Here is a 53,615-nt window from a genome sequence, read left to right on the forward strand (position 1 = left end):
ATCGCCTTCCAAGCCAAAGGCGCCGAGCAGGTCATCCTGCCCGGCGCCTTTTGATTTTCCACCAGAGAACTGCGCTGCAAAATCCAGGATTTCCTGTTGCAGCGCGGTCCCCATCACATGTTCGGGTAGTTCGGGCCGTCGCCGCCCTGCGGCGTGGTCCAGGTGATGTTCTGGGACGGGTCCTTGATGTCGCAGGTCTTGCAGTGGACGCAGTTCTGGAAGTTCACCACGAACTCAGGCTTGCCATCGTTTTCAACCACTTCGTAGACGCCTGCCGGGCAGTAGCGCTGCGCAGGCTCCGCGAACTTGGGCAGGTTGACCGAAATCGGGGTGTCCTGGTTGCCCAGCTGCAGGTGGCAGGGCTGGCTTTCCTCGTGGTTGGTCATCGCGAAGCTGACGTTGGTCAGGCGGTCAAACGACAGCACGCCATCGGGCTTCGGATAATCGATCGGCTTGTGCTTGGAAGCTTCCTCGGTCGATTCGGCGTCGTTCTTGCCGTGGCTCAGAGTGCCGAAGAAGGAGAAGCCCAGCAGGTTGTTGGTCCACATGTCCAGGCCGCCCAGCGCCAGGGAGGCGGTGAGGCCCCACTTGGACCACATCGGCTTGACGTTGCGGACCATCTTCAGGTCCTTGCCGATGGCGCCATTGCGCACTTCGGTTTCATAATCGGTCAGCTCGTCGCCGGAACGCTCGGCCTTGATCGCGTCATAGGCGGCTTCGGCCGCGGCCTTGCCCGACAGCATCGCGTTGTGGTTGCCCTTGATGCGCGGCACGTTGACCATGCCCGCGGAGCAGCCCAGCAGCGCCACGCCCGGTGCGACCAGTTTCGGCATCGACTGATAGCCGCCTTCGGTGATGGCGCGGGCACCATAGGCCACGCGCTTGCCGCCTTCCAGCAGCTGGGCAACCACCGGGTGGTGCTTGAAGCGCTGGAATTCCATGTAGGGGAACAGGTGCGGGTTCTTGTAGTTCAGGTGCACCACGAAGCCCACGTAGACCTGGTTGTTGTCCAGGTGGTAAATGAACGACCCGCCGCCCGCGTTGGAGCCCAGCGGCCAGCCCATGGTGTGGGTGACAGTGCCTTCCTTGTGCTTGGCCGGGTCGATCTCCCAGATCTCTTTCATGCCGACGCCGTATTTCTGCACGTCCTTGCCGGCCTGCAGGTCATACTTGGCGATGACTTCCTTGGCCAGCGAGCCGCGCACGCCTTCGGAGATGAAGACATATTTGCCGTGCAGCTCCATGCCGGGCTCATAGGCCGGGCCAGGGGTGCCGTCAGCGTTCTTGCCAAACTCGCCGGCTACCACGCCTTTGACTTCACCGTTGTCGCCGTAGACCAGTTCCGAGCACGCCATGCCCGGGAAGATCTCGATGCCCAGTTCCTCGGCCTGCTCTGCCATCCAGCGGCAGACGTTGCCCATGGAGACGATGTAGTTGCCGTGATTGTTCATCAGCGGCGGCATCGGGAAGTTGGGGATGCGGACGTGGCCGGCTTCGCCCAGCATCAGGAAGTTGTCTTCCTTAACCTCGACGTTCAGCGGCGCGCCTTTTTCCTTCCAGTCGGGGATCAGCGCGTTCAGGCCGCAAGGGTCCAGCACCGCGCCGGACAGGATGTGCGCGCCCACTTCCGAGCCTTTTTCCAGCACCACGACCTCAAGGTCGCTGTCCAGCTGCTTCAGGCGGATGGCCGCAGACAGACCAGCAGGGCCGGCCCCGACGATCACCACGTCGTATTCCATCGCTTCGCGTTCAATCTCGGCCATTTGCGGCGCTCCTTGGCTTTCTTTTCGCTACAGGCCCCACCGGGCGCAATTTTGTGTCGCGGCTGCTTAGCGTTTGCCAGCCCCGCAGGTCAATCCAAACTCGACGTTAGCCCCCTGTAAAACAGGGTTCTGAGACAAAAAGTGCGTCGGTTTTCGTCACTCAGTGTCCATTTTCCGCCGCAGCTGCTGTCTCGGGCCTGTCTCCCATCAGGTATCTGGGCCCCTGCCCCTTCTGTGCCGCGCGGTCTTCGGGGTTGTAAAGTTTGCAATTCGGAAGCGAAAGACAGCCGCATCCTATGCAGCCGTCCAGATTGTCGCGCAGCTTCACCAGAGTTTCGATTCGCTGATCCAGATGGGTGCGGAACCCTTCGGAGATTCGCGCCCAGTCCTCTTTGGTTGGCGTCCGGCCTCCGGGCAGGTCTTTCAGGAAACCGCGGATCTCGGGCAGCGAGAAGCCGAACTGCTGGGCAATCATGATGAAGCTCATCCGGCGGATGTCGGCACGGTGGAACCGCCGCTGGCCGCCTGCATTGCGCCAAGGTTCCACCAAGCCTTGCGCCTCGTAGTAGCGGATGGCGGACACGGCGAGGCCGGTGCGCTCGGCCAGATAGCCGATGGAAATCCCTGCGGAAGGGGGCATGCAAATCTCCTGCAGAAAACTCTTGAGCTCAAGTTAGGTTTAGAAATTACGGTGAGTCGCATCAACAGGTTTATCCGAGCAAAGGAGTATCCAAATGAGCGCGGTTTTAGAGCATGCAAACGTCACCGTGGCAGATCCCAACGCCACCGCGGCCTGGATGGGGAAAGTGTTTGGCTGGCACGTGCGCTGGGAAGGAGAAGCCAAGAACGGCGGCTACACGGTGCATGTCGGCGAAGAGAACAGCTACCTGGCGCTTTACACGCCCCGCACTCCTGCCGGAAAAGGGCCGGAGAGCTATGGCATCGTCGGCGGGCTGAACCATCTGGCAGTGATCGTCGAGGACCTGGACGCCACTGAGGCGGCTGTGAAGGCGGCTGGTTACACACCGATGAACCACGGCGACTATGAACCGGGGCGCCGGTTCTACTTCCACGATGAAAACGGCATCGAATACGAGGCGGTGCAATATGATTGATATCCTCTGGCAGGCGGCCCTGCCAGCCCTCCCCTCGCAAGGCATCTTTCCGCGCAAACCTGTGGAAAACCCGCCCAAATCGCCGCCTTGAGCGGATTTCACGGCGCCCGGGGTTCACGGCCACTTGAAATCGGGCGCCGGATTGGGTCAGGTATTTGTCAACCGGACCGGAGGCCCCGCGGCAGATGCTGCGGGGCTCCGGCTTTCCACATGACAAGAACAATAAGCGACCTGGACCAATCACATGGAAAAGATCCCGATGACCCCGGCCGGCCACGCCGCGCTGGAAGCTGAACTGAAGAACCTGAAATCCGTCGAGCGCCCGGCCATCATCCAGGCGATCGCCGAAGCCCGCGAGCTGGGCGACCTGTCGGAAAACGCCGAATACCACTCGGCCCGCGAAAAGCAGTCCTTCATCGAGGGCCGCATCAAGGAGCTGGAAGGCATCCTGTCGCTGGCTGACGTGATCGACCCGGCGAAACTGTCCGGCTCGATCAAGTTCGGCGCCAAGGTCACCGTGGTGGACGAGGACACCGACGAGGAGAAATCCTGGCAGATCGTCGGCGAGCATGAGGCCAATATCGAAGCGGGCCTCTTGAACATCAAATCGCCGATCGCCCGTGCCTTGATCGGCAAGGAGGAAGGCGACAGTGTGGAAGTGCGCACCCCCGGCGGCGAGCGCGGCTACGAGATCCTCAAGATCGTCTATTCCTGATCAGCAAGGCAGCGGGCATTTATGACAGGCTCCAGCACAGGCTCCAGCAGTTCCCCGGGTTCCAAAGCACCGGGCAGCCGCCCGCTGCCCCGGCTTGACGGCCCCGGCAGCAACGGCCTGGGCGGCGCCGAGCTGCTGGCCATCGGGCTGGGCGCCCTGTGGCTGCTGGCCGCGGCGGGCCTCTATCTCTTTGGTCCGGAAGACGGCGGCCTGTCGCAATGGACTGATGTGATCACCGGCGTGCTGGCCCTGGTGCTGCCCCTGGCGATGCTGTGGGTAGCGGCCTCCGCCGCGCGCTCTGCCCGGGTGATGCGCGAGGAAAGCGAACAGCTGCAAGCCGCCATCGACGGGCTGCGGCAGACCTATCTGACCCAAGCGCAGCAGCATGCGGCGGTGGCGGAGCCTTCGGTGACAAAACGGCTGGAGGAAATCGCCGAGGCTACCCGCAAGACCGAAACCGCGCTGGCCACCTTCCAAACCAGCCGCCGCGATACGCCCGCACGCCCGGCAATTCCGGCAGCCGCCGCCGAAATGACCGCTGCCGAGCAGGGCTCGCTTGCGCTTGGCACTGACGCTGCTGATACCGCCCCGCCGCTGGCTGCCGAACAGTTCATCCGGGCGATGAACTTCCCTGAAACCGCCGAGGATCACGAGGGATTTGCCGCCCTGCGCGCGGCGCTGCAGGACCGCAAGGCCGCACAGGTGATTCAGGCGGCGCAGGATGTGCTGACGCTGCTCAGCCAAGACGGCATCTACATGGACGACCTCCGCCCGGACATGGCGCGGCCGGAGATCTGGCGGCAGTTCGGCCAGGGCGCCCGTGGCCGGGCTGTGGCGGCACTGGGCGGCGTGCGCGACCGCACCTCGCTGGCGCTGACCGCGGCGCGGATGAAACAGGATCCGATTTTCCGCGATGCGGCGCATCATTTCCTGCGCCGCTTCGACCAGATGTTTGCGGACTTCGAGACAGAGGCCACCGACAGCGAAATTTCCGCTCTCAGCGACACCCGCACCGCCCGCGCCTTCATGCTGCTGGGCCGGGTAGCAGGAACCTTCGACTGAAGGTGCGGCCCCTTGGGCCGCTGCCTGCGGCGCGGGTATTTAGGACCAGAAAGAAGCAGGAACGGTGCCGCGCCGGGCGCCAGCGCGGCGCTATGCCCAACGGCGGGCAAGCATCTTTGATGCGCCAGGCCGCGGGCGGGAGCGCTTTGTTTACATGGCGAAACTGCCGTAAGGGATAAAGCGCACCGGATCGCCGGGTTTGACATGAGCGGCGCCGTCGCCAAGCTCCACCAGGCCTTCGGCCCAGCTGAGACCGCTGATGCGGCCGGAGCCTTCGGATTTGAAGACCTCCGCCTTGCCGTCCCGCACCCGGGCACGCAGGTATTCGCGGCGGCCCGGTTTTTTGCGCTTCTCGAAGGCGGCGGGCACGTCAAATCCCTGCGGCTGCTGCCAGCCTGCGCCTGCCATCAGCCCCATCGCCGGGCGTGCAAAGATCAGTGTGCAGACCAGCGCCGCCACCGGGTTGCCCGGCAGCCCGAAAACCGGGGCGCCCTGCCACATCCCCAGCGCCAGCGGGCGGCCGGGCTTCAGGGCAATGCGCCATTCCTGCATTGCGCCCGCTTCGCGCAAGAGTGCCGACATGTGATCTTCATCGCCAGCCGATGCACCGCCTGAGGTCAGGATCACATCCGTTTCCGCCGCTGCCGCATCCAGCCGGGCCCGCAAAGCGCTTCGGTCATCCGCGGCCTTGCCCAGATCTACAGGCACAAACCCCAACTGGCGGATCAGCGCCAGCAGCATCGGGCGGTTGGCGTCAAAAATCTGCCCCTTGCCCGCAGGTTCCCCCGCCTCCACCAGCTCATCCCCGGTGGACAGCACCCCGACCCGCAGCGGCAGGCGGACGGTCAGCTCTGCTAGTCCCACCGCGGAGGCCAGCGCCAGATCAGCTGGTGTAACCACCCGGCCGGCAGCCAGGATAACGTCCTCAGCCGCAACGTCCTCGCCAGCCTCGCGGGTGTTCGCCCCCTGTTTCAGCGGGCCATTGAACGCGATTTGGGCGGCATCGGTGTTCACATCCTCTTCCAGGATCACCGTATCGACGCCGTCCGGCAGCGCCGCTCCGGTCAGAACACGGATGGCGCTGCCCCCAGGCACGCCCCCGTCAAAGGGCACACCGGCTGCCGCCCGGCCCTCCACCAGCGGCAGCACATGGGAGCCCTCCGGCTTGCCGCCGGCAAAGCCATAGCCGTCCACCGCCGTATTCGGCAGCGGCGGATTGGAACGCTTGGCTACGGCATCCTCTGCCAGTACCCGGCCAAGCGCCTCTGCCAGCGGCACGGTGTGAGCACCGGTGACAGGGCCAAGCCTGTCCCGCAGCAGCGCCAGCGCGTCATCCACCGGGGTCCAGTCCACTCCGACCGGCAAGGCAAAGCAATCGTTGCTGAGCGGCGGCGGCGCCAGCCGGCCGCCTTCATCAGAAGCCAGCGCGTTCAAACGGTCTTCATATCCGGTGCCCAATATCCAAGCCTCCTCTTGCGCGTCTTCCGGTGCTGCATCCAGCATTGCGGCCAGTTCCACCGCCGGCAAGCGGCTGAGCGCCTGCGACAGCAGCCGCATTTGCACCCGGTCACGGATTTCCTCCGGGCCTGCGACAGCCATGGCGGCCTTTACCGCCGACTCAATCAATCCTGGCCAGACTTCTGCAAACACTATTTGCGCAGCCGCAACCTTCTGGAACGGCCAGACCGCGGCCTGGTGCCGGAGCCGCAACCGCTGCAGCACAGGAAGCCCCATCAGGACCTGGCTGCCGACCGTCGGGTTGAAAAACAATTGAAAACAGGAAGACGCCGCCTTGGCCGCAAGATCCGCACAGCGCCGCTCGCTCACCGCGTCATAGGTGACCCCGGTTTTGCGGTAAGGGATGTCCGGCCAGTTCTGCTCATCCGGCTTGCCCCAGAACGGGCCAGGACCGGCAAACAGGCGGTTCATTTCGGAGGCGATCTCAAACCGGTTGTTGCTGCCGTCCTCAGTGTCTTCAATGCGCTCTTCCAGCCATTGCCAAAGCGCAAAGGGATCGTCCGAGCCAGTCACGCGGCGGGCAAACCCGCGCGGATAGCCGAAAGGGAAATCAAACACCGCCAGCACCCGCCGGCCTGCGGCCTGTTCAGCCGCAAGGAAACCATCGATCCAGGCTTCCGCTTCCTGGCGGCTGCGGCAATAGATTTGCTGTTCCGCGCATCCGTTCCGGGCTAGGCCCAGCCAGATTGCGTCCTTGCTTGGCCGCTGCGGTTTGCGCTTGGCGGCGGACCAGTCGACGGCCAGCACGGAGTCAAAGCGGGTCACAGGCCCAGTTCCGCCTGGATGAAATCCGCAATTGCCTTTGTGTCATTGAGGTCAAACACCGGGCGGTCCAGATGCAAAGGCACATCGCTGGCGACGGCGCGGATGGAGGGATCCTCCGGCGCGATCAGCGGCTGGCCTGCGGCGGTTCTGTAGGCTTCGATCTTGGGGTGGACTTCGCGTTTGAAGCCCTCGACCAGCACCAAATCCACCGGGCGCAGGCGCGAGAGCAGCTCGGTGAAGGAGGGCTCCCCTGCTCCGCGCAGCTCTTGCATAATGGCGACGCGGTTGGGGGAGGCCAGCACCACCTCGGAGGCGCCGGCCTGGCGGTGGCGGTAGCTGTCGGTGCCGGGCTGGTCGACGTCCGTTGCGTGGTGCGCGTGTTTCAGGGTCGAGACCGTCAGCCCGCGGGCGCAGAACTCGGCCACCAGCCGCTCCATCAGCCCGGTCTTGCCATTGTTCTTCCAGCCGGTGACGCCGTAGATCTTCATTTGAGCAGCGCCTCGGCCTTGGCCAGATCATCCGGCGTGTTGATGTTGAAGAAGGGGTCGAACGGCTCTGCCTCGAACAGCGCCTCGCGGCCGCCGTGCTGGTCGGTCCAGAGCACCACCTTGCGCAAGCCGTCCTCCAGCGCTGTACGCAGGTCATCGCGCAGAGCAACGGGCCAGAGGCCAAAGGCCGGGTGCCGGTTGATGCGCTTGCCGCCGCCGGATTTCAGCGCTTCGTCACCGGTGCGCGGGGTGGTGGCCAGCACCATCGGATGATCCATGCCACCCGCTGCGGCCGTCAGCCGGGCCGCCAGATCCTGCGGGAAGAAGGGGGTGTCGGCGGCGGCGGTGACGATGGTTTCCGCGCCCAGCTCTGCCGCCCAGTCGAGGCCTGCCAGAACCCCTGCCAGCGGGCCTGCAAAGCCTTCGATTGAGTCGGCAATGACCGGCAGGCCCAGATCAGCGAACCGCTCCGGGTCTCCATTGGCGTTGAGCGCAAGCCCTGCGACCTGTGGCGACAGCCGGTCCACGACACGGGACAGCAGGCTCTGGCCGCCTATCTGCAGCCGCCCCTTGTCGCCGCCGCCCATCCGAGTGGCAAGGCCGCCTGCGAGGATTACGCCGAGGGGCTGGGTCATTGTGTTCTCTTGTCCTCTTGCTGGCGGTACCAATCAATGATTTGTGCTCGGACTACCGCTGGTTCGCCAATCGGTTCAAACATTCGATCCGAAAAAACAAATCCAAGGTGGGCAAAACCGAAGACTAACATTTCACCTTTTTCCCGAGGGGCATCGAGTTTGGCCCAGCTCGAAAAATATTTCCATTCCGGTGAATGCAGCTCGATCCCTTCAGCCGACACCTTCGCCTTGAGATTGGAATCCTGCAGCTTCTTATGAAAGACCTTCACTGGCCGGTAGGAAAGCGCCGCCAGGGTAAGCAACACAGCAAGTCCCACGATCAACACCAAACCATAATAGGCAAGCGGAGCATCAGATATGGCAACATTCAACCGCTTAAAGGTGTTCATCGCGACAATCAGTCCAACAACAAGTCCAGTCAAACCGAAGAACAGGCTTTTGACTGCAACCGCCAACTGCCAAGGACCGCTGTACAAATTCTTGAAGACTAACCTGCCGCCAGACTTCAGCTCCTTGAGCGTTGGCTTGTAATCAAACTCATAATTCAAATTGCTCATCCCGCACTCTTCCGACTGTGCTTCTTTTCCTCAACCGGCGCGTCTTTCGGATCCATGTCCCGCACCAGCCGTTCCTCGCCCGCGAGGCAGATGAACCGCTGGCCGCGCATGCGGCCGATGAGGGTGAGGCCAACCTCGCGGGCGATCTCGACGCCCCAGGCAGTGAAGCCGGAGCGCGAGGCCAGCACCGGGATGCCCATCATCGCAGTCTTGATCACCATCTCCGAGGTCAGGCGACCGGTGGTATACAGGATCTTGTCCGCGGCCTCTGCCTGCTCTGACAGCATCCAGCCGGCGATCTTATCCACCGCGTTGTGGCGGCCGACGTCCTCCATATAGACCAGCGGGCGGTCCTGATGGCAGAGCACGGTGCCGTGGATGGCGCCGGCCTCAAGGTAGAGCGACGGCGTGCGGTTGATTTTATGCGCCAGCGCGTAAAGCCAGGAGGTTTTCACCTCCACTGCGGGCAGGCGCACGTCCTCCAGCCCCTCCATCATGTCGCCAAAGACGGTGCCCACGGCACAGCCTGAGGTGCGGGTTTTCTTCTTCAGCTTCTCTTCGTGGCTGGTTTCCACCGCAGTGCGCACCACCACGGTTTCCAGGTCCTCGTCATAGTCGACGCGGGTCACCTCATCCTCGTCCCGCAGCATGCCCTGGTTGCGCAGAAACCCAAGCGCCAGGTATTCCGGGTAGTCGCCGATGGTCATCGCGGTGACAATTTCCTGGCTGTTCAGGAAGATGGTCAGCGGGCGTTCTTCGACCACCGCGATCTCGCTGGCCGCGCCGTTCTGGTCGACACCGGTGACGGCGCGGGTCAGCCGCGGGTCGGACACGCCGGGGGCGATCAGATATTTCGCCCCGTCACTTTTGCTGTCATCCGTTCGGGCCAATTGCAAACCTCCAGTTTCAGGCGTAGGCCGGTTCAAACACAATCTAGGGTGCCCGCATGGCAATCACCACCACCAAATCGGCCTTTTGGAAGGGCTTCCGCGACAGCGCGCCGTTCATTTTCATGGCCTCGCCCTTTGGCTTCCTGTTCGGGGTGCTGGCGGCCGAAGCCGGGCTGATCGTGCCCGAGGCTTTTGCCTTCTCGTTGGCGGTCTTTGCCGGCGCCGCCCAGTTCACCGCGCTGCAGCTGATGCAGGAGAACGCGCCGCTGATCATCATCCTGATCTCGGCGCTGGCGGTGAACCTGCGGATGGCGATGTATTCCGCCTCGCTGACGCCCTATCTGGGCGATGCGCCGATGTGGCAGCGGGCGATTGCCGCCTATTTCATGGTGGACCAGTCCTATGCGCTGTCGATCGTGCAGTTCGAGAATGAGCCCAAGATGCCGGCGGCCCACCGGATGGCCTATTTCTTTGGCACCAATGGCATCGTGGCGCCTGCCTGGGTGATTGCGACCGCCCTGGGCGCGCTGGTCGGCACCCGAATCCCTGAAAGCTGGGGCGTGGATTTTGTGCTGCCTTTGGCGTTTCTGGCCATGATAGGCCCGATGCTGCGCACGCCTGCCCATATCGCCGCCTGTTTTGTGGCGGTGGCAACCTCGCTGCCCGCTTCAATGCTGCCCTACAATCTCGGCCTGATCGTGGCAGGCATTGCCGGCATGATGGCCGGCGCCCAGGCCGAGCTGTGGCTGGAACGGCAAAGGGCCAAGACGGAGGCCGCGAAATGAGCAGCATCCCAACCCCAATCCTGTGGACCGTGATCCTGGGCCTTGCCCTTGGCAGCTACGCCCTGCGCTTTGCCTTCATCGGCTTCATGGGCGGCAAGCCCATCGCGCCCTGGCTGATGCGGCACCTGCGCTATACCGCGGTCGCGATCATCCCGGCGCTGGTGGCGCCGCTGGTGGTCTGGCCTGCGCCCACCGATGGCAGTCCCAGCCTGATCCACTTCGCCGCTGCGGCTGCAACCTTTGCTGTCGGTTACCTCACCAAGAACGTGCTCTACGGCCTCGCCGCCGGCGGCGCCTCGCTGCTGCTCTTGTACCTCGCGGCCTAAGCGCTCGCTGCCGGGTCAAGGGACGCGCTAGCGTCCGCGCCTGAAGGCGCGGCTTGCCCTTGAGGCGGCAGGGAGTGCGGTACAATGGGCTACGGCCTTGAGGGCAGACCTGCCCCTCAAGGCCTTCTCAGCAAATCACTTGGCCATGCGCAGCATGGCCCGCGCCGGGCAGGCGACGGCCCGGCGCCACCGGGCTGCTTTTAACAGGGGTTACTCTTCGGCAGCGCTCAGGGCCGCATCGCTGCGGGCCAGCCCGTCCTGCAGGTCGGCGCTGTCGTTCTCGTAATAGCGGTCGGTCACCACACCGGGCAGCTGGCCGAACTGTTCCGCCAACTTTTCCGGGTAGAAGGTGCGGTCGATGTTCTCAAAGCCCGGGATCTGCTGCAGAATGCCGGTGGTCGCCTGGGCGCAGAACGCACCGGGCACCCGGCCGTTGTTTACCACCAGCTGATAGGCTTTTTCAGCCTGCTCCGGCGTCACCTCGACCTGCTGCACGATCACGTGGAAGGTGCTGCGCGCATGCGCTCCGCGATAGGCTTTCTCAACCGCAGGCGTGATGCCGTAGAGCACATCGTTGCGCTCGGGCACAACCGAGGCATAGAACGAGCCCGCCGGGTCGAAGATCACCCGTTCCGAAGCGTTCACCATCAGCGAGGCGTGGCCGCCGCGTCCGCTGCGGTTGTTGATCATGGTGTAAAGGGTAAGCGTGGCGGGGCCGGGCTGGCGGTAGGCCACCCGTGCCAGAGTGTCAGCATCCGCATTGGGCTGCTGAGGCGCTGCGCAACCCGCCAGGGCGAGCATCACCGCGCCAAGGCACAGCAGGTTGCGCATCATCATGTTTCCCGAAAGTTCAGGCGGAAGATCAGGAGGCGAAAACCGCCAGGAAGAGCGCAAAGAAGACCAGCGCAATGCAGGAGCGGGTGATGAAGGTCAGAAAGCCTGCATAGACCTTTTCCTGAACGGTGATGTCCATGGTGCCGTGCTGATGTTCAGCCATGTGCGTGTTCCCTCGAATTCACGTGCATTTTTCCGGTGATTACCGGATTTGCCCTGCACTGTCACCACGTCAATAAAGCGCATAGAGGTAAAAATTGCCTGCCGTTCCCGCCTTTCCCGGCCGGAACGGCAGATTTTACGGGCGCCGGCCCGAATCGTCCGGCGTCACTCCTGCTCCAGGTCCGAGGCCAGGCGGAAGCCAATGCGGTTGGCCGGCTCTTCCTGGCGCGCTTTGGGCACGGCCCGCAGCATCACGCTCAGCTGGCTTACGTGCTGCACCAGCTGGGTCTTGGAGCCGTTGCCCTCGCTGCCGTAGAAGGTGAGGATATCCGGATCGTAATACCCCATCCCCTCGATCCGCAGCACCCCGGCGTCGCCGCCGGTGAAACCCATCGCCACTTCGTGCTCGCCGTCGAGCTGCTGTTCGAAGTTCTGGATGTAAAGGATCAGCCGCTCATAGGCCCAGCGCGCCGGGCTTTTGGCGGCGTCCTGCCGCTGCAGTTTTTCCGGCACCTTAGTGAGCCCGGCGCAGGCCTCGGGATCGGCGTGGACCTCATGCACACACGGCAGGATTGCTGCTTCCGCCGCCTCCGCGCTGGTTGAAATCTCGTTGTCCATGCTTCCCCCTTTAGTCCGGGGTGCATTACCCCTTGCGCTGATAAAGCCAGGCGCCGTCTTCGCGTTTCCAGCGGTCCACCTGGCCGGTGTGGTACAGATGATTTACATGGGCCACGGATTCGACCAGTGCAAGCCCGTACTCCCCTTCCCCGATTGTGCGCTTGAACAGGGGGGCAAAGCAATCCGCTGCGGTTTTCGGCTCAGACAGATGATCCATCAGCCGCTCCAGCGCGCCGTGGTGGTTGTCGATCAGCTGCCGCATCCTGAGCGGCAGGCGGGAGAACGGCAGCTTGTGGCCGCCAAGCGCGAGGTGGTCGGGCCGCGCCAGAGTTGAGAGCCGCTCGCAGGCCTCCAGCCATTCGCCTAAGGGATCCGCCATCGGCTCAGTCGCGTAAACGCCGATGTTGGGGCTGATCGAGGACAGGATCTGATCGCCGGTGATCACCAGATGGTCGTCGCGGCTCCAGAAGGTGGCATGCTCGGGCGCGTGGCCGTTGCCGATGTGGACGTCCCAGTCGCGCCCGCCCATGCGGATCACATCATTTTGCTTGATGCGGGTAAAGCCCAGCGGCATCGGGTGCACGGTGTCGGCAAAGTTGAAGGGCCGGTCGGCGGCGCGTTTTTCGTAAAACGCCTTGTCCATGCCTGCGCTGCGGTAATAGGCCAGCGTTTCCTCGGGCCAGGTTTCCTGCACGTCCAGCGTCAGCATCCGGGCAAACAGCCAGGCGGTGCGGGTAGTGACCAGCTCGGCGCCGTGTTCGGACTGAAACCAGCCCGCCAGGCCAATGTGGTCCGGGTGGTGATGAGTGCCGACAACGCGTTTGACCGGCTTGCCCTTCAAGGGACCTGCCATCAAGCTTTCCCAGATCGCCCGGCTCTTGCGGGTGTTGAAACCTGTGTCGATCACCGTCCAGCCGTCGCCGTCATCCAGTGCGTAGATGTTGACGTGGTCGAGCTTCATCGGCAGCGGCTGGCGCATCCAGAGGACGCCTTCGGCCACCTCGATGGCTTCGCCTTGCGCGGGCGGCTCTTCCCAAGGGGTGCGCAAGCTGACTTCGGGGACACTGGTCATCGCTTCACCCCGCCAGTTCGTCGAGGCTGAGGGCAAAGGTGCCGGCCGCACCTGCCTGGGCGTGGGCCAGCAGGGCGGCATGTTCCGGCAGCATCCGGGTGATGTAGAAACGGGCCAGCTTTTCACGCGGGCCGCCCTGATCCGCCATGGCTGCGGCCAGATGATAGTGGCCGCCCAGCACCCGGGCAAAGGCGCGCAGGTAGGGAACCGAGCCGGCAAAGCGGTCCTGCAGGTCTTCCTGCGCCACCAGCCATTCGGTGGCTTCGCGCAGGGATTCGCAGGCCTGCCAGACGGTTTCGGCCATATTGGGATGGCTGGAACGGGCGCGCTCGGCTTGCTCCTCGATCTCGTCGATCAGGGAGAACGCCATGTCGCCGCCGTCCATCATCTTGCGTGCCACCAGGTCCATAGACTGAATGCCGTTGGTGCCCTCGTAGATCGCGGTGACGCGCACGTCGCGATAGTACTGCGCAGCGCCGGATTCCTCGATGAAGCCCATGCCGCCATGCACCTGCACCCCGGTCTCTGACACGCGGATGCCGGTGTCGGTGCCAAAGGCCTTGGCAATCGGTGTCAGGAAGGCCGCGCGGGCGGCGCATTCGGCGTCGCCGGTTGCGGTCTGCATGTCGATGGCGCGGGCGCAGGACAACAGGATCGCACGGGAGGCAAAGATATCCGCCTTCATCTCCATCAGCATCCGGCGCACGTCGGCGTGGTCGGCGATAAAACCGCTGGCGGTACGCCCCTGCTTGCGCTCCAGCGCATAGGCCAGGGCGTGCTGATAGGCGCCCTCGGCCACACCGACGCCCTCGCCGCCGACACCGAGGCGGGCGTTGTTCATCATAGTGAACATGGCGGCCATGCCGCCGTGCTCGGGGCCCACAAGCCAGCCGGTGGCGCCATCGAACTGCATCACGCAGGTGGGCGAGCCGTGCAGGCCCATCTTGTGCTCCAGGCTCACCACCTTCAGATCATTTGCCTTGCCCGGGTTTCCGTCCGCATCCGGCAGGTATTTCGGCACCAGGAACAGCGAGATCCCCTTGGTGCCCGGCACCCCGTCCGGCAGCCGCGCCAGCACCAGATGGCAGACATTGCCGCAGAAATCATTGTCGCCCCAGGAGATAAAGATCTTCTGCCCCGAAACCGCGTAGGTGCCATCGCCATTGGGCACCGCCTTGGAATTCAGAGCACCCACATCCGAGCCTGCCTGCGGCTCGGTCAGGTTCATGGTGCCGGACCACTCGCCGGAAATCAGCTTCGGCAGGTAAAGCGCCTTGAGTGCGTCCGAGGCATGATGCTCCAGCGCTTCGATCTGGCCCTGGCTCAGCAGCGGCGCCAATTGCAGCGACAGGCAGGCGCCGGCCATCATCTCGTAGACCGCAGTGGCAACAGTTTGCGGCAGCCCCATACCGCCATGTTCTTCCGACGCGCTGATGCCCACCCAGCCGCCCTCGGAAATGGCCTGGTAGCCCTCGGCAAATCCGGGCGAGGTCCGCAGCACGCCGTTTTCAAGATGCGCCGGGTGCAGATCGCCGTTGCGCTGCAAGGGCGCCATCACCTCATCGCACAGCTTGCCCGCCTCATTGAGGATCGCGCTGACCATGTCGGTTGAGGCCTCGGCAAAGCGCTCCGTCTCCGGTATGGCCTCATAGCCAATCACATGGTTCATCAGAAACTCATACTCGGAAACGGGGGCACGGAAGGTCATGGGCGTCCTCTGGCGGTCTTTAAGGGGCGTCCTGGCGCGGGCAGTCTTGGCTTCCCGGCACGGGCCTATTATGGTCAGTGGCTTGACCGATTACCTAATCGGGCGCCCATTGCAATCAACCAAAACGCCGCGTCACCCGGAATGCCCCAGAACCGCACCGAAATTCTTGCCGCAACGGAAGCGGGAATTGCCCGCGCGGCCCTGTTGCTGCGGGAAGGCAAACTGGTCTCCTTCCCGACCGAAACCGTCTATGGCCTGGGTGCTGATGCCCGCCAGGGCGAAGCGGTTGCGGCGATCTATGAGGCCAAGGGGCGGCCTTCGTTCAACCCGCTGATTGCGCATGTGCATTCTGCCGAGGCAGCGCAACGCTATGTGCAGTGGAACGATGTTGCGGAGCAACTGGCGCAGGCGTTCTGGCCCGGTCCGATGACCTTGGTCCTGCCGCTGCGCGAGGGGCACGGTATCTCGCCGCTGGTGACGGCTGGCCTGCAGACGCTGGGCGTTCGGGTGCCTGCGCATCCAGCAGGCCAGGCACTGCTGCAGGCGCTGGACGGCCCGGTTGCCGCACCTTCCGCCAACCCTTCCGGCAGGATCAGCCCCACCACGGCGGCGCATGTGAAGGCTGGCCTCGATGGCCGCATCGCAGTCATTCTCGATGACGGTGCCTGCGGTGTCGGGCTGGAGTCGACCATCATCGGCCTGGCCGGCCCGGAGCCAATGCTGCTGCGCCCCGGAGGGCTGGCGGCAGAAGAGGTGGAAACGGTTCTGGGACGGAAACTGGCTATGCGCGACGTGCACGATCCACTGACTGCGCCGGGGCAATTATTGTCGCATTATGCGCCGGGCGCGCCGGTGCGGCTGAATGCGGAGTCTGCAGCAGCCGGTGAACTGTACCTCGGCTTCGGCCCTGGCGCTTGCGACCTGAACCTCTCGGAACGCGGTGACCTGGCCGAGGCCGCCGCCAATCTTTTCGGCCACCTCCACCAGCTGGATGCATTGGGCCGCCCCATCGCAGTTGCCCCGGTCCCGCAGCATGGGCTGGGAGAAGCCATCAACGACCGCCTCTGCCGCGCTGCGGCACCGCGGGAATAAACCGCCCGGAACTGCAACGGGAGCGCTCCCGCCCCTTTGCCCCCATCAAAGATGGGTGCCAAAGCGTTGGGTATAGCGCCGCGCACGCGCGGCGTGCCTCCGGCAGGGGGTATTTGGAACCAGAAAGAAGATCAGGGCATGGTAACGGGGCCGCTTCAGCGGCAGGAGCATAATTCAATCTGATTTCAGAGCGGCCCGCGCCGCGCTTGCGCGGCGCCACGCCCAACCTTTTTCCGGTCATCTTTGATGATTGGAACAAAGGGCGGGAGCCCGCCTCTGTCCCGGGCGCAACAACCTCCAGGGAGCGCCGTTCAGGCGTGGCCCGCGCTGGCCGAAAGCGTCAGCGGATCGACGCCAAGCGTGTTCAGCGCCGCGCCCCATTTGCTGTCATCGGCCAAACCGAACACCAGCTCCGGACTGGCATCCGCTGTCAGCCAGCCATTCATCGCGATCTCTGATTCCAGCTGGCCCGGCCCCCAACCGGCATAGCCCAGAAGCACCAGCAGGTCCTCGGGTCCCTGACCCTCGGCGATGTCCTCAAGAATATCCAGCGTCGCGGTCATCGAGAACCCGCCCGGCACTTTCAGCGAACTTACGTCCGATTCGTAGTCCGGCGTGTGCAGCACAAATCCGCGCTGGGTCTCAACCGGCCCGCCAAAGCGCACCGGCAGCGCGGCCGCGGCGCTGCCCTCGCCGCCCATGTCCAGCTGCTCCAGCAGATCGCCCAGCACCACCCCGTCGGCGGGCTTGTTGACGATCAGCCCCATCGCGCCTTCTTCCCCGTGCGAGCACAGGAAAACCACCGAGTGCTCAAACCTAGGGTCGCCAATTCCGGGCATTGCAATCAAGAGCTTGCCAGTCAGATCCATGTAATTCCGTCTTTCTGCTGCCTCCCCCCACCATGACGCCCTGCCGGGCCTCACGCAAGGGGCGCAAAAGGCGCGGCCGGTAAAGCCTTCGGCAAAATTGCCGCAAACTCAGGATGATGAGCGGCGGTTTCCCGGACAATGACCGGAACGTGACTTGGCAAAACCGGTTTTGCGGCGCATGTATCAAGGCATGAAACAGAGGTTGAACACCGCAGCGGCAGCAGCCGCAGTCTTGCTTGCTGGCGCCGCAGGCTCGCCCGCGCTTTCCGGCGCTGTGGATGGCGAGATTGCGCAGATCCAAGTGCTGGACGGCGGCATGACCAAGCGCGGCACCTACCTGGGGGCGCTGAAGGTCACGCTGCAGCCGGGCTGGAAAACCTATTGGCGCGCGCCGGGCGATGCCGGCATCCCGCCGAGCTTTTCCTGGCGCGGCGCCCGCAATGTCGGTGAATTGTCGATCACCTGGCCATCGCCGGAAGTGTTCCTGACCTCCGGCTACCGCACCATCGGTTATCACGATCAGCTGGTGCTGCCGGTGGAGATCACTCCGGAAAAGCCAGGCAAGCCGGTGCGCCTGAAGGGGCGGATGCAACTGGGAGTTTGCAAAGACGTCTGTGTGCCTGCCGAGCTGAACTTTGATCATCAGCTGGACAGCAGTGCAAGCCGCAACCCGGCGATTGCCGCAGCATTGGCCAGCCGCCCCTGGTCGGCCAGGGAGGCCGGCGTGCGCAAAGCATCCTGCAGCCTGCGGCCCACGGAATACGGCATGAAAGTCACCGCCCGTATCTCGATGCCCTCTGCCGGCGGCGAGGAAGTGGCGGTGATCGAACCCGGCACGCCGAATCTTTTTGCCGGTGAAACCAGCACCCGGCGTGAGGGCGGGCTGCTGGTGGCCGAGACCGAATTCCTGCCCGCAGACAGCAATGCCTACGCCATTGATCGTTCGCAGCTGCGGATCACGGTGCTAGGCAAAAACCACGCAGTCGACATCCAGGGCTGCAGCGCCGGATGAGCATGACAGACGTTCCGCCGCGCCCGGTGCTGGGAACGATTGCCGTGGTCTGCCGCCATCATGGCGGCCAGGATCAGGTGATCCTGGTGCAGCGCGGCAAGGAGCCCAATGCAGGCTGGTGGGGCTTTCCCGGCGGCCATGTGGAAATGGGCGAGACTGCTTTGCAAGCTGCGGCCCGTGAGCTGCTGGAGGAAACCGGCGTCGCTGCCAGGCCGCTGGAGTATCTCACCAACGTGGATGTGATCTCGCGGGACGTCTCTGGCCAAGTGAAACGCCAGTACCTGCTAACTGTGGTTCTTTGCGAACACATCAGCGGCGCACCGGTTCCGGATGATGATGCGGAACAAGCCGAATGGATCGCGATTTCCGAAATTGAAACCCGCGGCCTGCAATTGCTGGACCAGGTCGCGGAGGTTGCACGGCTGGCTCAGGCCCGCTGGCGTGAACTGAACCGGTAAGCCACGCCCCCTGCCAAATAGGCCAGCAGTGCCAGCACCAGGGCGCCGCCGATACAGGCCAGCAGCCCTGCCCGCACCGGCTCCATCGCTGCCAGCGCCGGCAGCATCCCCAGCAACGGATGCAGGGCGCCTGTGGCCATCGCCCAGCCCAGCGTCAGCACCAGCCAGCCCAGCTGCATTATCCCTGCACCCAGCACCAGCCAGCGCAACCCGCCCGCTCCGCGCCGCACCGCCCGGCGCAAGGATGTCATCGGGCGCGACAGGTCCCGCTGCATCGCCACAAGCGCAGGCACCACCAGAAGTACCAGGAACATGCCAAAGCCCAGGCCATAGACCAGGGTGATCACCGTGGGTTTCAGGAACTGCGCCTGCTGCGAGCGTTCAAACAGCAAGGGCGCCAGCCCCAGCACCGTGGTCATCGTGGTCAGCATCACAGGCCGCAGCCGGTCGGCCGCTGCGTCTATGATCGAGGGGATCAGCCCGCGGTCTTCGGCATACTGGTCAATCGTGGTCACCAGCACGATGGAATCGTTGATGATGATCCCGGTCATCCCCAGCAGGCCGACCACGGTGAACATCGACAGCGGCACCTCCCACATATAATGGCCCCAGATGGTGCCGACGAGGCCAAAGGGGATGATCGCCATCACCACCAGCGGCCGGGTCCAGCTGGCAAAGATCCAGGACAGCACAAGGTAGATGCCAGTCAGGCACAGGATCAGCCCGGTGCCTGCCTCCTGCAGGAAGGTCTGCTCCTGCTCGGCCAGGCCGGACAGGCGCCATTCCACCTGCCGTTCGCTGGCGATCTTGGGCAGGATCTCCTCCTGCAGCGCCTGCATCACCGCCTCGGCGCGGGCCGGATCGTCTTCGGAGATGTCGCCGGTCACGCTGATCACGCGGATGCCGTTTTCGCGGCGCACGGTGGAGAAGCCTGTGCGCTGGGTGACCGAGACGATATCGGCCAGCGGCACGTAGATGCCGCTGGGCGCCCGCATCAGGGTGCGCTCCAGGAAATCAGCGGTCAATTCGCCTTCGGGCAGCTCCACCCGGATCGTGGCGCTGCGCGGCCCGTCCGGGTAGGTGGCGGCCTCGATCCCGTTGAGCCGCGCCCGGAGCGCCTGGCCAAGGCTGCCGATGGTGAAGTTCAGCGCCTGGCCCTGCGGGGTGAGGTCCAGGATCACCTCCTCCTTGTCATAGGCCAGATTGTCCTCGACTGCAGAGACCTCAGGGAAACGCAGCAAGGCGGTTTTCAGGTCTTCGGAGGCATCTTTCAGCACCTGCACGCTGGGACCCGAGAACTGCACATCCAGCGCGTCGCCGCCCGGCCCCGAGCGCCAGCTGCGGAAGGAGATCGTCTCGACCATCGGATGGCGCGCGACTGTTTCCTGCAGCTCGGCGACAAAGGCAAAGCTGGAATAAGGGCGCAGATCGGCGTCGATCAGCTCAATCGAGATGCCGCCCAGGAGATCGGTGTCCTTGGCATCCACGCCGCTCAGGCCGCGGCCGGCATTCCCGCCCACCTCGGCCATCACAAAGGCCAGCGGGTTGTCGCCATACCGGCTGGCGTATTCCGCGCCCAGAGCTTCGGTAGCGCGCTGCATTTCCCGCATCATCGCCAGGGTGTCAGCGCGGGTGGCGCCTTCGGCCATGGCAAAGTTGCCGGTGACCGAGCCGCGCTCCGGCGCGTTGAAGAAGCGCCATTTGACGTCGCCGTTGATAAACAGCGCCGCCTGGCTGGCCAGGATCACCAAGGCACCCGCAAGCACTGCATAGCGGGCAGTTACAATGAGGCCCATCAAGGGGCGGAAGGCATGGTCGCGCAGCCAGCGGAAGCCGCGGTTCACCATCCGGTTCGGCCAGTCGTACCAATGCCGCGCCTGGGCATGGGTCAGCGCATGGGCCAGGTGGTTGGGCAGGATCAGGAAGCACTCCACCAGCGAGGCCGCCAGCACCGCAATCACGGTAAAGGGTATGTCTCGTATCAGCTCGCCAAAGCGGCCGCCCACCAGCACCAGGCCAAAGAAGGCAATAATCGTGGTGATGGTGGCGGCAAAGACCGGCATCGCCATGCGCCGGGCGGCGTTCTCCGCCGCCTGCACCGGGTTTTCGCCCAGCCTGCGCGCCCGGAAATCGGCGTGCTCGCCCACCACGATGGCGTCATCCACCACAATGCCGAGGGTGATGATCAGGCCGAACAGGCTCACCATATTGAGGGTAATCCCGGCCGCATACATCAGCGCCACGGCTGCAAACATCGAGGCGGGGATGCCCATCGCCACCCAGAAAGCGATGCGGGTATTGAGGAACAGAAACAACAGGCACAGCACCAGGCCCAGACCCATCAAGCCGTTGTCGATCAGGATATCCAAACGGTCGGTGATGCGCTCGGCGCGGGTGCGGATCAGCTGCGCCGTCACCCCTTGCGGCAGGCTCGACTGCATCTCTTCGACCACCTCTTGCACCTGCCCCTGCAAGCGGATGGCATTGCCCTGGTCCGACCGGTCGACCCGGATCGACATCGCCGGGTTGTCATCGACAAAATACGAGCGGTTGCGGTCGACGCCCTCAACCCGGATCCGGGCCACATCGGCAATGGTCAGCACCGAGCCGTCGGCATTGGTGCGCAGGACGATGGCCTCCAGCTCATCCGGCTTGCGCTTTTCGCGGCCGGTGCGGACCCGGGCATTGGCACCGGTCACATCGCCGGCCGGGTCGGCGTCAACCTCGGCGGCGATGGCCTCGGCGATCTCGCGCATGGTGATGCCATGGGTGATCAGCTGGGCGGTGGGCACCTCGACAATAGTCTCCGGCGCTGCCACGCCGCGGATGGTGGTGCGGGTGACCCCGGCTTCGAACAGCCGGGCGACCAGTTCGTCAGCAAAAAGACCCAGCTGCGCGGGCGCCACCGGGCCGGTGATCACCACATCGGTCACCCGGTCGCGCCAGGCGCCGCGGCGCACCTCGGGCTCCTCCGCCTCTTCAGGCAGGGTGGTAATGCCGTCCACCGCGGCCTGCACATCGTCGGTGGCCTGCCCCATGTCCGAGCCGGGCTCGAACTCCATTGTCAGCGTCGCCCGCCCTTCACGGGAATTCGAGCTGGTCTCCTCCACCCCGTCCACCGCCAGCAGTGCGGGCTCCAGCACCTGCACGATGGCGCTGTCCACATCTTCGGGGCCTGCCCCCTCCCATTCGACGGTGACGGTGACGCGCTCGACAATCACATCCGGGAAGAACTGCGCCCGCATGTTGGGCATCGCCGCCGCGCCCAGCACCAGCATGATCACCAAGAGCAGGTTTGCAGCGGTGCGGTGGCGGGTGAAATAGCTGAACAGCCCGCGGGCCGGCCGTGGGAGCCTGCGCACCATGGGCCTCAGCCTCCCATCCGGGTTTCAATCCGGGAGACCAGCTGCGCCGGCACCTTGGCCTCTGCCAGCTGCTGCAGCATTTTTGCCTTCATCTCCGACGGCATCCGGCTGTTGCCCTCGACCAGGGCCATCAGCTGGGCGCGGCGTTCGTCGCTCAGTTCGATCAGCTCCGGCAGCGCCTGCACTTCGGCGCCCCGGCGCAGCGGCCGCACCTTGATGCCCGCGCCCAAAAGCGGCGTGCGGCCGGTGACCACTTCGCGGCCCTCCAGCCCGGCGCCGCGGATCAGAACCTCATCGCCCTGGCGCCGCACCAGCTCGACGGTCAGCGCCTCCAGCCGGTCTTCCGCGCCCAGCACCAGCACCGAGCCGTCCGCGCCCAGTGCCGAAGCCGGCACCCGGGCCACGGCGGCCACTTCCGGCTCGGTCACTTTGACCGTGACGAAATCGCCGGGCTCGAACCCCGGCGCTGTCTCCAGCCTTGCGTAGACCAGCCGTCCGGTCTGGCCATCGCCCGCCGCGCCGCTGGCGCGTGAAATCTGCCCGGCAGCGCTGAGCCCCGCCCCGGCGGCGTCCAGGTTCACCCGGACCGGCGCCCGCAACAGGCGGCCTTCGCCATCCAGTAGACGGGCGTATTGCGCAGTCGAGACCCGGAAGGCGGCCTCCAGCAACTGCGGATCCACCAGATCCGCCAGTTTCTCATTGGCCGAGACCAGCCGCCCCTGCACCAGCGTCACCGCTTGCAGGGTGCCGTCAAAGCCTGCCTTGATGGTGGTGTCATCCAAGTCGCGGCGCGCCTCGTCCAAGGCAATCTGCGCCCGCGCCACCCGTGTGGCGGACTGATCAGCGCGCGCCTCGGCCTGACTGACGGCCTGGCGGCGCGAGATCACTGTCTGGCGCCCCTGCACCGCAGCCAGTTCTGCGGTTTCCACGGCGGCTGCGGTGCCGACCCCGCGTTCTTGAAGATCCACTTGGCGCTGGAAAGCGCGTTCGCGCAACTGGGCCTGATCCTGGGTTGCCTGCAGTTCATCCTGCGCCAGGATCAGTGCCCGGCCCGCATCGCGCTCCTCGGCGCGGGCATCCATCATGTCGGCCTCGGCCCGGTCCAGCGCCGCCTGGGCATCCGCCGGGTCGATTTGCACCAGCACTTCGCCCGCGCGCACCGCGCCGCCTTCCTCGAAATCCTCGGACAGCTGCACCACGCGGCCGCCAATGGCGGTGCGCAGCTCCAGCGTGCGGCGGCTTTCGACCCGGCCAAATGCGGTTAGTTCCGGTGCCACTGTCTGCAGCTCGGCCACCACCACATTGACAGCAAACACCCGTTCGCGCACCGGCGGTGCCTTGCGTTCGGCATTGAGCTGCGCTTCGATTGCGCCAAACACCAGCTGCCCGGCATAGAGCAGCAACCCCGCGGTCACCGCCGCAAGAAACAGCCCGATCATACTCTGACGCAAAAAGCGCATGTCTCTCCCTTCCGGTGGCGGATGCTGCCGGGGCCGCTGATGGCCTGCCAAAGCGCAAGTGCCTTGTGCCCGCTTGGAAATATACGATTTTCCGCGCGGGTTTTCGAGGTTGCACGCTGCGGAAGGTTACTTCCGTCGCAGATGCTCCTCCAATCTGGGCATGATTTCCACGAAATTGCAGGGGCGGTGCCGGTAATCAAGCTGTTTTGACAGGATTTCATCCCAGCCGTCCTTGCAAGCACCGGGGCTGCCGGGCAGCGCAAACAAATAGGTGCCGCCCGCAACCCCGCCGGTTGCCCGCGACTGCACCGCACTGGTGCCGATCTTTTGCATCGAGACGATAGTGAAGACGGTGCCGAAGGCCTCGATCTCCTTTTCATAAACGTCGCGGTGCGCCTCCACCGTCACATCCCGCCCGGTCAGCCCGGTGCCACCGGTGGAAATCACCACATCCACCTTGGAGTCGGCAACCCAGGCCCGCAGCTGTGCCGCGATTTCGGCCCGCTCATCCGGAATGATCTTTCGGTCGGCCAGGGTATGGCCCGCCTCCCGCAATCGGTCGACCAGCACTTGGCCCGAGCGGTCGTCCTCCATCTTGCGGCTGTCCGACACGGTCAGCACCGCAATGCGGACGGGGATAAATTCCATGCTTTCGTCGATCCGGGACATCAGGCCCTCTCCATGACTGCCAGCCGCACGGCCAGCCCTGCGAAAATTCCGGCCGAGACCCGGCCCAGCCAGCGCGCAAACACCGGCGAGCCGGTCAGCCGCTGCCCGGCCTGGCCGGCGAAGACGCCCACCAGCCCGTTGATGAAAAAGCCACCCACCGCCAGGATCAGCCCGAAAACCAGAAACTGGGCCAGAACCGGCCCGGCCTCCGGCTTCACAAACTGCGGCACAAAGGCCAGCACAAACAGGATCACCTTGGGATTGGCGAGGTTCACGAGCAGCCCGCTGCGGAACGCGCTGGCCCCGCGCCGTTCAGGCAGGTCATCCGATGCCAGCCCGCCGCGCAGGGCGCCCCAGGCGAGATAGAGCAGGTAGGCAACGCCGATCCAGCGGATCACGTCAAACAGCGCAGGCACGGCCGAAACCACCGCACCCAGCCCCAGCCCCGCCAGCGCCACATGCACCATGCTGCCCGCTGAGATCCCGGCGCTGGCCGCCACTGCGGCCCCGCGCCCTGAACGCAGCCCCTGGCCAAGACAGAACATCATGTCCGCTCCCGGAGTCAGGTTCAGTGCCAGCGCCGCCGGAATGAAGGCCAGCAGTGTTACCGCGTCGATCATGGATTCACCTCAAACCAGCTCACCGTCGGGCCAAGATTGGCCACTTGCGTTTGTCCTATGCTGCCGCGAAAGCCCCAGCAATCATGCACATGACCGCACAACAGAAGCTGTGGCTGGATCCGCTCCGCCGTTGCCAAGACCGCGGTTGAGCCTACGGACACGCCGCCCGAAGTCACATCCCCCAGCCCCTTGGGCGGCGAATGGGAAATCAGGATGTCGGCGTCGTTGCAGGCCGCGAGCATTCTTTCTGCCTGCGCCTCACTCAGATCGCAGGACCAGCTGCCAAAGGGGGTTTGCGGCACGCCGTACCCAAGACCGAAGAGGCGCAGCCCTTCGAATTCGGCGCCATCCCCATGCAGCACAGTTGTATTGGGAAACCCGGCGGCACGCAGCTCATCCGCGCTCTCGCCGTTGCCGGGCACCGCCGCCATCGGCGCTTGCAGCCCTGCCAGCATCGCGGCCGCACGGTCCAGGCCACGCCGCATATTGCAAAAATCACCCGCACCGATCACCAGATCGGCCTCAGCGCTGGCCGCAACGATCTCTGCCGCATGGGCACTGGAAAGATGCAGATCGGAAAAGGCGAGGATTTTCACACAGGCCTCCTCAGGACAGGGCGCCCAGCCGCGCCTTCAGCTCCAGCAAGTCCGCCCAGGCCATCCGCTTCTGATGCGGCTGGCGCAACAGGTAGGCCGGGTGGAACATCGGCATAACCGGCTTGCCCCAGGCCTGGTCCCATTGGCCGCGCAGCCTTGTGACGCCGCGCTTGCCCAGCACCGCCTGGCAGCTGATGTTGCCCATCAGCACCAGGATATCCGGTTCTGCCAGCGCCACGTGCTGTTCCAGGAAGGGCGTCAGCATGGCGATCTCCGCCGGCAGCGGATCACGGTTCTGCGGCGGCCGCCAGGGCAGAACATTGGTGAGATAGACGCTCTCCGCCCGGCTGAGCCCGATCGCCTCCAGCATCTTGTCCAGCAGCTGCCCGGCGCGGCCGACAAACGGCTTGCCCTGCAGGTCCTCATCGCGGCCCGGCGCCTCGCCGATGATCATCACCCGGGCGCCCGGCTGCCCGTCCGAGAACACCAGATTACGCGCGCCGCGCTTCAGATCGCAATGGCTGAACCCTTCCATCGCCTCGCGCAAGGCCGGCAGGGAGGCTGCCCCCCTGGCGGCTTTCTTGGCCACATCAACAGGGTCCGCTTCCTTGGGCTTGGGCGGCGGTGCAGGGGCGGCGCCCGGTTTCGGCTTCGGCGCCGCCTGCTCCAGCCCGTAGCGGTCGACCGGCTGGTCGCACAGCGCCTCGGTGGCACCCAGCTCCGCCTGCCACTCCAACAGCGCTTTGGCGCTCCAATAATCCAATGCCGATTCCATGCGCCCAAGCTACCCCGCCTGCTGGACAAGCGGAACACCTCCCCTTTCATCTTGCTGCAAATACTCAAATTCCCCGGCTTGCGGCGCAGCCGGCCGTTGCCCGCCCTGCGCGCCCCGCCTATAAGAGCCCGCAAATCACGCGGAGCTGCCCCATATGTCCTTCGAACACCGCCACCTGCTCGGCATCGAGACGCTGAAGCCGCATGAAATCACCGCGATCCTCGATCTGGCCGACGATTATGTGGCGCTGAACCGCCGCCCCGAGAAGCATTCGGACGTGCTGGCGGGGCTTACCCAGATCAACATGTTCTTCGAGAACTCCACCCGCACACAGGCCTCGTTCGAACTGGCGGGCAAGCGGCTGGGCGCCGATGTGATGAACATGGCGATGCAGGCCTCCTCGATCAAAAAGGGCGAGACCCTGATCGACACCGCCATGACGCTGAACGCAATGCACCCGGACCTCTTGGTCGTGCGCCACCCGCATTCCGGCGCCGTGGACCTGCTGGCACAGAAGGTGAACTGCGCAGTGCTGAACGCCGGCGACGGCAAGCATGAGCATCCGACCCAGGCGCTGCTCGATGCCCTCACCATCCGCCGTTCCAAAGGCCGGCTGCACCGCTTGAACATCGCCATCTGCGGCGATATTGCCCATTCCCGCGTCGCACGGTCGAACCTGATCCTGCTCGGCAAGATGGAAAACCGCATCCGCCTGATCGGCCCGCCGACCCTGGTGCCCGGCCAGTTCGCCGAGTTCGGCGCCGAGATCTATGACGACATGCGCGAAGGCCTCAAGGACGTGGACGTGGTGATGATGCTGCGGCTGCAGAAGGAGCGTATGGACGGCGGCTTCATCCCCTCGGAGCGCGAATACTACCACCGTTACGGGCTGGATGCCGACAAGCTGGCGCAGGCCAAACCCGACGCCATTGTTATGCATCCCGGCCCGATGAACCGCGGGGTTGAGATCGACGGGACGCTGGCGGACGACATCAACCGCTCGGTTATCCAGGAACAGGTCGAGATGGGCGTCGCCGTGCGGATGGCCGCGATGGACCTCCTGGCCCGCAACCTGCGCGCCGAGCGCCAGGCCCCTAATCAGAGCCAGGCAGGCTGAGCCGCTTGGAAAGCGTCATCCATATCCCGGCAGGCGAGCGCGGCGTTATCCGGTTGTTTGCGCTCGACATGCGGCCCGAGCAGGCGGCGTTCCTGAAAGAGCCCGGCGCGCTGGCGCAGGTATTGGGCATTGAAACGCTGGACATGGATCAGGCGGAGGTCTTCCCGGTCTCTGACCTCGAAGACATCGGCCTAACCGGCTACCTCACCGAAGGCTGCGGCGTCCCCCGCGCGCAAATCGAGGAAGACCGGGAGATGCTGCAGGGGCTGGAGGGCCATGTGCTGCTGATCCGCTCCCGCGCCTTTGATGGCAAGGAGGTGCGGCTGACCCCGGCCGAGCAGATCGTGCTCAAGGGCACCTATGGCGAGCGCCGGACCAATTGGAGCGCCACGCCTGCAAGTGCGGAAAGTGCCAAACCCTATTCTGCGCCGAGGCTCTCCCCGCGCCAGGCCCGCTCGCAGGCCCGCCGCATTGGGGCCACGCTGTTTGCAATTGTCATGACCCTGATCGCCTTGGCTGTCTGGGCGCTGGTGTTCTGATGGAGGAAACCTCTTTCACGCCGGACCGCAGCGCCTATATCCGGGCACACGCCTGGATAGCCGCGATTGGCATGGGCGGCGCAATGGCCCTGTTGTGGGCTATCGGCAGCCCGCATATCTGGACTGGCGCTGTTGGCGGGCTGGCCGCAATCGGCCTGCGCGGCTGGTACATGGCCAGCGAGGAGCTGGCAGTGGTCTGGACCCTGACCAAAGAAACCCTGACCGGGCCCGCCGGACGCTCTGTTCAGGTCAGCGAGATTGAAGCTGTCAAAACCATGGGCAGCTACGTGCAGATCATTACCAAGAGCGGCGACAAGCACCTGATCAAATACCAGGCCGACCCGGCCGCGACCCTCAACGCAATTGAAAGAGCCAAGGCATGACCACTCTGTTCATCAACGCCCGCCTGATTGACCCGGAAGCAGGCACCGATACGTCCGGCGCGGTTCTGGTCCGGAACGGTCGGATCGCGGCGGTTGAGAAAAATGCTGCCAGCCCTGAACAGCTGCTGGCGGCGCATGGCGTCAAGACGGAAGAGGCCGCCATTCAGGACTGCGGCGGCAAATGCCTCGCACCCGGGATTGTCGATATCGGCGTCAAAGTCTGCGAGCCGGGCGAGCGGCACAAGGAAAGCTATAAGTCCGCAGGTCTCGCGGCGGCGGCGGGCGGTGTCACCACCATCGTCACCCGCCCCGATACCGCGCCTGCAATCGACAGCCCGGAAACGCTGGAGTTTGTCACCCGCCGCGCCCAGGCGGATACGCCGGTCAACGTGCTGCCGATGGCGGCGCTGACCAAGGGCCGCGAGGGCCGTGAGATGACCGAGATCGGCTTCCTGATGGATGCCGGCGCAGTGGCCTTTTCCGACTGCGACCACGTGGTGGCCAACACCAAGGTGTTCCAACGCGCCCTCTCCTATGCGCGCTCTTGCGGTGCCTTGGTTATCGCGCATCCGCAGGAGCCGGTTCTGAGCAAGGGCGCCGCCGCGACCAGCGGCAAGTTTGCGGCGCTCTACGGCCTGCCCGCGGTGTCGCCTATGGCGGAACGGATGGGGCTGGACCGGGACATTGCCCTGCTGGAGATGACCGGCGCCAGATACCATGCCGACCAGATCACCACGGCGCGCGCCCTGCCCGCGCTGGAACGCGCCAAGGCCAACGGGCTGGATATCACCGCGGGCACCTCGATCCATCACCTGACGCTGAATGAACTGGACGTCGCTGGCTACCGCAGCTTCTTCAAGGTGAAGCCGCCGCTGCGCTCCGAAGACGACCGGCTGGCGGTGGTGGAGGCAGTGCGCTCGGGCCTGATCGACATTATCTCCTCGATGCACACGCCGCAGGACGAGGAAAGCAAGCGGCTGCCGTTTGAGGAAGCGGCCGCCGGCGCAGTGGCGCTGGAGACGCTGCTGCCGGCAGCACTGCGCCTGTACCATGCGGAACTCTTGGACCTGCCCGCCCTGTTCCGCGCCATGTCGCTGAACCCGGCAAAGCGCCTGGGGCTGGAAAGCGGCCGCCTGGCAGCAGGCGCGCCCGCTGATCTGGTCCTGTTCGATGCGGATGTGCCTTTTGTGCTCGACCGCTTCAAGCTGCGCTCGAAATCGCAGAACACCCCTTATGACGGCCAGCGGATGCAGGGTCGGGTCGAAGCGACATTTGTGGCGGGCGAACCCGTTTACCGGAGGGACTGATGCCAGTTATCGAAAGCTCTGCCGCGGTTCTGATTCTGTGGGCGGTGATCGGCTATGGCCTGGGGTCCGTGCCCTTTGGCATGGTGGTCACCAAGGCGTTCGGGCTGGGCAACCTGCGCGAAATCGGCTCCGGCAATATCGGCACCACCAACGTTCTGCGCACCGGCAGCAAGGCCGCCGCGGCGCTGACACTGCTTTTGGATGGCGGCAAGGGCGCGGCGGCGGTGCTGCTGGCCCGCTTTCTGGCCGGCGAGGATGCAGCGCAAATGGCCGGCCTCATGTCCTTCCTCGGCCATTGCTTCCCGGTCTGGCTGGGGTTCAAGGGCGGCAAGGGCGTGGCAACGTTCCTCGGCCTGATGCTGGCGCTGGCCTGGCCGGTGGGCATCGCCTGCTGCCTGACCTGGCTGGCGGCAGCGGCAATCAGCCGGATCTCCTCGATGGGCGCCCTGGTCTCAGCTGCCTCGGGCGCGGTCTGGGCCTTTGTGTTGGGCTACCAGCCCGTGGCCCTGCTGGCAGTGCTGCTGGCAGCGGTGGTCTATAACCGCCATTCGGCCAATATCGCCCGGCTGCGCGCAGGCACCGAGCCGCGGATCGGCCAGAAGTGAACCAAGAGGCAGGCAAAGGCGGGCTGGACGCGTTTCTGGCCGCCTTTGACGCACTGCCGCTGGGCGGTTTCACCGGAGCTGCCAACGGGCGCAAATACACCGTCACCCGCGAAAACCTGGCAGGCGGCAAAGCCCAGAAGCTGGTGGCCCGCGAGCTGGGCGGCACGGATTACATCAGCCTCAACCTCTACCGGCTGGACTCCGGCGCGCTGCTGAAGCCCTGCGAGATGCCGGAGGAGAAAGTGGTCCGCTTCGTGCTGGCGCTGGAGGTTACGGGATAAGCCGCTCCAGGGCGCGGCCATTGGCCCAGGTACCATGCAGCTCACCGCCGGGCATCCGCACATAGACCACCGGATGCGTCTGGCCCCAGTCGACCCAAACCACGTCGCCATTGCGCGAGCCAGTGCCGGAGTAGCTTTGCCCGGCAATGCTCCATTGCATCTGCACACTGCCGCCGCTGTCCTGGATTTGCACGGTGCCGGTATAGCTGCTGCCGTCAGGGTTGCGGCCTTCGGCCCGGTAGACGCCGCTGACGCTTTGCGCAAAGGCCGGGAGCGCGGCCGCGGTGAAAACGGCTGCAACCCCAGCCAGAAAACCGCGGCGGGCGGAAAGTGAACCTGTCATCCTCAACTCCATGTTGCCTGCTGCCATACTGGCTGGAGAAGCCCCGCCTGTCACCCGTTCTGCGCAGGAATGCACAGGCTGCCATGGCCTGGCGCACATTCAAATTGAGTTGTTTTGAACGTGATCAACCGGCTCTCCACATGGGTTCCGTGACCCGCAGCATACCGCGGCACACATGGTGAAACGCCGGCCAGGCAAGCAATTCGGAACACCCTGGCCGGGATTTGAAAGGACGGGACCCATGAACAAAGTAAAGGCACTGATCAGCGGTGTGGCTCTGTCGGTTGCGATGGCAACCTCGGCACTGGCGGCAGGCGTTGAGATCAACGCATCCTCCACCGGCTTGGCAATGCAGGGCTATGACCCGGTCGCATATTTCACGGACGGCGCCCCCACCAAGGGCAGCTATAAAATCACTACCATTTACAATGACGCAATGTACCGCTTTGCTTCCGAAGAGCACAAAGCGGCTTTTGAGAAGAATCCCGAAGCCTACCTGCCGGCCTATGGCGGCTACTGCGCCTTTGGCACCGCAATGGGCTTCAAGTTCGACGGCGACCCGAACCACTGGAAGATCGTCGACAACACCCTGTACCTGAACCTGTCGGCTGACATCCAGGAACGCTGGGAAGGCGACATCCCGGGCATGGTGAAGAACGCCAACGCCAACTGGGAAGACATCGCCGACAAAACCCCGGCGGAGCTGCAGGCGCAGTAAGGCATTCGCCGCCACTCACATGCGAACAGCCGGCGGCAGGGCAACCTGCCGCCGGTTTTTCTTTGTCTTGACACGACTCGGATTTTCTAATTTTCTGTCATTACAGAAATTTCAGGATACCGTGATGAAACTGACCCCCGCGATGCAGAACTTTATCCTTCACTGGGGCGAGATGGGCACCCGCTGGGGGGTGAACCGTTCCGTCGCGCAGATCCATGCGCTGCTGCATATCGCCTCTGATCCGATGACCGCCGATGAGATCTGCGAGGTGCTGGGGCTGGCGCGATCCAACGTCTCCAACGGGCTGAAGGAGCTGCAGGCGCAAGGGCTGGTCAAGGTGAGCCGCCAGCTGGGCGACCGGCGCGATCACTTCACGTCGATCCGCGACATGTTCGACCTGGTTGATGCAGTGATTGCGGCGCGGCGCGAGCGCGAGTTTGCCCCCACCCTGCGGGCCCTGGACGCGGTGATGCAGGAGGCCGAAAGCGACAGCACCCCCAAGGCGGTCAAAGAGCGCATGGGCGAGACCCTGCGGGTGATGCGGATGTTTGACGACTGGTACACGGACTTCGCCCGCCTGCCCCGCTCGGTGCATCTGGCGGTGCTGAAACTGGGCGCCAAGGTGGCCCGGTTCCTGCCCGGCGGCAAACAGACGGAGTAAGTGCGGACCTGCAGCGGCCCTGGTGGAAAAAATTTTGCGAGGAAATTTCTCTAATGACAGAAATAACTGCAAGAACTGGAAGTCCGCTCTACAAGGATGTCCGCACCAGCCGTCATTTGGTCGACCCCGTCGCCTTTGCTCTGGCCATGGCCGGGGGTCCGTTGACCACTGGTCTATTCGGAGCGCCGCTCCTGATCCCGCCCTTTGCCGCAATTTTCGGCGGCCCGCTTTACCTCGTGATCGGTGTTCCGGTCATGCTGAATTACATGCGGCGGCACCGCCCGGCTCCCGGAAAATGGGCGCAGCTGGCTTTCCTGACTCATCTCGTGATCTTCACGCCAATCTTGCTACTGGCGCTTGCCACCGATGGAAACATTGACGGCCCCAGTGCTTTTCTGCTGTTCGGCAGCGTCTTTGCCCCCATCTGGGGCGCCGTTAGCGGCCTGCTCTACCGCCGTTTCGAACGCGATTTCTACAAACAGACCATTTGACTTGGAAAGGAACACATCATGCTGATCGAAATCGGAATTTACCTGGGGCTTGGCGTGCTGATGCTGCTGGCGATGGTGCTGATGATCCTGCGGATCGGGACCCTGCTTGGCGACTGCCCGCAGTCCGGGCGCGCCGCCAAAGCCGGGGCAGTCACCATCGCCACCGGCTATGCCATGGTGGGTCTTGGCGGCGTCATCCTGATCGGTGCCGCAATCCCGCTTCTGGACATGGATACCCTTGGCTTGCTGCCTGCGCTTGGTCTCGCGGCAATCTGCCTTGGCCTCGGGTTCTCCCACGCAGTTGCCACCCTGCGGGCAGTGGTCCGGGAAGCCTTGCAAGGCGGCCAGCGCCCTCAATCCTCCAAGCCTGAACCGCAAGACGCGGCTGAACAGCCTGCCTGAACCTCCCGCCGCAAAGGAGACCGCTATGTGCCCGCCTGTTTCCCGTGAATCGGCGCCCCTCAATGTGGGCTGGCAGGATCTTCTGCCAGTCTCCCGCCGCCAGCGCTGGGGGGAGCTGACCTTGCCGCTGCCCTGGCTGGCGCTGTCATGGGTACTCTATGCCTCCCCGCTCTGGCCGCTGGGTGCCGCGGGCAGCTTCATGTTCTTCCTCTGCGCGCTGCGGCTGAACCATGAGGCGATCCATGGCAACCTGGGCCTGCCGCGCCATGGGGATGTCGCCGTGCTTCATATCCTCAGCGCCCTGATGTGCGGCTGCAACTGCTCGGTCGCCTGGAGCCATATGCAGCATCACCGCCATTCGATGGGACCCGGTGACATCGAGGGGCATTGCGGCCATATGACAGCATGGGAAGTGCTGCGCTACGGGCCGCGGTTTCCGGTGGATCTGATCCGGGGCTGCTGGGCCCAGGGCGGTGCCAAATGGCGGCGGCGGATGCTGCGGGACGGGTTTTGCGTGGCGCTGGCAGCCGGGCTCTGCCTATGGAGCGGCCAGCGGTTCCTGCTGCTGCATCTTGCGGCAATGGCTGTGGCGCAATGCATGACTGCTTTCTTTGCGGTCTGGATCACCCATCAGGGCACCGGCACTTCGGGCCTGGCAGCGCGCAGCCAGCGCGGGGTTCTGGCAAAGGCCGCCTATCTGATGTTCTACCACCGCGAGCACCATCTGTTTCCTAAGGTGCCGGTCAGCCGGTTGCCGGAACTGGCAGACCGGCTGGATGCCCAGGTGCCTGGCTATGCCGCCAGCCGCCTGCCGGTGGTGCCTTGGCTCGACAAAGCCAGCGTCAGGGCGCGGGCGGGAAATGCGCATCCGGTTCGGTCTGCGCCAGGCGGTTGAAACTGTTGGTGAAATGGCAGTGGGCGATCTCGGCCACGATGGCCACCAGCTGACTGTGATCAAAGCCGTCCGCCCGGGCCTGTGCCAGCTCCGCATCGCTGAGCTGGCCGCCGGTCTCCACCAGCCTCCGGGTCAGGCGCTGCAGCTTGGCCGGGCGACTGCCGCCCTCCAGCAGTTCGCCCTTGGCCACCCGGGAGATCATCTCCATGTCGACACCCCGGGCCTGGGCCATGCCCAGATGCGCCGGCACACAGTAGTGGCAGCCGTTCTGCACCGCCATGTCCATGCAGATAACCTCGCGGTCCTCGGCTGACAGGCCGCAGTTGTCGAGCGCTGCCCAGAACGACAGGAAGCCCTCCAGCACCGCCGGGTTATGGGCCATCGCGTCAGAGATGTTCAGCCTGCGCCCCCACATTTTGGCGACCCTGGCCTGGGCCGCCGCCTGTTCCGGGGTTTCCGCGTCCTTGGCGACCGGCGGGATCCGCTGCATCAGTAAGCGAACTCGCCATAGATGCGGCTGAGATCTTCGCCCCAGGCGCCGTTGTAACGGTCCAGCAGCTCGTCGGCAGGCACTTTGCCGCTTTCGAGGCTGTCCTTGAGGGCGTTGAGGAAGTGGGTCTCATCCGGGACCAGCCCGCCCGCGCCCGGCTTGTGCCGCGCCTTCAGGCCGCTTTCCGAGATCGCCACAACTTCGCGGGCCAGCTCGTGCATATCAATGCCGCCCACCTTGGCCTGCAGCCCCTGCTCAGACGCTGCAACCCGCAGCGCCTCCCGGGTTTCTTCGTCCCAGCCCTTGACCAGATCCCAGGCCGCGTCGAGCGCCGACTGGTCATAGGTCAGGCCAACCCAGAAGGCCGGCAGCGCGCAGAGGCGGCGCCAGGGGCCGCCGTCGGCGCCGCGCATCTCGATGAATTTCTTGATGCGGGCTTCGGGGAAGATGGTGGTCAGGTGGTCGGCCCAGTCCGACAGTGTCGGGGTCTCGCCGGGCAGCGCGGGCAGCTCGCCCTTCAGGAAGTCGCGGAAGGACATGCCAAGCGCGTTGATGTACTCGCCGTTGCGGTAGACGAAATACATCGGCACATCGAGGGCATATTCGACCCAGGCCTCGAAGCCGAAGCCTTCTTCGAACACAAAGGGCAGCATCCCGGTGCGGTCAGCGTCCAGGTCGCGCCAGACGCGGGCACGCCAGGACTTGTGGCCGTTGGGCTTGCCGTTCAGGAAGGGCGAGTTGGCGAACAGCGCGGTCGCCACCGGCTGCAGCGCCAGCGCCACCCGCAGCTTTTGCACCATGTCGGCCTCGGAGGAGAAGTCGAGGTTCACCTGCACGGTGCAAGTGCGGCGCATCATGGTGGTGCCCATGGTGCCGACCTGCTGCATGTAGCCGTCCATCAGCTTGTAGCGTCCCTTGGGCATCAGCGGCATGTCTTCATGGCTCCAGACCGGAGCGGCACCCAGGCCGATGAAACCGACGCCGATCTTGTCGGCGATATCCTTGACGTCGCGCAGGTGGGCGTTCACCTCGTCGCAGGTCTCGTGGATGGTTTCCAGCGGTGCGCCGGACAGTTCCAGCTGGCCGCCCGGTTCAAGGCTGATATTGGCACCGTCCTTGGTCAGGCCGATCAGGTTATCGCCTTCGATCAGCGGCGCCCAGCCGTGGGCGTCGCGCAGGCCTTCCAGCACCGCCTGGATGGACCGTTCACCGGCATAAGGCAGCGGTTTCAGTGTGTCCTTGCAGAAGCCGAACTTCTCGTGCTCGGTTCCGATGCGCCAGTCTTCCTTGGGCTTGCAGCCGTCAGCAAGATATTCGGCAAGCTGTTCGTAACGTTCGATCGGCCCGCCGCCGGACTGGGGAATGGACATGCCTGGCACTCCGTCCTGTTAGGTCTGTCTTGAAGGGTCAGTGGTGGGCGGAATCGCGCCCGGTGTCAATGCAGCCTGTGATGTTCCGGCCGGCTGGGGGAACGCTCCCAGATCACGACCTGGTGAGGGCCGCCCTTGCGCAATTCCGACAGCATCCGCTCGGTCCTGAGGCCCGGCAGCGCGGCGAAAACATCAAACAGCGCCTCGTTTCCTTCCGCATTCACGGGAATCGCCAGCGGCGGCTGGCCGGGCTGCTCCAGCAGCCAATGAGGCGGTTTGGCGGATTGATCCAATGCCAGCCGCTCAAGCTCGGACGAGGCCACCGCGCCGCCGGTGAGCGGACCGAAATAGGCGATCTGGCCTTCGTCCACCCGCACCACGCCCGGGCCGCCGGTGCCGCGCCTGAAGCGCATCCGCTGGGCGCCGATAATTGCGGTCACCAGCCCGGCGGCCACCAGCGCCCAGCCGGAAATGGCGGTGAAGCCATTGGCGGAAAACGCCCATTTCAGCCCCAGCAGGAACATCAGAACTGCGGCGATCACTTCGCGCCAGCGCCACAACTGCGCGCTGGCTTCCGGGCGGATGAAACTCATGGTTTCGCCTCATTGCAAATTCGGGCAGGCCCAAGCGCCTGCCCTCCTCAATGTGAGGCGCCGCAGCAGCAGTTACAATGGCCGCCGCGGCATTTACCTGACGCTGACGAAGCTTGCGGCCTAGTTGACGGCGACCGGAGCATCGAATTCAATGATCCGGTAGTCGCCGATCCGTTCAAATCCGAGTTTCTGATAAGCCCGAATCGCCGCGGTGCCGGAGGCGAACAGGATCGCTTGCTGCACCCCTTCCTCACGCGCTTCGGCCAGATGCAGCGCTACCGCGCGGCGGGCAAAGCCGCGGCTGCGCTGGCCAGGCGGAGTGTAAACTCCGCCGATCTGCACAGCCTCCGGCAGCACCGCGTTGAATGCGGTCATCGCCACCGGCAGCCCGCCCAGCTCCAGGATCCGGCCGCGGCCGCTGTCCACGAGCGCTTCGGCCCGCGCGGTGGAGCGCTGGCGGATTTCCGGCAGGTCGGTGGAGCCGAAAATTTCCTTGTCATAGGCATGGCGCCATTCGGTGATCAGCGGCACGTCCTCAGCGTGCATCGGGCGCAGGGTGCTGCCGCCGGATGGCATCTGCAAGTCCCTGAGCTGAAGGCTGAAATGCGGCTCTTCGTCGGAAAAGCCGATCTGTTCCCGGTCCAGCTCCAGCGCCATCAGCAGCCTCTCAGCCTGCCCCGCCTCACCGCTCAGCGAGGAAATCTGCCGCACGGAGAGTGCCTGCCGCAGCGCAGGCCCATCCCCCGGTGCGAACTCCGGCGCTTCAAACATGAAATAGCCTGCCTCGGTCAGGCCGAAAACGCCGGTGACTTCCCCGTCTTGAACGCTCAGCCACACCGTAGTGGCCTTGGGGTTGCCAGAGGCGTTCAAACCGTAGTCGCGGAGATTGCCCGACAGGAACATGGAGGTTGCAACCCGCGGCGCCAAAAACGCCTCAATCGCCTGCAAGTCCCCCTGTGACGCTTTGCGAATCATCGTGCCCTCCATGATCTGATCCAGCTGCAGCAATGCCGCCCGAAGGGCAGCCCATGCCGAGCATGTTATGGCGGCAGGGCCGTTTCAACTCCAGGTTGCGGCCAATTTAGCAGGAATTGGTTTCCAGAGTCTGAGCCTGGCCAGAATTGAAATCACAATAGGCGAGGCTCAATCGCTCAGGCTGCCGCTCCTGAAAACACCCGCATAAGGCGCTTCAATCGCTTCAAACTGCATCGAGGAACAGTCCAGAAGAAGCTCGCGCCCAACGGCAGTCTTGCGGAAAAGCCTGGCGCCGCTGCACTCGTAGCACTCCAGCAAGCTGGAAATTTTTCCGCGCTTCTCCTCAACTTCTTTTCTCAATACAGCCTGGCTTTCGTAGGAAATGCCTGCGTATTTATGGTTTATACAGTGAAACCAGTTTTTACGCATGGTATCCTGCTTCAGCCCGCAACTCAGCTCAATCACCCCAGCGTCACTCATCGAATGACGAAATGTCAGTGTTTCCGGGTCCAGAAAGTACCCGCCAGCTTCTAAATCGAGCAGTCCAGTACGGAATTCCAGAGCCGTGAAATAAGGTGCGATGCTTAAAGCCGTGAAGACATCAGGTGTACCTCTGTGCATCGCGCTGTAGATAAAGTACTTGCCGTCGGGGGACAAAGCACAGGCAGTTTCAAAGACCCTCGTCTTCACCCATTGCCCCGGTACAAACTTATCTCCGTCTGTATCCCAAGCAATCAATCGGTACAGGCTGTTCTTAGCGCGGTAGAGTACGGCCGCTGACGAATTTTCCTCCGCAAAAAACAGATGCAACTCGCGGCGCGGCGCCTCCATTACCAGTCCCCCAGCGCCTGCTGCCACAGCGTCATCGCCGCGACCGCCGCCGTGTCGGCGCGCAGGATGCGGGGGCCGAGGCTGACGACATGAGACTGCGGCAGGGCGTGCAGGCGTTTGCGTTCGGCTTCGGAAAAGCCACCTTCAGGGCCAATCAGAATGGCCCAGGGCGCGCCTGTCTGCGTCTCCGCCGCCAGTTGCAGTGCATTGCCCACTTCGGCCTCGTCGCAGAACATCAGCTGGCGCTCGGCGGGCCAGTGGTCCAGCAAGCGGGACAGCTTCTGCAGCTCCGCGACCTCCGGCACATAGGTGCCGCCGCATTGCTCGGCCGCCTCCACCGCATGGGCCTGCAGCCGGTCCTGACGGATGCGCTCGGAGTTGGTGAACTCGGTCTGCACCGGCAGGATGCGGGCAGCGCCCATCTCGGCCGCTTTTTCGACGATGAAATCGGTGCGCGCCTTTTTGATCGGCGCAAACATCAGCCACAGGTCCGGCGGCAGCTGCAGCCGCTTGGTCAGTTCCTTGCAGACCAGCGTGCCGCCGCGTTTACCTGCCTCGGCGACCTCGGCCAGCCACTCGCCGTCCTGGCCGTTGAACAGCGCTACCGGGGCGCCAGCCGCCTGCCGCATCACCCCGAAAAGGTAATGCGCCTGGTCACGATCCAAGGGAACCGATTGCCCTGCCCCCAATGGGTGCTCTACATACAGTCTGATTTTTGCACTCATGGGGTCCTACATATGCAAGGCCAGAAGCCAGCACCAGAGGGTCAGGTCGCAGATGCGGTCAAGGGAAACTGGGTCGACACATATGCTCCGGAATGGACGCGGCCCTATCTGCGGCTTTCCCGCGCCGACCGCCCCATTGGCACCTGGCTGCTGCTGATCCCGTGCTGGTGGGGGCTGGCCCTCGCCATTCTGGGCACTCAGAACCCGCGATGGGAGGATTTGTGGATCGCCATTGGCTGCGCGGCAGGCTCCTGGCTGATGCGCGGTGCGGGCTGCACCTGGAACGACATCACTGACCGCAAGTTCGACGGCCAGGTCGAGCGCACCCGCTCGCGCCCGATTCCGTCGGGCCAGGTCACGGTGAAGGGGGCGCTGGCCTGGATGGGGCTGCAGTGCCTGCTGGGCCTCGCGATCCTTTTGAGCTTCAACCAGGCGGCTATTGCCATGGGCGTGCTGTCGCTCTTGCCGGTGGCCGTCTATCCCTTTGCCAAGCGCTTCACCTGGTGGCCGCAAGTGTTCCTGGGGCTCGCCTTCAACTGGGGTGCCATGCTGGCCTGGGTGGCCCATACCGGCAGCCTTAGCTGGCCGCCGGTGCTGCTCTATCTGGCCGGCATTGCCTGGACCCTGTTTTATGACACCATCTATGCGCACCAGGACACTGAGGACGACGCCCTGATCGGGGTGAAATCCACTGCCCGGCTGTTCGGCACCGAAACACCTATGTGGCTGCGCCGCTTTATCGTACTGAAGGTCAGCCTGATGGCGGCGGCGGTGATCCTGGCGATGCTGGACAGCGCATCGGTGCTGGCGCTGGTGCTGGCTTTGGCCGCCCCTTGGGCGATGGGCTGGCATCTGACTTGGCAACTGCGCGCCTTTGACGCGGAAAACAACCAGAGGCTTCTGCAATTGTTCCGTCTCAACCGGGATACCGGCCTGATTCCGCTCATCTTCTTTGTGCTGGCGATGTTCGCGTGATTGAACCGGGGCCCGCGGCAGGGTATGAGCCGGTAACTTGAACTGGGAATGAGCCGCCATATGCGCTTGTCATCTCTGTTGATCCCGGGCCTGGCCTTTGCCGCCGCCGCAGGGCTGAGCCTCGTTGCTGCCGGATTTGCCGTGACAGCAGTGGAGCAGGGCACCGAACGCGCCGTGCGCGGCACGCTGGATGAAAACGGCTATACCTGGGCAGAAGTGACGGCTGACGGGCTGCAGGTGCTGCTGGAAGGCACCGCACCGGACGAAGCCACCCGTTTTTCAGTCAAATCTCTGGCCGGCACAGTGGTCGACGCAGCCCGGATCCTGGACGGCATGGAAGTGCCTCCGGCCGATGGCTTGGCGCCGCCGCGGTTCTCGGCGGAGATCCTGCGCAATGACCGTGGCATTTCGATCATTGGCCTGATCCCCGCAGGATCCGGCCGCAGCACGCTGGTCGCCGAGCTGGAAGGGCTGGCTGGTGCCGGCAGTGTCACCGACCTGCTGGAGACGGCAAAGTATGAGACCCCCGAGGGCTGGTCCGGCGCAATGGACTTTGCCGTGGAGGCGCTGAAACTGCTGCCCCGGGCCAAGATTTCGGTGGCGGCCGGCGCGGTCTCGGTCACGGCAATTTCCGACAGCAGCGACGCCAAGGCGCGGCTGGAGGAACAGCTGGGCCGCAAGGCCCCGCCCGGCCTGCGGCTGGCACTGGAGATTGCCGCGCCGCGGCCGGTGATCACCCCGTTCACGCTGCGCTTCCTGCTGGATCAGGAGGGCGCCTCTTTCAACGCCTGCTCGGCGGAAAGCGAGGAGAGCCGCAACCGCATCCTGGCGGCTGCCCGGGCTGCCGGCCTGCAGGGCGAAGCCGATTGTGTGATCGGTATGGGCGTGCCCTCGCCGAACTGGGCAAAAGCAGCCGAGCTGAGCATCGCAGGCCTGGCGGAGCTGGGCGGCGGCTCGGTGACCATAGCCAATGCCGACATCACCCTGGTCGCCTCTGAAGGCACCGCGGAAGCGCAGTTCGACCATGTGGTTGGCGAGCTGGAAAGCGCCCTGCCCCGGGTTTTTGCCCTGCACGCGGTGCTGCCTGCACCCGAAGCGCAGGAGGCCAGTGCGATCCCGGAATTCACCGCCACTCTCAGCCCCGAAGGCCAGGTGCAGCTGCGCGGCCGGCTGTCCGACGCAGCGCTGCGCACGGTGGCGGACAGCTATGCCAAGGCCCGCTTCGGTTCGGACAATGTGCACACCGCTGCCAGAATTGCCTCCGGGCTGCCTGCAGACTGGCCCGTACGGGTGCTGGCCGGACTGGAGACGCTCTCCTATTTGCAGCGCGGCGCTGTGCTGGTGACGCCGGACTCGCTGGAATTGCGCGGCATGAGCTACAGCAAGGACACGCCCGCGGACATCGCCCGCTTCCTGTCTGCCCGGCTGGGCGAAGCCGAGACCTACGGGCTCGACATCACCTATCAGGAACCGCCGGAGCCCGAGGACAAACCGCTGGCGCCGGAACTCTGCGAAGCACAGCTCGCCAGCGCCCAGAGTGAAAGCAAGATTGCCTTTGAACCGGGTTCGGCCACCATTGCCGCTGCCAGCGCCGGCACCATGGACCGGATTGCCGGGATCCTGGGCCGCTGCGGCCCGGTGCGGCTGGAAATCCAGGGCCATACCGACAGCCAGGGCCGCGAGGTGATGAACCAGAACCTGAGCCAGGCTCGGGCACAGTCGGTTCTGAACGAGCTGCGGGCGCGGCGGGTGGTGACCTCGACTTTTGCCGCCAAGGGCTATGGCGAAAGCGAACCGATTGCCGACAACGGAACCGAAGAGGGCCGCGAGGCCAACCGGCGCATCGACTTCAAGCTGATCCCTGCGGCCGGTACGGAAGCAGCCGGGACTGAGGCCGCCGCGCAAGAGGCCAGCAGTGAGGCGGATGCCGCACAGGAGACACCAGAGCAATGAACAGAACCGAGTTCATCATCACTACCGCGATCATCCTGTTTGCGGCCTTTGCCATGGGCTGGTTCGCCAACTGGCTGGTGCACCGCTTCACTCGCGTAAGGCAAAGCGACGTCGCTGACCTTGACCGGATGAGTCAGGAGCTGCACGAAGCAGAAGAAACCCGCGACCAGGCGATCACCTACCTGCAGCAGCGCGAGGCGGAGCTGACCAACCAGCTGACCCAGACCGAAGCTGAATTGCGCGCCGCCATGGAAGGCCTGCGCGAAGCCCGCCGCGAAGCTGAAGAGCTGCGCAGCCAGATCCCGCACTGAGATCCGGAGCCGGAGCACTCCCGCGCCTGCAGCACGCACTGGCTGCGCCAGCACGCGCTGAACAGCCTTGGGCCTGGCGCCGCGCTCAGCGCGGCGCGGGCGCGCCCCCCGGCGGGTCAAGGAAGCCGCAGGCCCCGCGAAGGGGCTTGTCCTTGACCCGCCAGCCTTCAAACACAATCGAATAGGGCCTGAACGGGCAAGCCTGCCCGTTCAGGCCTTCTCAGCGAACGTAAAACGCCGCGCGAAGCGCGGCGCCAGGCCCAACAGGCGGAAATCATCTTTGATGATTGATCAACTGGCGGGAGCGCCCTCCCGCCCTGCCCCGCGTTACCAGCGCTTCAGGGCGTCTTCGTCGGCTTCCTTGGCCGCCACCCAGTCCGAGCCGCCGCTGGCCAGGATTTCCTTTTTCCAGAACGGCGCACGGGATTTCAGGTAGTCCATCAGATATTCCGCCGCCTCAAAGGCATCCTTGCGGTGCCGGGCCGCAGTGGCAACCATCATGATGCGCTCGCCCGGAACCAGGCGGCCGTGGCGGTGGATCACCAGCGCATCCGCCAGCGACCAGCGTTTCACCGCTTCCTCCGCAATCGCAGTCAGCGCCTTTTCGGTCATGCCCGGGTAATGCTCGATCTCCATCGCCTCAAGCCCGCCCTGATCCGCGTCGCGCACCACGCCGGTGAAGGTCACCACCGCACCGGCGCCCTCAACACCCGCGGCGAAGGCATCGCTTTCAGCGCCCAGTTCAAACGGCGCTTGCTGGACAGAAATCCGCATCGCGTCAGCCCCCGGTCATCGGCGGGAAAAAGGCCACTTCCCGCACCCCTTCCAAGGAGGCGTCGAAATCGGCAAGATCCTGGTCCAGCGCCACCCGCAGCGCCGTCAGATCGGCAAAGGCCGCGGCATAGCGCTCTTCACGTGCCCGCAATTCCTCGATCAGATCATTCACCGTCGCGGCTGAGGTCTCAACCCGCTCACGCGGAAGGCCGATACGCTCGCGCACCCATGCGAAATAGAGAATGTCCATCAGTGCGCCTCCTTCAGATGCGGCATCGCCTTGCGCATGTAATCGAAACCGGTAATGGCCGTCAGCGCCGCCGCGATCCACAGCAGCCACAGCCCAACGCGGCCGGTCCAGATCATGCCGGCCTCTTTCCAGCGCAGGCCAAACAAGTCTTCCACTTCGCCAGCGATTATCTGGCTGTAAATCTGAGCATCCATGCCAAAGGACGACATCACCAGGTAATGCTCGAAAATCCCCTGCGAGAACAGCGTGGCAATGGCGATCATCTGGGCCGTGGTTTTCCACTTGGCAAGCTTGGTCACCTTCAGCGTGCCTGCGGTATCGCCTAGATATTCGCGCAGGCCCGAGACAAAGACCTCGCGGAACAGGATCACCGTGGCAGGCAGCACTAGCCAGGGGGTCCAGTGTTCGGCTGCATAGCCGACCAGGATCATCAGCGCGATCACCACCATCGCCTTGTCGGCAATCGGGTCCAGCATCGCGCCCATCTTGGTCTCCTGCCCCCAGGCCCGCGCCAGGTAGCCGTCGAACCAGTCGGTGACTGCGGCGCTGATGAACAAGAGCAGTGCAAACCAGTCCGCATAGGGCCGCGAGAAGTAGAGGAACATCACCGCGAGGCCGGGCGCAGCCACCAGCCGCAGCAGGGTGAGGATATTTGGCAGGGTCCATTTCATGCGGGCACATTATCCGGCTGTTTCGAAAGTGGAAAGCGGCCCTGCGCAAAATTCGGCCCTCAGCTGCCGGGCGCGTGAAAATACCGCAAACCCGGATCGCGCCTTCGTGATCCGCCCCGCCGCTCAGAAAGCCGGTCTTCAGGCGATGGAGGTGTCCAGCAGCGCCCCGTGCCGTTCGCCGTGATGGCTGGAATGGTCGAATTTCCGGTGCACCTCGTTCAGCCGGTCCCGGTCCAGGAAAATATGGTTATGGATCACCCGCACCAGGTCTTCCTTGGCCAGCTTCAGGGCCTCCGCTTCGGTATCCGCCAGCGCCTTGCCCTTCAGCTTGTTCAGTTCCTTGGCAATTTTCTCGCATTCCTTCTTGGCCTTATCCACATGCTGCGCCTCATGCGCCAGGCAGCAGGCATAAAAGCGGTACCACTCGATCAATGCCCGGGACGACAGCCCGCTGACAGAGCGTTTCGGGCAGCGGACGGTTGGATGCAGAACCAGCTTAAGAGCCGAGACCTTGGCGGTCATCTCGAACCAGCCGGTCTTCTTGTCGATCCTGGGCTTGCCGTCCGCCGCGTATTTCCCTTTGGCGGTCAGGCATTCCAGTTCGGTGGTGGTCAGAAAGGCGACTTTCTTGTTGTCGTTGGGGTCTTTCGGCCCCTTGCTTTTGATGCTCTTGGCGATGTCGGGCAGCGTCTTTCCCGACACGGAATAGGTGTCGTAGACAACGGTCTTTACGGTCAGGGATACGGGCATAATTCCTCCGGGCAGTAAATGGCTGCCCGCAAAACCTAGCACGATCGAAGTCTAGTCCAAAATTTCCGGCCTATCCTTGCGCATGGAAGTGGTCATAGATCCGCTCGGCCAGGGCTTCCGAGATCCCCTCCACCGCCTTGAGGTCAGCGAGGTTGGCCCGGCTCACCGCCTTGGCGCTGCCGAAGTGGGCCAGCAGCGCGCGCTTGCGCGAGGCGCCGACGCCGGGCACCTCGTCCAGCGGCGTCGCGCTCAGTGCCTTGGCGCGCTTGGCGCGGTGGGTGCCGATGGCAAACCTGTGCGCCTCGTCCCGCATCCGCTGGATGAAATAGAGCACCGGGTCATTGCGCTGCAGGGCAAAAACGGGCGCGCCGGGACGGTAGAACTCTTCCTTGCCGTGATTCCGGTCGACGCCTTTGGCAACGCCCACCATGGGAATGTCCTGCACCCCGTGCTCTGCCATGATCTCTGCCACCGCCGAGACCTGCCCGGCCCCGCCGTCGATCAGCAAAAGGTCGGGCCATAGCCCCTTATCGCGGTCCGGATCTTCCTTCAGCAGGCGCGAGAAGCGGCGGTTCAGCACCTCTTTCATCATGCCGAAGTCATCACCCGGCACTAGATCATCGCCCTTGATGTTGAACTTGCGGTACGCGTTTTTCATAAAGCCGTCCGGCCCCATCACGATCATGCCTCCCACCGCATTGGTGCCTTGAATGTGGGAGTTGTCATAGACCTCGATCCGCTGCGGCGGGGCTTCCAGACTGAAGGCTTCAGCCAGCCCGCGCAGCAGTTTTGCCTGGGTCGCGCTTTCGGCCATGCGGCGGGCCAGGCTCTCACGGGCATTGCGCACGGCAAAAGCCACCAGCTCGGTCTTCTCGCCGCGCTGGGGCACCAGAAGCTCCACCTTGCGGTCAGCCTTCTCGCTCAGCGCCTGTTCCATCAGATCGGCGTTCTCGATGCCATCCGAAAGGATCAGCTGCCGCGGCGGCTCCTTGTTGCTGTAGAACTGGCCCAAGAAAGCTTCCATAATCTCCGCCGGGCTCATATCGGCATCCACCCTAGGGTAGAAATCCTGGTTGCCCCAGTTCTGATTGGCGCGGATGAAGAAGACCTGGACGCAGGCCTGCCCTGACTCAAGGTGCAGGCCGACGACATCCGCTTCCGCCACGCCGCGGGGGTTGATGCCCTGGCTGGACTGCACCTGGGTCAGCGCCTTGATCCGGTCGCGCAGGGCGGCGGCGCGTTCGAACTCCATCGCCTCCGAGGCCGCCATCATCTGCTCAGCCAGCTCCTCCTGCACCTTGGTGGACCGGCCCGACAGAAATCGTTCGGCGTCGCGCACGCTGGCGGCATAGTCCTCTTCGCTTATCAGCCCGGTGCAGGGCGCGGTGCAGCGTTTGATCTGATACTGCAGGCAGGGCCGGGTGCGGGTCTCGAACATGGAGTCCGAGCAATTGCGCAGCAGGAACGCCTTTTGCAGCTGATTAAGCGTCCGGTTCACCGCGCCCGCGCTGGCGAAGGGGCCGAAGTAACTGCCCTTCTGCTTGCGGGCGCCGCGGTGCTTTTTGATCTGCGGAAAAGCGTGATCCTTGGCGACCAGAATATTGGGGAAGCTTTTGTCATCGCGCAGCAGCACGTTGTATTTGGGTTTCAGCTGCTTGATCAGATTCTGCTCCAAAAGCAGCGCCTCGGTTTCCGTCCGCGTGGTCAGGAACATCATCGAGGCGGTGAGCGCGATCATCCGCTCAATCCGCGGACTGTTGCCCGGGCGGGTGTAATTCGACACCCGCGCCCTGAGATTGCGCGCCTTGCCGACATAGAGCACCCGGCTGTCGGCATCCAGCATCCGGTAGACACCCGGCGAACTGTCGAGCGTTTTCACATAGTCCTGGATCACGGCATAGCCGGTGCGGGGCGGCGAATCCTGAGGGGCTTCGGCAGGCTGGTCGTTCATGCGCCCAGACATACGATTCCCCGCCTCCGGCTGCAATGTTTGCCTGCCCGGATCAAGAGCGGGGAAATCCACGATTGCTGTGGATAACTACGGAGATATCTTTGGGCTATCCCGCCTTTTCCCTTATTTTGAGGCAGTTTCGGGCGGATGCCTAAAATTTAGGCAGTTTGTTAAGGATCTGTTTTCAAACAAAACTTTTATCACACCCTGTCAAGGTTTTGAAAAGAAAGGCACTTTTGTAACGCTTCCGTGACGGTATGTGATCCGGTGCAAAACTTTCCGGGAAAGGGACGCAATTACGCTGGTTTGCGTCACTCCAGCCCGTCCGCGTCCGGGGTCTGCCAGCCCAAGTGCTGACCGCCGTCGACACAGATCATCTGGCCGGTGACGGCCTTGGCCTTCAGGAGATAGGTGAGTGCTCCGGTGATGTCATCTGCATCCGCACCGCGCTGCAGGATCGTCGCCTGACGCTGGCGTGAGAACTGTTCCGGGTTTTGCCGCGGCCCCTGCAGGGTTGGCCCTGGGCCGATTGCATTGACCCGGATCTGCGGCGCCAGCGCCTGGGCCGCGGTCTGCGTCAGGGTCCAGAGCGCCGATTTGGCCAGCGTGTAGGTCATAAACTCGGGCGTCAGCTTGCGCACCCGCTGGTCGATCATGTTGACCGCCAGCCCCCAGGCACAAGGCTCCGCGTCTGTTTCGGTCTGCGAAACGTCCTGCGCGGCCATTGCCTGCAGCAGCACAAAGGGCGCCCGCAAATTGCTGTTTAAATGCCGGTCCCAACTGTCGCGCGTGGCGGTTTGCAAGCGGTCGTACTCAAAAACCGAAGCGTTGTTGACCAGGCAGGTGATAGGTCCTTCCAGCGCCGCAGCCGCACGCGGCAGCAGCGCCTGGGCCTGGGCTTCGTCCAGCAGATCCGCCTTCAGCACCTCCGCATGGCGGCCAAGGCCGCGGATTTCCCTGGCGGTCTGCTCTGCCCCGTCAAGGGAAGCGGCGTAATGCACGGCCACGTCATAGCCCTGCCGGGCCAGCTCCAGCGCCATCGCCCGGCCCAGCCGCCTGCCTGCTCCGGTCACCAATGCCCGCATCTGCGCCCTCCCGTTGCTGCTGCAACCGAAGAGTTAGAACAGAACGATCATATACGCCATATAGAGCACGCTGAGAATGACGCCCCAGATGCGGGTGATGTCCTGTTTGAAGAAGACAAAGGGGATCAGCAGAAGCGACGCCGCCAGCATCACCCACAGGTCGAACTCCAGGAACTCGGGATCAACGCTGATCGGGCCGACAAAAGTGGCGATGCCGATGATGGCCAAGAGGTTGAACATGTTGGAGCCGATCACATTGCCCAGCGCCACATCCGCCTGGCGGCGCAGAGCCGCCATCACCGTGGTGGCAAGTTCAGGCAGCGAGGTGCCCACCGCGACCAAGGTCAGGCCGATCACGGTTTCGCTGATGCCATACATACGGGCAATGATGGTGGCGTTGTCGACCAGCAGATCCGCGCCCAGCGGCAGGCCGATCAGCCCCAGCAGCAGATAGGTGCAGACCCTCCAGTAAGGCATGTCGGGGTCGGCTTCCTCGATCTCTTCCAGGTCGTCCTCGCAGGCGCAATCCTTGCCGTTGCGGCGATGGACGCGCGCCTCGTAGAAGGCCACGCCCAGCACACCCGACAGCGCCGCCAGCAGGATCAGACCGGACCAGATGGTGAAGGTGCCGCAGAAAGCCAGAGCGATGAACAGAAAGGACGCGCCCAGCATGAACATATAGTTCTTGCGAGTGCTGCATTCACTGGTGTGAAGGGCACGCATCAGGGCGGGAATGCCCAGAACCAGCAGAATGTTGGCAGTGTTGGAGCCGACCACATTGCCCAATGCGATGCCGTCTGCGCCTTCGTGCACAGCGCTGATAGCGATCAGCAGCTCCGGTGCCGAGGTACCGAAGGCCACGATGGTCAGGCTGACGATCAGCGCAGGCACCCCCAGCCGCAGGCTGAGGTTCACAGCACCGCGGACCAGCGCATCGCCTGCCAGCAGCAGGATCACCAGCCCCAGGGCCGAATACAGCCATGGCATCATTTGCCACGCCCTCCTTTTTGGCAGCCGCAGGGGCCCTTGCCGATCTTGAAGCGGCCGCAGGACGGGCAGCGCTTGGAATTGAGGTGTTTCTGGCCGGGAAAGCGCAGTTTGCCGAACATCGCCAGCACCGCCATCACCACCAGGAAGATTGCAACGATCTTGAACAGCACGTCAGAGCCCGAAACGCGCATACTCCGCGCGCTCCTCGATGCCGGCCAGGGCGTCCTGGGCAATACGCATGCCAAAGCGGCTAAGCAGCGGCTTCTTGAGCCCGTACCGGCGGAAGCGGACCTTCTCGCCGTAAAGCTCCTGCATCTTGGGCTTCAGATGGCCGACGCCGTCAATCAGCCCCAGCTCCAGCGCCCGGCGCGCCAGCCAGATCTCGCCGGTGAACAGGTTTTCATCTGATTTCAGCTTGGGGCCGCGGCGCTCGGTAACATGGTCGATGAAATTGGCGTGGATGTCGTTCAGGATCACCTTCAGGCGCTGCACGTCCTCGGGGTTCTCCGGACGGAACGGGTCCAGCATCGATTTGCTCTCGCCAGCAGTATAGACCCGGCGCTCGACGCCCTGGCGCGCCAGCAGCACATGGGCGCCGAAACCGGCCGAAATCACCCCGACCGAGCCCAGCACCGAGCTGGCATCGGCCCAGATCTCATCCGCCGCCGCCGCCAGCCAGTAGCCGCCTGAGGCCGCCACATCTTCGACAAAGGCATAGACAGGCACGTCCAGCTCTTCCGCCAGGCGGCGGATGCGGGCGCCGATCAGCGAGCTTTGCACCGGCGAGCCGCCGGGCGAGTTGATCTCCAGCGCCACAGCAGCGGGTTTCCCTTTGCGGAAGGCGCGTTCCAGCACCGGCGTCAAAGCGGCATCGCTCAACGAGCCGCGGCCCGGCATGCCAATGGCGCCGTTGAGGCGGACCACCGCCACTAGCGGCTGTCTTTTCAGGAAAGGCAGGCGAAATCTCATGGCGCCGATGTAGAGCGCCCCCCGCGGTGAAACAAGGTGCGCATCCGGCGGAAATGCCGCGAAATGCAAAAACCGCACAGCCGCGGGCAAATTTGCAACGCTGGCGCCAGGCGCCAGGCGGGGTGCTCCCGCCCGTCAGGACAGCAGCTTGCAGCTGCTGCCTTCCCGTTGGGCCGGGCGCCGCGCTGGTGCGCGGCGCAGCGCCTTCGGCCGGCCTCAGGCGCAACACCCGGCACGCGGCACGCGTGCCGGGCCCGCCCGCTGCTGACTTGCGTGCCGGTTCAGGCCCGGATGCGCCAGCCGGTCTTGAAGATCCACCAGATGACCCCCATGCAAGCCAGGGTAAAGGCGGCAATGGCGCAAAGGCTCAACAGCACCGGCACATCGGCCTGGCCGAAGAAGGCCCAGCGGAAGCCCGACACCAGATAGACCACCGGGTTGAACAGGGTGACCGCCTGCCAGACCGGCGGCAGCATCGAAATGGAATAGAACGACCCGCCCAGGAACACCAAAGGCGTCACCACCAGCAGAGGCACCAATTGAAGCTGTTCGAAATTCCCGGCCCAAATGCCGATGATGAACCCCATCAGCGAGAAGCTGAGACAGGTCAGCACCAGAAACGCCACCATCGCGATGGGATGCTGGATCGTCAGGTCCACAAACAGCGAGGCGGTGGCCAGGATCACCACCCCGATGAACAGCGACTTTGTCGCCGCCGCCCCGACAAACCCCGCAACCACCTCCAGAAAATTGATCGGCGCCGAGAGGATCTCATAGATGTTGCCGATGAATTTCGGGAAGTAGATGCCAAAGGACGCGTTGGAGATGCTTTGGGTAATCACTGACAGCATGATCAGCCCCGGCACGATGAAGGCGCCGTATTCGACCCCGTCCACTTCCTGGATCCGGCTGCCGATGGCGCTGCCGAAGACCACGAAGTAAAGCGAGGTGGACAGTACCGGCGAGATGAAGCTTTGCATGAAGGTGCGCCAGAACCGCGCCATTTCCGCCCTGTATATGGTAGCTACCGCTGTCCAGTTCATGCCGCATCTCCCGAAACCGAGCCCTCAGAATTCGTTCCCTGCGACACCAGGCCGACAAAGATATCCTCCAGGCTGGATTCCCGCGTTTGCACGTCCGCCAGCACCAGCCCGGCCTGGGCCACGTCGTTCAGCAAGTGGGTGATACCGGTGCGCTCTGCCCTTGTGTCATAGGTGTAAAGCAGCGTGCCGCCGCCGTTGACCAGCTGCAGATTGTACTGGCCCAGCTCCGTTGGAATTTCCGACACTGCCGCCGTCAGCTGCACCTCCAGCTGCTTTTGCCCCATCCGGGCCATCAGCTGCTCCTTGGGCTCGACCAGCAGCAGTTCGCCGCCAGTGATCACCCCGACCCGGTCGGCAATCGCCTCCGCCTCTTCGATGTAATGAGTAGTGAGGATGATGGTGACGCCGCTCGCCTTCAGTTCCGCCACAATCTCCCACATGTCCTTGCGCAGCTCCACATCAACGCCCGCGGTGGGCTCGTCCAGGAACAGGATGCGCGGATCATGTGCCAGCGCCTTGGCAATCAGCACCCGCCGCTTCATGCCGCCCGACAGCTCCATAATCTTGGCATCGCGTTTTTCCCAGAGCGTCAGCTTGCGCAGCACTTCCTCGATCCGCGCCGGATCAGCCGGCTTGCCGAACAGCCCGCGCGAGAAGCTGACGGTGTCATGCACCTTGGCAAAGGGTTCCAGGGTGATTTCCTGCGGCACCAGGCCGATCAGCGAGCGCGCGGCCCGGAACTCGGCGACATTGTCGAACCCGCCGACTGAAACGCTGCCCGAAGATGCGGTGGTGATACCGCAAATTGTTGAAATCAAAGTGGTTTTTCCCGCGCCATTTGGGCCGAGCAAAGCCAGGATCTCACCTTCTTCGATATCAAGCGAGACGCCCTTCAGCGCCTCAAACCCGCCGTCATAGATTTTGCGCAGATCGCGGATGGACAGGATCGCCGTCATGGTGCCTCCGGGATGGTCTCAAATCCCGGCCAACCTAGCGGCGGTTTGCCGCATCTGCCAGCCCCCGCCGTGCAGACGCGCCTGTGCGCCAGCGCAGGGGCTCAGCCGCGGCCGGTCACCTTGCTGAACCACCCCTTCTTTTCGCCGTCCTGAGAGGCATCGCCTTCTTCGCCTGCCTCCTCTTCCGGCGCCAAATGCGCCTGCAGATTGGCAAAGAACTGGTCGGCCATCTTTTTTGCAAAACCGTCAATGATGCGGCTGCCGAGCTGGGCCAGCTTGCCGCCGACTTTGGCCTCGACCTCATAAGTCAGCAACGTGCCGGTCTCCGAAGGCACCAGCGACACAACCGCCCCGCCTTTGGCAAACCCCGCTGCACCGCCTTTGCCTTCGCCGGAGATGGTCAGCTTTTCATTCTCCACAAGGTCCGACAAGGCAACCCGCCCTTTGAACGTGGCTTTCACCGGACCGACTTTCTGGGTGACCGTTGCCTCGAAGCCGTCTTCCGGTGTTCCCGTGACCTCCTCCGCTCCCGGCACACAGGCCTTGAGGACGTCCGGCGACAACAGCGCCGCAAAGACTGTTGCTGGATCGGCAGCAATGTCTTTCTGGTCACTCATCAGCATGGCATGCCTCCCTGGTTTGCTTGTGCTGTCTGCACCAGACCTAGCCGCCCTGCTGCACGCTGCCAAGCCGGCAATGCTGGGACCGGGATGAAACGCTGCGCAACCTGCTCCTGGGCGAGCCATCCGCACCGGAGCAAGCGAACCGGGGCACTCCCGCCCCTGCCCTTGCGGCCGGCCAATGCCAGCCTAGAGGCAGCGTTGTGCCAAGCAGCGCGCGATGCGCGCTGCTGCTCCATTCCATCCTCAGCCGGCCAGAAGGCGGACACGCTGCGCGTTTCTAACTCGTTTCGGACAGCCAGCTTGCGGACCGCCAATCATCCCTTGCGCTTTCAGCCTCTTTCCCGCCCGCCAATTTATCCGGCCGCCCCCGCTCCTGCCGCCTCAACGTGAACGCAACCACGCCGCGCACCAGCGCGGCGCCAGGCCCAAGGTTCCGCAGGGCATCTATGATGCCCGGCGCAAGCGCGGGAGCCTTTCCCGGCGTGTTTTGCCCCCGCCTCCCGAAGCCGGCCCGGCTCAGTACGGCAGCCCCGTGTAGTTTTCTGCCAGCGATGACAGCGCCGCCTCCGAGGAGAACAGGTAATCAAGCTCTGCCCGTTGCAGCCGCAGGTCCGTGTCCGTCCCGTCCGGAGCGCGGTGCAGCAGATTGGTCATCCACCAGCTGAACCGTTCGGCCTTCCATACCCGCGCCAGCGCTTTTTGCGAGTACCCGTCCAGCCCGGCGCTGTCGCCTCTCAGATAATGATCCAGCAGCCCGTGATAGAGGTAATGGATATCCGAGGCCGCCAGGTTCAGCCCCTTAGCACCGGTGGGCGGCACGATATGGGCCGCATCGCCGGCAAGGAACAGGTTGCCATAGCGCATCGGCTCCGCCACGAAACTGCGCAGCGGCGCAATGGATTTCTCGACCGACGGCCCAGTCTGCAAGCTTGCTGCCACCTCATCCGGCAGGCGGCGTTTCAGCTCATTCCAGAAGGCCGCATCGCTCCAATCCTCCACCCGGTCCGTCAGGGGCACCTGAATGTAATAACGGCTCAGCACCCGGCTGCGCAGCGAGCACAAGGCAAAGCCGCGCTCGTGGCGGGCATAGATCAGCTCGTCCGAAACCGGCGGCGTTTCCGACAGCACCCCCAGCCAGCCGAAGGGATAGACCTTCTCGTATTCCTTCAGCACATCCGCCGGAATCGATTTGCGGCTGACCCCATGGAACCCGTCGGCGCCGACGATAAAGTCGCAGTCGGCCCGCTGCGCTTCGCCATCCTGGTCCCAGGTGACATAGGACCGTGCTCCCATCAGCGCCTGAAGCTGCACGTTCTGCGCCCCGTGAACGATCACGCCACCCATTGCATCGCGCGCTGCGTAGAGGTCGCGGGTCACTTCGGTCTGGCCGTAGACCATCACCGTTTCACCGCCGGTATGCTTTGCCAAGTCGACCCGGTCCAGCCGGCCTTGGTGCGCAATGCGGAAGCCCCCGTGAATCTCGCCTTCGCGGTCCATCCGCGCGCCGCAGCCTGCCTCGCGCATCAGATTGACGAATCCATGCTCCAGTACACCGGCCCGGATCCGCCCCAGAACATGCGCGCGGGAGTGTTTCTCCAGCACGATCGAACTGATGCCCTTGCGGTGCAGGAGCTGCGACAGCAGCAGCCCGGAAGGGCC

Annotated in this window: 62 protein-coding genes (2 of these 62 only partly in view); 22 read left to right on the forward strand and 40 right to left on the reverse strand. The window is 64.2% G+C overall.

What is annotated here, in order from left to right; genetic code table 11:
- From RA19_RS04290 to soxR, 3 genes are all read right to left on the reverse strand, one after another.
- On the reverse strand, nucleotides 1-114 hold the beginning of the coding sequence (locus tag RA19_RS04290; protein WP_039159870.1) for a DUF1493 family protein. Its footprint begins 315 nt before the window's first position; the window shows 114 of its 429 coding nt (coding positions 1-114); it begins with the start codon at nucleotides 112-114; the stop codon falls past the left edge of the window.
- A complete protein-coding gene (locus tag RA19_RS04295; protein ID WP_039159872.1) occupies nucleotides 114-1,763 on the reverse strand; it encodes an electron transfer flavoprotein-ubiquinone oxidoreductase in 1,650 nt (549 codons plus the stop codon). Before RA19_RS04295 ends, RA19_RS04290 begins: the two co-directional genes overlap by 1 nt.
- Before the next feature lie 160 nt (nucleotides 1,764-1,923).
- Nucleotides 1,924-2,403, reverse strand: a complete 480-nt coding sequence (gene soxR / locus RA19_RS04300; RefSeq protein WP_039159874.1) for a redox-sensitive transcriptional activator SoxR — start codon at nucleotides 2,401-2,403, stop codon at nucleotides 1,924-1,926.
- Nucleotides 2,404-2,497: 94 nt separating this feature from the next.
- On the opposite strand from soxR, the gene RA19_RS04305 reads away from it, so the two are divergent.
- The 3 genes from RA19_RS04305 (at nucleotide 2,498) to RA19_RS04315 (ending at nucleotide 4,655) form a co-directional block, all read left to right on the forward strand.
- On the forward strand, nucleotides 2,498-2,878 hold the full coding sequence (locus RA19_RS04305) for a VOC family protein (protein WP_039159877.1): 381 nt from the start codon (nucleotides 2,498-2,500) through the stop codon (nucleotides 2,876-2,878).
- Between the two features lie 244 nt (nucleotides 2,879-3,122).
- Entirely contained in the window at nucleotides 3,123-3,593 is a 471-nt protein-coding gene (gene greA / locus RA19_RS04310; RefSeq protein WP_039159879.1) for a transcription elongation factor GreA, read from the forward strand.
- Between the two features lie 21 nt (nucleotides 3,594-3,614).
- Complete coding sequence (locus tag RA19_RS04315) at nucleotides 3,615-4,655, forward strand: hypothetical protein (RefSeq protein ID WP_039159882.1); 1,041 nt, start codon at nucleotides 3,615-3,617, stop codon at nucleotides 4,653-4,655.
- A 150-nt stretch (nucleotides 4,656-4,805) separates the two neighbouring features.
- On the opposite strand, the gene RA19_RS04320 is transcribed toward RA19_RS04315, so the two are convergent.
- From RA19_RS04320 to fdhD, 5 genes are read right to left on the reverse strand one after another with little or no spacing between them, the layout of a single operon-like run.
- The gene (locus RA19_RS04320) at nucleotides 4,806-6,938 is read right to left on the reverse strand and encodes a molybdopterin-binding protein (protein WP_039159885.1); all 2,133 of its coding nucleotides are present in this window, start codon (nucleotides 6,936-6,938) and stop codon (nucleotides 4,806-4,808) included.
- Nucleotides 6,935-7,426: a molybdopterin-guanine dinucleotide biosynthesis protein B gene (gene mobB, locus RA19_RS04325; RefSeq protein WP_039159887.1), complete on the reverse strand. Its 492-nt coding sequence runs from the start codon at nucleotides 7,424-7,426 to the stop codon at nucleotides 6,935-6,937. Before mobB ends, RA19_RS04320 begins: the two co-directional genes overlap by 4 nt.
- Nucleotides 7,423-8,061, reverse strand: coding sequence for a molybdenum cofactor guanylyltransferase MobA (gene mobA, locus RA19_RS04330; RefSeq protein ID WP_039159890.1), 639 nt, complete (start codon nucleotides 8,059-8,061; stop codon nucleotides 7,423-7,425). Before mobA ends, mobB begins: the two co-directional genes overlap by 4 nt.
- Complete coding sequence (locus tag RA19_RS04335) at nucleotides 8,058-8,618, reverse strand: hypothetical protein (RefSeq protein WP_039159892.1); 561 nt, start codon at nucleotides 8,616-8,618, stop codon at nucleotides 8,058-8,060. The genes mobA and RA19_RS04335 overlap by 4 nt, the downstream gene beginning before the upstream one ends.
- Nucleotides 8,615-9,508, reverse strand: coding sequence for a formate dehydrogenase accessory sulfurtransferase FdhD (gene fdhD / locus RA19_RS04340; RefSeq protein ID WP_039159894.1), 894 nt, complete (start codon nucleotides 9,506-9,508; stop codon nucleotides 8,615-8,617). The genes RA19_RS04335 and fdhD overlap by 4 nt, the downstream gene beginning before the upstream one ends.
- Before the next feature lie 56 nt (nucleotides 9,509-9,564).
- On the opposite strand from fdhD, the gene RA19_RS04345 reads away from it, so the two are divergent.
- The gene (locus tag RA19_RS04345) at nucleotides 9,565-10,293 is read left to right on the forward strand and encodes an AzlC family ABC transporter permease (protein WP_039159897.1); all 729 of its coding nucleotides are present in this window, start codon (nucleotides 9,565-9,567) and stop codon (nucleotides 10,291-10,293) included.
- Nucleotides 10,290-10,619 carry an AzlD domain-containing protein gene (locus tag RA19_RS04350; protein WP_039159898.1) on the forward strand — a complete coding sequence of 110 codons (330 nt, stop codon included), beginning with the start codon at nucleotides 10,290-10,292 and terminating at the stop codon, nucleotides 10,617-10,619. The genes RA19_RS04345 and RA19_RS04350 overlap by 4 nt, the downstream gene beginning before the upstream one ends.
- Before the next feature lie 210 nt (nucleotides 10,620-10,829).
- On the opposite strand, the gene RA19_RS04355 is transcribed toward RA19_RS04350, so the two are convergent.
- From RA19_RS04355 to RA19_RS04375, 5 genes are all read right to left on the reverse strand, one after another.
- Entirely contained in the window at nucleotides 10,830-11,450 is a 621-nt protein-coding gene (locus RA19_RS04355) for a hypothetical protein (RefSeq protein ID WP_039160247.1), read from the reverse strand.
- Nucleotides 11,451-11,481: 31 nt separating this feature from the next.
- A complete protein-coding gene (locus RA19_RS04360) occupies nucleotides 11,482-11,616 on the reverse strand; it encodes an aa3-type cytochrome c oxidase subunit IV (protein WP_039159901.1) in 135 nt (44 codons plus the stop codon).
- 164 nt (nucleotides 11,617-11,780) lie between these two features.
- Complete coding sequence (locus RA19_RS04365; protein ID WP_039159902.1) at nucleotides 11,781-12,233, reverse strand: DUF6173 family protein; 453 nt, start codon at nucleotides 12,231-12,233, stop codon at nucleotides 11,781-11,783.
- A 25-nt stretch (nucleotides 12,234-12,258) separates the two neighbouring features.
- Nucleotides 12,259-13,305, reverse strand: coding sequence for an MBL fold metallo-hydrolase (locus RA19_RS04370; RefSeq protein WP_039159903.1), 1,047 nt, complete (start codon nucleotides 13,303-13,305; stop codon nucleotides 12,259-12,261).
- A gap of 4 nt (nucleotides 13,306-13,309) precedes the next feature.
- Nucleotides 13,310-15,013 (reverse strand): acyl-CoA dehydrogenase, encoded by a 1,704-nt coding sequence (locus tag RA19_RS04375; protein ID WP_039159904.1) that lies wholly within the window; start codon nucleotides 15,011-15,013, stop codon nucleotides 13,310-13,312.
- A gap of 141 nt (nucleotides 15,014-15,154) precedes the next feature.
- On the opposite strand from RA19_RS04375, the gene RA19_RS04380 reads away from it, so the two are divergent.
- Nucleotides 15,155-16,105, forward strand: coding sequence for an L-threonylcarbamoyladenylate synthase (locus RA19_RS04380; RefSeq protein WP_039159905.1), 951 nt, complete (start codon nucleotides 15,155-15,157; stop codon nucleotides 16,103-16,105).
- A 311-nt stretch (nucleotides 16,106-16,416) separates the two neighbouring features.
- On the opposite strand, the gene RA19_RS04385 is transcribed toward RA19_RS04380, so the two are convergent.
- Nucleotides 16,417-16,974: a YqgE/AlgH family protein gene (locus RA19_RS04385; RefSeq protein ID WP_039159907.1), complete on the reverse strand. Its 558-nt coding sequence runs from the start codon at nucleotides 16,972-16,974 to the stop codon at nucleotides 16,417-16,419.
- A 190-nt stretch (nucleotides 16,975-17,164) separates the two neighbouring features.
- Between RA19_RS04385 and RA19_RS04390 the strand changes: the two genes are divergently transcribed.
- Nucleotides 17,165-17,986: a protein-disulfide reductase DsbD domain-containing protein gene (locus tag RA19_RS04390; RefSeq protein ID WP_039160250.1), complete on the forward strand. Its 822-nt coding sequence runs from the start codon at nucleotides 17,165-17,167 to the stop codon at nucleotides 17,984-17,986.
- The gene (locus RA19_RS04395) at nucleotides 17,983-18,444 is read left to right on the forward strand and encodes an NUDIX hydrolase (RefSeq protein ID WP_039159909.1); all 462 of its coding nucleotides are present in this window, start codon (nucleotides 17,983-17,985) and stop codon (nucleotides 18,442-18,444) included. Before RA19_RS04390 ends, RA19_RS04395 begins: the two co-directional genes overlap by 4 nt.
- On the opposite strand, the gene RA19_RS04400 is transcribed toward RA19_RS04395, so the two are convergent.
- The 6 genes from RA19_RS04400 to RA19_RS04425 form a co-directional block, all read right to left on the reverse strand.
- Nucleotides 18,414-21,809: an efflux RND transporter permease subunit gene (locus tag RA19_RS04400; protein WP_039159911.1), complete on the reverse strand. Its 3,396-nt coding sequence runs from the start codon at nucleotides 21,807-21,809 to the stop codon at nucleotides 18,414-18,416. The two genes, RA19_RS04395 and RA19_RS04400, sit on opposite strands and share 31 nt — an antisense overlap.
- 5 nt (nucleotides 21,810-21,814) lie before the next feature.
- The gene (locus RA19_RS04405) at nucleotides 21,815-23,269 is read right to left on the reverse strand and encodes an efflux RND transporter periplasmic adaptor subunit (RefSeq protein WP_039159913.1); all 1,455 of its coding nucleotides are present in this window, start codon (nucleotides 23,267-23,269) and stop codon (nucleotides 21,815-21,817) included.
- A 126-nt stretch (nucleotides 23,270-23,395) separates the two neighbouring features.
- Nucleotides 23,396-23,938, reverse strand: coding sequence for a molybdenum cofactor biosynthesis protein B (gene moaB, locus RA19_RS04410; RefSeq protein WP_039159915.1), 543 nt, complete (start codon nucleotides 23,936-23,938; stop codon nucleotides 23,396-23,398).
- Entirely contained in the window at nucleotides 23,938-24,558 is a 621-nt protein-coding gene (locus RA19_RS04415; protein ID WP_039159917.1) for a LysE family translocator, read from the reverse strand. Before RA19_RS04415 ends, moaB begins: the two co-directional genes overlap by 1 nt.
- A complete protein-coding gene (locus RA19_RS04420) occupies nucleotides 24,555-25,154 on the reverse strand; it encodes a metallophosphoesterase family protein (protein WP_039159919.1) in 600 nt (199 codons plus the stop codon). The genes RA19_RS04415 and RA19_RS04420 overlap by 4 nt, the downstream gene beginning before the upstream one ends.
- A gap of 10 nt (nucleotides 25,155-25,164) precedes the next feature.
- Nucleotides 25,165-25,929 carry a uracil-DNA glycosylase gene (locus tag RA19_RS04425; protein ID WP_039159922.1) on the reverse strand — a complete coding sequence of 255 codons (765 nt, stop codon included), beginning with the start codon at nucleotides 25,927-25,929 and terminating at the stop codon, nucleotides 25,165-25,167.
- 154 nt (nucleotides 25,930-26,083) lie between these two features.
- Between RA19_RS04425 and RA19_RS04430 the strand changes: the two genes are divergently transcribed.
- From RA19_RS04430 to RA19_RS04455, 6 genes are read left to right on the forward strand one after another with little or no spacing between them, the layout of a single operon-like run.
- Entirely contained in the window at nucleotides 26,084-27,046 is a 963-nt protein-coding gene (locus RA19_RS04430) for an aspartate carbamoyltransferase catalytic subunit (RefSeq protein WP_039159924.1), read from the forward strand.
- A 5-nt stretch (nucleotides 27,047-27,051) separates the two neighbouring features.
- A complete protein-coding gene (locus RA19_RS04435) occupies nucleotides 27,052-27,585 on the forward strand; it encodes a hypothetical protein (protein WP_039159925.1) in 534 nt (177 codons plus the stop codon).
- Nucleotides 27,585-27,968 (forward strand): hypothetical protein, encoded by a 384-nt coding sequence (locus RA19_RS04440; protein WP_039159926.1) that lies wholly within the window; start codon nucleotides 27,585-27,587, stop codon nucleotides 27,966-27,968. Before RA19_RS04435 ends, RA19_RS04440 begins: the two co-directional genes overlap by 1 nt.
- On the forward strand, nucleotides 27,965-29,275 hold the full coding sequence (gene pyrC, locus RA19_RS04445) for a dihydroorotase (RefSeq protein WP_039159927.1): 1,311 nt from the start codon (nucleotides 27,965-27,967) through the stop codon (nucleotides 29,273-29,275). The genes RA19_RS04440 and pyrC overlap by 4 nt, the downstream gene beginning before the upstream one ends.
- Nucleotides 29,275-29,880, forward strand: coding sequence for a glycerol-3-phosphate 1-O-acyltransferase PlsY (gene plsY / locus RA19_RS04450; protein WP_039159928.1), 606 nt, complete (start codon nucleotides 29,275-29,277; stop codon nucleotides 29,878-29,880). Before pyrC ends, plsY begins: the two co-directional genes overlap by 1 nt.
- Nucleotides 29,877-30,161, forward strand: coding sequence for a hypothetical protein (locus RA19_RS04455; protein WP_241479020.1), 285 nt, complete (start codon nucleotides 29,877-29,879; stop codon nucleotides 30,159-30,161). The genes plsY and RA19_RS04455 overlap by 4 nt, the downstream gene beginning before the upstream one ends.
- Here RA19_RS04455 and lfb1 read toward each other — a convergent pair.
- Entirely contained in the window at nucleotides 30,151-30,504 is a 354-nt protein-coding gene (gene lfb1, locus RA19_RS04460) for an LIC10280 family protein (RefSeq protein WP_039160254.1), read from the reverse strand. The genes RA19_RS04455 and lfb1 overlap by 11 nt on opposite strands.
- A 241-nt stretch (nucleotides 30,505-30,745) precedes the next feature.
- Here lfb1 and RA19_RS04465 point away from each other — a divergent pair, with 241 nt between their 5' ends.
- The 5 genes from RA19_RS04465 to RA19_RS04485 all read left to right on the forward strand — a co-directional run bounded on the left by RA19_RS04465 (nucleotide 30,746) and on the right by RA19_RS04485 (nucleotide 33,671).
- Nucleotides 30,746-31,222: a YHS domain-containing (seleno)protein gene (locus tag RA19_RS04465; RefSeq protein WP_039159929.1), complete on the forward strand. Its 477-nt coding sequence runs from the start codon at nucleotides 30,746-30,748 to the stop codon at nucleotides 31,220-31,222.
- A gap of 124 nt (nucleotides 31,223-31,346) precedes the next feature.
- On the forward strand, nucleotides 31,347-31,883 hold the full coding sequence (locus tag RA19_RS04470; RefSeq protein ID WP_039159931.1) for a GbsR/MarR family transcriptional regulator: 537 nt from the start codon (nucleotides 31,347-31,349) through the stop codon (nucleotides 31,881-31,883).
- A gap of 53 nt (nucleotides 31,884-31,936) precedes the next feature.
- Complete coding sequence (locus RA19_RS04475) at nucleotides 31,937-32,374, forward strand: hypothetical protein (RefSeq protein WP_039159933.1); 438 nt, start codon at nucleotides 31,937-31,939, stop codon at nucleotides 32,372-32,374.
- A gap of 18 nt (nucleotides 32,375-32,392) precedes the next feature.
- A complete protein-coding gene (locus RA19_RS04480; RefSeq protein WP_039159934.1) occupies nucleotides 32,393-32,776 on the forward strand; it encodes a hypothetical protein in 384 nt (127 codons plus the stop codon).
- Between the two features lie 25 nt (nucleotides 32,777-32,801).
- Nucleotides 32,802-33,671: a fatty acid desaturase gene (locus RA19_RS04485; protein WP_052261635.1), complete on the forward strand. Its 870-nt coding sequence runs from the start codon at nucleotides 32,802-32,804 to the stop codon at nucleotides 33,669-33,671.
- Here RA19_RS04485 and RA19_RS25655 read toward each other — a convergent pair.
- The 6 genes from RA19_RS25655 to RA19_RS04515 form a co-directional block, all read right to left on the reverse strand.
- The gene (locus RA19_RS25655; RefSeq protein ID WP_052261636.1) at nucleotides 33,619-34,161 is read right to left on the reverse strand and encodes a carboxymuconolactone decarboxylase family protein; all 543 of its coding nucleotides are present in this window, start codon (nucleotides 34,159-34,161) and stop codon (nucleotides 33,619-33,621) included. The genes RA19_RS04485 and RA19_RS25655 overlap by 53 nt on opposite strands.
- The gene (locus RA19_RS04495; protein ID WP_039159936.1) at nucleotides 34,161-35,531 is read right to left on the reverse strand and encodes a glutamate--cysteine ligase; all 1,371 of its coding nucleotides are present in this window, start codon (nucleotides 35,529-35,531) and stop codon (nucleotides 34,161-34,163) included. Before RA19_RS04495 ends, RA19_RS25655 begins: the two co-directional genes overlap by 1 nt.
- A 65-nt stretch (nucleotides 35,532-35,596) precedes the next feature.
- Nucleotides 35,597-36,124 carry a hypothetical protein gene (locus RA19_RS04500; RefSeq protein WP_039159939.1) on the reverse strand — a complete coding sequence of 176 codons (528 nt, stop codon included), beginning with the start codon at nucleotides 36,122-36,124 and terminating at the stop codon, nucleotides 35,597-35,599.
- Nucleotides 36,125-36,244: 120 nt separating this feature from the next.
- The gene (locus tag RA19_RS04505) at nucleotides 36,245-37,099 is read right to left on the reverse strand and encodes a GNAT family N-acetyltransferase (protein WP_039160263.1); all 855 of its coding nucleotides are present in this window, start codon (nucleotides 37,097-37,099) and stop codon (nucleotides 36,245-36,247) included.
- A 168-nt stretch (nucleotides 37,100-37,267) separates the two neighbouring features.
- Nucleotides 37,268-37,930, reverse strand: a complete 663-nt coding sequence (locus tag RA19_RS04510) for a hypothetical protein (RefSeq protein ID WP_039159941.1) — start codon at nucleotides 37,928-37,930, stop codon at nucleotides 37,268-37,270.
- Nucleotides 37,930-38,655: a 16S rRNA (uracil(1498)-N(3))-methyltransferase gene (locus RA19_RS04515; RefSeq protein WP_039159944.1), complete on the reverse strand. Its 726-nt coding sequence runs from the start codon at nucleotides 38,653-38,655 to the stop codon at nucleotides 37,930-37,932. Before RA19_RS04515 ends, RA19_RS04510 begins: the two co-directional genes overlap by 1 nt.
- 12 nt (nucleotides 38,656-38,667) lie before the next feature.
- On the opposite strand from RA19_RS04515, the gene ubiA reads away from it, so the two are divergent.
- From ubiA to RA19_RS04530, 3 genes are read left to right on the forward strand one after another with little or no spacing between them, the layout of a single operon-like run.
- The gene (gene ubiA / locus RA19_RS04520; protein WP_039159945.1) at nucleotides 38,668-39,630 is read left to right on the forward strand and encodes a 4-hydroxybenzoate octaprenyltransferase; all 963 of its coding nucleotides are present in this window, start codon (nucleotides 38,668-38,670) and stop codon (nucleotides 39,628-39,630) included.
- Nucleotides 39,631-39,690: 60 nt separating this feature from the next.
- On the forward strand, nucleotides 39,691-41,583 hold the full coding sequence (locus tag RA19_RS04525) for an OmpA family protein (protein WP_039160265.1): 1,893 nt from the start codon (nucleotides 39,691-39,693) through the stop codon (nucleotides 41,581-41,583).
- On the forward strand, nucleotides 41,580-41,894 hold the full coding sequence (locus tag RA19_RS04530; RefSeq protein ID WP_039131391.1) for a hypothetical protein: 315 nt from the start codon (nucleotides 41,580-41,582) through the stop codon (nucleotides 41,892-41,894). Before RA19_RS04525 ends, RA19_RS04530 begins: the two co-directional genes overlap by 4 nt.
- A 327-nt stretch (nucleotides 41,895-42,221) precedes the next feature.
- Here RA19_RS04530 and RA19_RS04535 read toward each other — a convergent pair whose 3' ends face one another.
- From RA19_RS04535 to pobA, 13 genes are all read right to left on the reverse strand, one after another.
- On the reverse strand, nucleotides 42,222-42,668 hold the full coding sequence (locus RA19_RS04535; protein ID WP_039159947.1) for a molybdenum cofactor biosynthesis protein MoaE: 447 nt from the start codon (nucleotides 42,666-42,668) through the stop codon (nucleotides 42,222-42,224).
- Nucleotides 42,669-42,672: 4 nt separating this feature from the next.
- Nucleotides 42,673-42,918: a molybdopterin converting factor subunit 1 gene (gene moaD / locus RA19_RS04540; RefSeq protein WP_039133948.1), complete on the reverse strand. Its 246-nt coding sequence runs from the start codon at nucleotides 42,916-42,918 to the stop codon at nucleotides 42,673-42,675.
- Nucleotides 42,918-43,589, reverse strand: a complete 672-nt coding sequence (pgsA, locus tag RA19_RS04545; protein WP_039159951.1) for a CDP-diacylglycerol--glycerol-3-phosphate 3-phosphatidyltransferase — start codon at nucleotides 43,587-43,589, stop codon at nucleotides 42,918-42,920. Before pgsA ends, moaD begins: the two co-directional genes overlap by 1 nt.
- A gap of 138 nt (nucleotides 43,590-43,727) precedes the next feature.
- Nucleotides 43,728-44,339, reverse strand: a complete 612-nt coding sequence (locus tag RA19_RS04550; RefSeq protein WP_039159953.1) for a DUF922 domain-containing protein — start codon at nucleotides 44,337-44,339, stop codon at nucleotides 43,728-43,730.
- A 70-nt stretch (nucleotides 44,340-44,409) separates the two neighbouring features.
- Complete coding sequence (gene uvrC, locus RA19_RS04555; protein ID WP_039159955.1) at nucleotides 44,410-46,290, reverse strand: excinuclease ABC subunit UvrC; 1,881 nt, start codon at nucleotides 46,288-46,290, stop codon at nucleotides 44,410-44,412.
- Nucleotides 46,291-46,601: 311 nt separating this feature from the next.
- Nucleotides 46,602-47,375 carry an SDR family oxidoreductase gene (locus RA19_RS04560; RefSeq protein ID WP_039159957.1) on the reverse strand — a complete coding sequence of 258 codons (774 nt, stop codon included), beginning with the start codon at nucleotides 47,373-47,375 and terminating at the stop codon, nucleotides 46,602-46,604.
- Between the two features lie 33 nt (nucleotides 47,376-47,408).
- Complete coding sequence (locus RA19_RS04565) at nucleotides 47,409-48,365, reverse strand: calcium/sodium antiporter (protein WP_039159960.1); 957 nt, start codon at nucleotides 48,363-48,365, stop codon at nucleotides 47,409-47,411.
- The gene (locus tag RA19_RS04570; RefSeq protein WP_039133964.1) at nucleotides 48,362-48,556 is read right to left on the reverse strand and encodes a hypothetical protein; all 195 of its coding nucleotides are present in this window, start codon (nucleotides 48,554-48,556) and stop codon (nucleotides 48,362-48,364) included. The genes RA19_RS04565 and RA19_RS04570 overlap by 4 nt, the downstream gene beginning before the upstream one ends.
- The gene (locus tag RA19_RS04575) at nucleotides 48,537-49,334 is read right to left on the reverse strand and encodes a S49 family peptidase (protein ID WP_039160268.1); all 798 of its coding nucleotides are present in this window, start codon (nucleotides 49,332-49,334) and stop codon (nucleotides 48,537-48,539) included. Before RA19_RS04575 ends, RA19_RS04570 begins: the two co-directional genes overlap by 20 nt.
- Before the next feature lie 281 nt (nucleotides 49,335-49,615).
- Nucleotides 49,616-50,377, reverse strand: coding sequence for an ABC transporter permease (locus RA19_RS04580; RefSeq protein WP_039159962.1), 762 nt, complete (start codon nucleotides 50,375-50,377; stop codon nucleotides 49,616-49,618).
- Entirely contained in the window at nucleotides 50,374-51,333 is a 960-nt protein-coding gene (locus RA19_RS04585) for an ABC transporter ATP-binding protein (RefSeq protein WP_039159964.1), read from the reverse strand. The genes RA19_RS04580 and RA19_RS04585 overlap by 4 nt, the downstream gene beginning before the upstream one ends.
- A gap of 101 nt (nucleotides 51,334-51,434) precedes the next feature.
- Nucleotides 51,435-51,956, reverse strand: coding sequence for a CoxG family protein (locus RA19_RS04590; RefSeq protein ID WP_039159965.1), 522 nt, complete (start codon nucleotides 51,954-51,956; stop codon nucleotides 51,435-51,437).
- A gap of 516 nt (nucleotides 51,957-52,472) precedes the next feature.
- Nucleotides 52,473-53,615: the 3' portion of a 4-hydroxybenzoate 3-monooxygenase gene (gene pobA, locus RA19_RS04595; protein ID WP_039159968.1), read on the reverse strand. It continues 39 nt past the right edge of the window; only the last 1,143 of its 1,182 coding nucleotides appear in the window; its start codon lies beyond the right edge, outside the window; the stop codon is at nucleotides 52,473-52,475.

Origin of the sequence: Leisingera sp. ANG-M1 (assembly GCF_000813745.1) — a bacterium.
In the GTDB taxonomy this organism is placed as follows: Bacteria; Pseudomonadota; Alphaproteobacteria; order Rhodobacterales; family Rhodobacteraceae; genus Leisingera.

Coding starts and splice junctions, on each gene's coding strand:
- RA19_RS04575 (WP_039160268.1), bottom strand. CDS start 49,334: ATGAGATTTCGCCTGCCTTTCCTGAAAAGACAGCCGCTAGTGGCGGTG.
- RA19_RS04385 (WP_039159907.1), bottom strand. CDS start 16,974: ATGGATCTGACTGGCAAGCTCTTGATTGCAATGCCCGGAATTGGCGAC.
- RA19_RS04415 (WP_039159917.1), bottom strand. CDS start 24,558: ATGATCGACGCGGTAACACTGCTGGCCTTCATTCCGGCGGCGCTGGCA.
- RA19_RS04430 (WP_039159924.1), top strand. CDS start 26,084: ATGTCCTTCGAACACCGCCACCTGCTCGGCATCGAGACGCTGAAGCCG.
- RA19_RS04375 (WP_039159904.1), bottom strand. CDS start 15,013: ATGACCTTCCGTGCCCCCGTTTCCGAGTATGAGTTTCTGATGAACCAT.
- pyrC (WP_039159927.1), top strand. CDS start 27,965: ATGACCACTCTGTTCATCAACGCCCGCCTGATTGACCCGGAAGCAGGC.
- RA19_RS04380 (WP_039159905.1), top strand. CDS start 15,155: ATGCCCCAGAACCGCACCGAAATTCTTGCCGCAACGGAAGCGGGAATT.
- RA19_RS04495 (WP_039159936.1), bottom strand. CDS start 35,531: ATGTCCATTCCCCAGTCCGGCGGCGGGCCGATCGAACGTTACGAACAG.
- RA19_RS04355 (WP_039160247.1), bottom strand. CDS start 11,450: ATGCGCAACCTGCTGTGCCTTGGCGCGGTGATGCTCGCCCTGGCGGGT.
- RA19_RS04580 (WP_039159962.1), bottom strand. CDS start 50,377: ATGAACTGGACAGCGGTAGCTACCATATACAGGGCGGAAATGGCGCGG.
- mobB (WP_039159887.1), bottom strand. CDS start 7,426: ATGAAGATCTACGGCGTCACCGGCTGGAAGAACAATGGCAAGACCGGG.
- RA19_RS04305 (WP_039159877.1), top strand. CDS start 2,498: ATGAGCGCGGTTTTAGAGCATGCAAACGTCACCGTGGCAGATCCCAAC.
- RA19_RS04570 (WP_039133964.1), bottom strand. CDS start 48,556: ATGCGCGTTTCGGGCTCTGACGTGCTGTTCAAGATCGTTGCAATCTTC.
- RA19_RS04550 (WP_039159953.1), bottom strand. CDS start 44,339: ATGCCCGTATCCCTGACCGTAAAGACCGTTGTCTACGACACCTATTCC.
- uvrC (WP_039159955.1), bottom strand. CDS start 46,290: ATGAACGACCAGCCTGCCGAAGCCCCTCAGGATTCGCCGCCCCGCACC.
- RA19_RS04505 (WP_039160263.1), bottom strand. CDS start 37,099: ATGATTCGCAAAGCGTCACAGGGGGACTTGCAGGCGATTGAGGCGTTT.
- RA19_RS04370 (WP_039159903.1), bottom strand. CDS start 13,305: ATGACCAGTGTCCCCGAAGTCAGCTTGCGCACCCCTTGGGAAGAGCCG.
- moaD (WP_039133948.1), bottom strand. CDS start 42,918: ATGGACATTCTCTATTTCGCATGGGTGCGCGAGCGTATCGGCCTTCCG.
- greA (WP_039159879.1), top strand. CDS start 3,123: ATGGAAAAGATCCCGATGACCCCGGCCGGCCACGCCGCGCTGGAAGCT.
- mobA (WP_039159890.1), bottom strand. CDS start 8,061: ATGACCCAGCCCCTCGGCGTAATCCTCGCAGGCGGCCTTGCCACTCGG.
- RA19_RS04390 (WP_039160250.1), top strand. CDS start 17,165: ATGAAACAGAGGTTGAACACCGCAGCGGCAGCAGCCGCAGTCTTGCTT.
- RA19_RS04315 (WP_039159882.1), top strand. CDS start 3,615: ATGACAGGCTCCAGCACAGGCTCCAGCAGTTCCCCGGGTTCCAAAGCA.
- RA19_RS04335 (WP_039159892.1), bottom strand. CDS start 8,618: ATGAGCAATTTGAATTATGAGTTTGATTACAAGCCAACGCTCAAGGAG.
- ubiA (WP_039159945.1), top strand. CDS start 38,668: ATGCAAGGCCAGAAGCCAGCACCAGAGGGTCAGGTCGCAGATGCGGTC.
- RA19_RS04525 (WP_039160265.1), top strand. CDS start 39,691: ATGCGCTTGTCATCTCTGTTGATCCCGGGCCTGGCCTTTGCCGCCGCC.
- RA19_RS04530 (WP_039131391.1), top strand. CDS start 41,580: ATGAACAGAACCGAGTTCATCATCACTACCGCGATCATCCTGTTTGCG.
- RA19_RS04585 (WP_039159964.1), bottom strand. CDS start 51,333: ATGACGGCGATCCTGTCCATCCGCGATCTGCGCAAAATCTATGACGGC.
- RA19_RS04515 (WP_039159944.1), bottom strand. CDS start 38,655: ATGAGTGCAAAAATCAGACTGTATGTAGAGCACCCATTGGGGGCAGGG.
- RA19_RS04395 (WP_039159909.1), top strand. CDS start 17,983: ATGAGCATGACAGACGTTCCGCCGCGCCCGGTGCTGGGAACGATTGCC.
- RA19_RS04405 (WP_039159913.1), bottom strand. CDS start 23,269: ATGCGCTTTTTGCGTCAGAGTATGATCGGGCTGTTTCTTGCGGCGGTG.
- plsY (WP_039159928.1), top strand. CDS start 29,275: ATGCCAGTTATCGAAAGCTCTGCCGCGGTTCTGATTCTGTGGGCGGTG.
- RA19_RS04470 (WP_039159931.1), top strand. CDS start 31,347: ATGAAACTGACCCCCGCGATGCAGAACTTTATCCTTCACTGGGGCGAG.
- RA19_RS04365 (WP_039159902.1), bottom strand. CDS start 12,233: ATGGACAACGAGATTTCAACCAGCGCGGAGGCGGCGGAAGCAGCAATC.
- RA19_RS04360 (WP_039159901.1), bottom strand. CDS start 11,616: ATGGCTGAACATCAGCACGGCACCATGGACATCACCGTTCAGGAAAAG.
- RA19_RS04500 (WP_039159939.1), bottom strand. CDS start 36,124: ATGAGTTTCATCCGCCCGGAAGCCAGCGCGCAGTTGTGGCGCTGGCGC.
- moaB (WP_039159915.1), bottom strand. CDS start 23,938: ATGTCCCGGATCGACGAAAGCATGGAATTTATCCCCGTCCGCATTGCG.
- lfb1 (WP_039160254.1), bottom strand. CDS start 30,504: ATGACAGGTTCACTTTCCGCCCGCCGCGGTTTTCTGGCTGGGGTTGCA.
- RA19_RS04475 (WP_039159933.1), top strand. CDS start 31,937: ATGACAGAAATAACTGCAAGAACTGGAAGTCCGCTCTACAAGGATGTC.
- RA19_RS04560 (WP_039159957.1), bottom strand. CDS start 47,375: ATGCGGGCATTGGTGACCGGAGCAGGCAGGCGGCTGGGCCGGGCGATG.
- RA19_RS04425 (WP_039159922.1), bottom strand. CDS start 25,929: ATGGAATCGGCATTGGATTATTGGAGCGCCAAAGCGCTGTTGGAGTGG.
- RA19_RS04510 (WP_039159941.1), bottom strand. CDS start 37,930: ATGGAGGCGCCGCGCCGCGAGTTGCATCTGTTTTTTGCGGAGGAAAAT.
- RA19_RS04440 (WP_039159926.1), top strand. CDS start 27,585: ATGGAGGAAACCTCTTTCACGCCGGACCGCAGCGCCTATATCCGGGCA.
- RA19_RS04400 (WP_039159911.1), bottom strand. CDS start 21,809: ATGGTGCGCAGGCTCCCACGGCCGGCCCGCGGGCTGTTCAGCTATTTC.
- RA19_RS04350 (WP_039159898.1), top strand. CDS start 10,290: ATGAGCAGCATCCCAACCCCAATCCTGTGGACCGTGATCCTGGGCCTT.
- RA19_RS25655 (WP_052261636.1), bottom strand. CDS start 34,161: ATGCAGCGGATCCCGCCGGTCGCCAAGGACGCGGAAACCCCGGAACAG.
- RA19_RS04565 (WP_039159960.1), bottom strand. CDS start 48,365: ATGATGCCATGGCTGTATTCGGCCCTGGGGCTGGTGATCCTGCTGCTG.
- RA19_RS04295 (WP_039159872.1), bottom strand. CDS start 1,763: ATGGCCGAGATTGAACGCGAAGCGATGGAATACGACGTGGTGATCGTC.
- RA19_RS04485 (WP_052261635.1), top strand. CDS start 32,802: ATGTGCCCGCCTGTTTCCCGTGAATCGGCGCCCCTCAATGTGGGCTGG.
- RA19_RS04590 (WP_039159965.1), bottom strand. CDS start 51,956: ATGCTGATGAGTGACCAGAAAGACATTGCTGCCGATCCAGCAACAGTC.
- RA19_RS04345 (WP_039159897.1), top strand. CDS start 9,565: ATGGCAATCACCACCACCAAATCGGCCTTTTGGAAGGGCTTCCGCGAC.
- RA19_RS04480 (WP_039159934.1), top strand. CDS start 32,393: ATGCTGATCGAAATCGGAATTTACCTGGGGCTTGGCGTGCTGATGCTG.
- soxR (WP_039159874.1), bottom strand. CDS start 2,403: ATGCCCCCTTCCGCAGGGATTTCCATCGGCTATCTGGCCGAGCGCACC.
- RA19_RS04535 (WP_039159947.1), bottom strand. CDS start 42,668: ATGCGGATTTCTGTCCAGCAAGCGCCGTTTGAACTGGGCGCTGAAAGC.
- pgsA (WP_039159951.1), bottom strand. CDS start 43,589: ATGAAATGGACCCTGCCAAATATCCTCACCCTGCTGCGGCTGGTGGCT.
- RA19_RS04465 (WP_039159929.1), top strand. CDS start 30,746: ATGAACAAAGTAAAGGCACTGATCAGCGGTGTGGCTCTGTCGGTTGCG.